Raw genomic sequence first — 56859 nt, forward strand, 5'->3', positions numbered from 1 at the left:
CAAGGTGACGCGTACTCCAAGGTTGCGGTGGCGTCCAAGAACTGGGCAGCGCTAAAAGCAGATGACTATCTATCGCTAGCGCGCGACGTGATCCACTCGGGTGACCCGGAAGCCATCTTCTCCCTCGGTGATCTTCTTGCGCTCGCTCCAGATTCTGGAGATTTCGCAGAGTTCAAGCGCGCCACAACAGGACCATATGCCAATTACGCATGGAGCATAGTGGCATGCCGATTGGGCGCAGATTGCGGCCCCGGATCCTATCGATTGGATTCGCTCTGCATCAATACAGGCATATGTGGAGCAGGAGATTTTGAAGACGCCATTAGGAACAATGTGGTTCCTGCTGGACAGCAAGAATCGCTGGACAGAGCGATAGTAGAAGTACAGAGAGCAGTTGGGAAGAAGCCATCTTAAAAAGGACAACTTCGTGAATCGAATTTCCAGAAAGATGAAGTGGAGCACCGCCGGGCTGGTTTTCTTGGCGTTTGCCGCCATCGCTGCAACAGTATCGATCAATGCCAGCTCGTATCCGTACAACCAAGTTGTGGCAGCGCAAAACATGTCGGCCTACGAAATGGCGGAGCTGCGAATCGCCGGTCTTGCCGGTTTGGCGGGCATGTACCGAGTCACGCATGGCATTGCTTCTTTGCCTGTCGGCAGCAGGATCAAGGTGACTTGGGGTGATGGGTCGGTCGAAGAAGCCGCTGTTACTTGCCTCAGTGGAATTCCTTGCGTCCAGCCTCTGCCGGGAACTCAGAAACCGCCGAGTGGCGGCGGTGGTGGTGGCGGCATGGAGGACGGCGGGCCGGGTGGTGGGTTTGGTGGGCCTGATTGCTCTGTCAGGCCCCGTACCGGGACTGCATGTACTGAGGCTAACGGCATCCGCAGATGCGAGACCTTCGACGACACGATGGTGGACTGCGGATTCGGCTGATCCATAGCTCCCACCGACAGCAGTTTTGCCCCCTTGGTTCAAGGGGGCATTTTCTTGCCTGTCGCTCTTGGCGTCCCAGCTTCTCATAGGCGGCGGTGATCTGGGCGGAATAGCACATGGCGCGATCTGACACGCCCCGCCGTTCATTCGCCGTGACGCCGCAGCCTAGTGGCCGGTCACGTCGATCAGCACGAAATGGCCAGATGCGCTGAACTGCGTCGCATTGTCGGACTGGGGGATCAAAGCGGCAGCGCCGGCATAGTAGAAGCGCCCCAAACCCGCTGCACCCGTCCCATCCCCCTGCGGCCCGGTCAAGCGGGTGTCCACACCACGCTCAATCCACTGGCACGAACGAGACGAGATAACCGCGTAGCGCCGACCGGCCGGCACCTGCATATAGGCGCCCTCTGCCGCCCCGAACGGGGCAGTCGTTACGCCCATGATGCGTAGGGGCTTCGCCCAGGAGGCGAATGCCAGCTCGCCGGTGTGCTCTCGGTAGATCTCGATTCCGGTCTTGCCCGGCGTTCCAGTCACAACCGAGTCGTATACCCACACCGTACCGAAGACAGGCGACGAGCCCGTGTAGGCTGACACCCGCCAGTTGTTGCCGCCGAGATTGGTCAGAATAACGCTGAGTCCGAAGTTGTTGTTCGGACCGGTGACCGCTACCTCGGGGCTTTTGGCCTGGAAGTCACGCGTGACGTATCGCCCGGGCAGCGCTCCGCTACAGGTTCGACAAGGTCAGAGAGGCGGCCGGTATTGCAAAGAGGGAATTCCAGTTCCGAGACCTCCGCGCCAAGGCTGGTACGGACAAGGCCGATTCGGCAAAGGACATTCGCGAAGCGCAGGCGCAGTTGGGGCATTCGTCGGTCATTACAACCGAGATCTACGTGCGGGAAAAGAGAGGATCGAAGGCAACCCCGACTCGATAGCCCTTTAGATTACGGCTGTACCCGGCGCCTGACACATTGCAGAATCGCCGGCGCTTTTACAGAATACGGCCGCCACATCGACTGAACGGAATGAGCAATGACGCTACCGAGGGAGTACCGCCCGAGGACCGACGAACTTCTCTACCACTATTGTTCGCCGGAAACATTCTTGGCGATCTGCAGTGGCAAGAAGATTCGTTTTTGCGACATATTCTCGATGAACGACTATCTCGAGATGCATTGGGGTTACAGCATGTGGCAGGAAGCCGCTACTCAGCTCGCAGACAGCTTAGGACAGGAATTTCTAGATCGAGTGGACGCCGTCATAAGTGGCTCAGGATTTGCCGCCCTTCCACTTGCCTCCTGCTTTTCAACCAATGGCGACACGCTCAGCCAATGGAGAGCATACGCAAGCGATGGCCTCGGCTTCTCTATTGGCTTTGATGCAAGGCGGATTCTTGGGCTACCTGCAAATCCTCTCGCGGTCAGCTACAGCGAAGAGCAACAGGTCTTCGAGATCGCTCAGTACGTCAAAGTCGCTCACTTGGTGATGCAGAAAGAACCAGAGAACGATATAAAGCTGTTCGAGCTTGCGTTCCGGCTGGCAATGGATCTGAGCTCCTACAAAAACCCCGCTTTCGCCGAGGAGAGCGAGGTGCGTCTGGTCCACTTGGCCCGATATGAAGAATCGGCAAACGGCCGAAAATTGATCGATTTCCAAGGAACAGCATTCGGCGAGGAATACGCTCCGCAGCCGATCAAATTCTTCATGAAACAAGGATCGCCAGTGGCATACATCGACTTAGACTTCATTGGACCGGATGGCGAGAACCCCATCCGCAGCGTCATAGTCGGCCCCAAGAATCAAAGCCTGACCACTTCAATTTCTGTCATGCTGGAGACGCTTGGACTGCCTGGAGTAGATGTGGTGAAGTCCAAGGCGTCTTATCGATGACGCCCTCGCCCGCGCGAATTGCGGAGCGGCCAAGATATTGCGGAGCGCTTACATATACCGCAAACCCTTGGGAGACATGGAGCGGGCGATGGGAATCGAACCCACGTCAGTAGCTTGGGAAGCTACAGCTCTACCATTGAGCTACGCCCGCATTACGGGTGAAAGTCTATGCGGAGCGGCCGGTGTTGCGCAATGGTGGCCGCCGCACCCGCCAGGCATCGCCCGGCGCTGCCGTGCAGGCATCCCAGGCACCTTGCGGTGCCCGGGATGTTGCATTCATCAGAAGCTGCCACCCACGGTGGCGAAGATCGTCGCGTCACGGGCGCGCTTCTGGGCGGCCGTGGTGCTCAGGCCAACGTTGCCCTGCAGGCCGAACAGGTCCATGCGCGCACCCAGTACGGCTGTGGCGTAGTTCTTGTCGAAGTCCAGGCCCGGCACGCGGTAGCTGCCCAGTTCCGGCAGGGTCTGCAGCCAGGCGCTGGCCTGCTTGGTGTCCTCGAACTCGTGGTCGTAGGTCACCTGCACGTAGGGCTTGACGGTACCGCCATCGAAGCGGGCCTGCCAGCCGACGCGTCCGACGGTCGAGTCGACGTTCTGGCGGTCGTAACCCAGCGCAGTGGCCATGGTGCCGGCGGTGGCGCTTTCGGTGTAGCCGTCGATCTTCACCTTCTGCCAGATCACCGAAGCGATCGGGCCGTGGCGGAAGCCACCTTCGGTGCCGAACTCGTAACCGGCATTCAGTGCAGCGGTCAGGTTGCTGCCATCCGGCGAACCACCATGCTCACGGGTGGCCGGGCCCAGCTGGACCTTGCGGTTCACGTCATACGACAACCAGGTGTAGCTGACCTGGCCGTTGACCCAGACGCGGTCGCCATACCAGGCAGCGAACAGGCCGGCGGTGGTGTCCTTCTGGGTGAAGTCGCCACGGCTGTTGCCGAAGTCGGCACTCATGCGTCCGAAGCCGGCGAAGCCGCCGACCACCACGCCGTTACGTGCCCAGTCGACACCGAACAGTCCGGCCGGCGCCACGCCGTCGTACAGGTCGGCGTGGTCATAGCGCTGCATGTCACCGCGCACGCCACCCCACCACGACAGGCCATCGGCCGGACGGGCGCCCAGGTGGTTGCTGACCTGATCGGCACGCGAACGGCCGACCGTCTGTGCCGAGTGGCTCAGCACCTGCTGCAGGCGCGGAGCCTCCAGCACCGAGACGGCGTACTGGCCCAGCAGCTGGTGACCGGTCACGGTGGGATGCACGCCATCGGCGAACAGATAGGTCTGGTACGCATCGGGGCTGACGTAGGTCGTCGGGTTGCAGCCGATGATGCTGCCCGTGGTGTTGGCCGGGTTGATCTTGCAGGCGGTGCCGGTGACGTTGGTGAAGCCGTACATGCCCGGGTTGGCGGTCACTTCACGCAGGATGCTGAAGGTATCGAGCGGAATGAACTCGATGCCTGCCTGCTTCAGGCCGCCGTACAGCGCCTTGTTGTAGCCCACCGACATGGCGGTGGCGGCTGCCGCGTTGGGGCCGCGGAACTGCGGGGTGATGCCCACGTCCGGCAGGTTCGGCACCAGCACGTACTGGGCGCCGGCCTGCTTCAGGGCGCCGACCAGCGCGATCTGGTCGGTGGCCGCCGCGCCGATGATGCCCTGCACCTGGGCCGGCGACGCGCCCGCGCCGGCAGCACCGGCCGCGGCGAACAGGTCGTTGGCGCCGCCCCAGACGGTGTACAGGGCATTACGATCAGCCTTGCCGCCGTTTGCGGCCAGGTAACGGGCCGCCTGCGACTTCAGCGACGGGATCGCGCCAAGGGCACCACCGCCTTCGACCGACACGCGGGCACCGCCGACAGCGTAGTTGTCGCCGTTCTGGCCGTTGCCGTTGGGGTCCTTGTTGAGGCCGTAGTAGTTGGCGACCTGCTGCGACCACACCCAGCCCGGGTTGGTGGTGAACTGGCCGGAGAGCCCCTGGGTGGCCTCAGGCAGCAGCGGGCGGAAATAGCCGGCGTCGGTGAGGCTGTCGCCGAAGAACACCGCCTTGGAATACGGACTTTCGCCTGCCATGGCCGGCAGCGCGGCGAGTGCGATCGCAGCCGCCATCAGGGAGCGGATCGGGTGTTTGCTGAGCTGCATCTAGGAACTCCTGTGGGGTAAATAGGTTGGAATCCGGCGCACGTACGCCGGCGCACGGTCAATGGTTTCACCGCGCCGCCGTTTGCTCACGCTGCGCCGCCGCATGGATTGTCGCCTGATCACGCCGGAACCCGCTGTGCTGGAGCTGGCGCCCGGTTCAAATTGCAAACGTTCCGATCCCGACGGGCTATCAGCGACAATGCAGGGATGAACATCCAGCTCAACGGCGAACCCCGCACCCTGCCCGCCTCGGCGACCCTCCACGACCTGCTCGAGGCCGAGCAGCTGCTGCAGCGCCGGGTGGCGGTGGAGGTCAACGGCGAGATCATCAGCCGCAGCCGCCATGGCGAGCACGTCCTGGCCGAAGGCGACATCGTGGAGATCGTGCACGCGCTGGGCGGGGGCTGAGACCTGCGCGGGTTTGCCGGCCAGCGGCCGGCACGCCATTGCGTGATCCCATCTTCAGGCGGATAGGCGATAATCGCGCCATGAACGTTCATGTCTCCCCCGATTCGCTGGTGATCGCCGGCAAGACCTATGGCTCGCGGCTGCTCACCGGCACCGGCAAGTTCAAGGATCTGGAAGAAACCCGCCTGGCCACCGAGGCTGCAGGCGCCCAGATCGTCACCGTGGCCATCCGCCGCACCAACATCGGGCAGAACCCGGGCGAGCCCAACCTGCTCGACGTGCTGCCGCCGGAGCGCTACACCATCCTGCCCAACACCGCCGGCTGCTACACCGCCGAAGACGCGGTGCGTACCTGCCGGCTGGCACGTGAGCTGCTGGACGGCCACAACCTGACCAAGCTGGAAGTGCTGGGCGACCAGAAGTCGCTGTACCCGGACGTGGTGCAGACCCTCAAGGCCGCCGAACAGCTGGTCAAGGACGGCTTCGAGGTGATGGTCTATACCTCCGACGATCCGATCCTGGCCAAGCGCCTGGAAGAGATCGGCTGCGCTGCGGTGATGCCGCTGGCCGCACCGATCGGTTCGGGCCTGGGCATCCAGAACAAGTACAACCTGCTGCAGATCATCGAAGACGCCAAGGTGCCGATCATCGTCGACGCCGGCGTGGGCACCGCCTCGGACGCGGCAATCGCGATGGAGCTGGGCTGCGACGGCGTACTGATGAACACCGCCATTGCCGGTGCACGCAGCCCGGTGCTGATGGCCAGTGCCATGCGCAAGGCGGTCGAGGCCGGCCGCGAGGCGTTCCTGGCCGGGCGCATCCCGCGCAAGCGCTACGCCAGCGCCTCCTCTCCGGTGGATGGGCTGATCGGCTGATGACCAATCCTTTCGACAGCGCCGGTTCCAAGGCTCCGCCCAAGCCCTTCACCGTCAGCGAAGGCCGCCGCGAGGTGCGCAGCTTCGTGTTGCGCCAGGGCCGCTTCACCCCCGCCCAGCAGCGCGCGTTCGACGAACGCTGGCCGCGCTTCGGCATCGATTACAACGGCCAGCCGCGTGACCTGGACGCCACCTTCGGGCGCCCGGCGCACAAGGTGCTGGAAATCGGCTTCGGCAACGGTGCCGCGCTGCGCTTCGCCGCCCAGCACGACCCGTCGCGCGACTACATCGGCATCGAAGTGCACGCGCCCGGCGTGGGTCGCCTGCTGAACGCGCTGGCCGACGACAACGCCGACCACGTGCGCCTGTACCACCACGATGCGGTGGAAGTGCTGCAGAACGAGATCGCCGATGGCGCGCTGGATGAAGTGCGCATCTACTTCCCGGACCCGTGGCACAAGAAGCGCCACAACAAACGCCGCCTGCTGCAGCCGGCGTTCGCCGAGCTGCTGGTGCGCAAGCTGCGCCCGGGTGGCCGCCTGCACTGCGCCACCGACTGGGAAGACTACGCCGAGCAGATGTGGGACGTGCTCGATGCCACCGCCGGCCTGGTCAACCGCGCCGGCCCGCGTGGCAGCGTGCCGCGCCCGGACTGGCGCCCGCAGACGCACTTCGAGACCCGCGGCCAGAAGCTCGGCCACGGCGTCTGGGACCTGCTGTACGACCGCACCTGACGATCGCCTGAGGACGCCGCGCCCCACATGGATACCGCGCTGACGCTGACCAACGACATGAAGCTCGTGCTCGGGCTGGTCGGCTTCACGATGGCGATGTTCCTGTTCGAGCGCATCCGCGCCGACGTGGTCGCGCTGGTGGTGCTGGTGGTGCTGGGTGTCACCGGCCTGATCGCGCCGGAAGAGATCTTCGGCGGCTTCTCCGGTAACGCGGTGATGAGCATCATCGCCACCACCATCCTCGGTGCCGGCCTGGACCGCACCGGGGCGCTGAACCGGCTGGCGGCCTGGCTGCTGCGTCGCGGCCATGGCGTCGAGCAGCGCTTGCTGATGATGACCACGGCCATCGCCGGCCTGAACTCGTCCTTCATGCAGAACCCGTCGGTGATGGCGCTGTACCTGCCGGTCGCCTCGCGACTGGCAGCGCGCACCGGCCTGACCCTGCAGCGCCTGCTGCTGCCGATCTCGGCGGCGATCGTGATGGGCGGCGCGCTGACCATGGTCGGCAACTCGCCGCTGATCCTGCTGAACGATCTGCTGGCCTCGGCCAACAACAACCTGCCCTCGGGCCTGGCCACCATCGAACCGCTGCGCATGTTCGCGCCGCTGCCGATCGGCGTGGCCCTGCTGATCGCCTCGCTGCTGTACTTCCGCTACTACGGCGACCGCAAGCTGATCGAGGAAGAGAACCTGGTCAACGACGGGGTCACGCCCGCGCGCACCGAGAGCTACTTCGCCAAGACCTACGGCATCGAAGGCGATGTGTTCGAGCTGGTGGTCAGTGCCGAAAGCCCGCTGGTGGGCATGACCCTGGGCGAGGCCGAGAACCTGCACGATGCCCCGCTGCTGCTGGCCCTGAAAACCGGCAACGACACCCGCCTGGCGCCGCCAGCGGAAATGCGCATCTGGGTCGGCAGCGTGCTCGGTGCGATGGGCCCGCGCGAGCAGATCAACGATTTCGCGCAGAACCAGTTCCTGCGCATGTCTTCGCGCCTGAAGCACCTGGGCGACCTGTTCAACCCGAGCCGTGCCGGTATTTCCGAGGCGGTGGTGCCGCCGACCTCCAACGTGATCGGCAAGAGCGCCGCCGACCTGCGCCTGCGCAAGGAGCGCGGCATCAGCCTGCTGGCGATCAACCGCGACAAGCAGGTGATCCGCGAGGACGTGCGCGACGTGCAGCTGCGCGCCGGCGACATGCTGGTCTTCCACAGCATCTGGACCGATCTGGCGCAGGCCGCGCGCAGCCGTGACTTCGTGGTGGTGACCGACTACCCGACCGGCGAGCAGCGCCCGCACAAGTTCAAGATCGCGATGGCGATCTTCGCGCTGACCATCCTGATCGCGCTGACCAGCAAGCTGCCGGTGGCGCTGACGCTGATGACCGGCGTGGCCGGCATGCTGCTGACCGGCGTGCTGCGCATGGACGAGGCCTATGCCTCGATCAACTGGAAGACGGTGTTCATGATGGCCGGGCTGATTCCGCTCGGCTGGGCGATGGATTCCAGTGGTGCGGCGGCATGGGTGGCCGGCCATACCATCGACAAGCTGCCGACCGGCATCCCGGTGTGGGTGCTGGAGGTGGCGCTGGCGCTGCTGACCACGGCGTTCTCGCTGGTGATCAGCCATGTGGGCGCAACCATCGTGATGGTGCCCATTGCGGTGAACCTGGCACTGGCGGCCGGCGGCAACCCGACCGCGTTCGCGCTGATCGTGGCGCTGTCGGCATCCAACAACCTGATGACGGCGTCCAACCCGGTGATTTCGATGATCACCGGTCCGGCCAACTACACCCCGCGCGAGATGTGGCGGGTCGGCGGACCGTTGTCGCTGATCTACACCTGTGTGGTGGTGTTGATGATCAACCTGATGTTCTGAGGGTTGGGTTTGTTGGCAGGGCTGCGCCCTGCACCCGCCGAAGCCGAAGCAACAGCAACAGCAACAGCGTGCATTCCGTGGGATGGCGGGGTGGGTCCGGTTGCGGGGGACGCTGCAAGTACGTCCCTGTAAGCTCGGTCGCCGCATCCATGCGGCTCACGCCCCCGCAACCGGACCCACCCCGCCTTCGACAGTTTTCCGCGAGCTGTCGGCGTTCTGCTCTGGTGGGTGTCGACCTTGGTCGACACGGTGGATCCAAGCCATGCGTGGATGAATCTCTGGATCCCCATTGATCCTATGAGTGCGAACCTTGGTTCGCGCACCGGTTACATCAGGCCAGGTAAACCTGCCCGTCGCGCACATCCACCGGCACTGCGCGCAGGCGGTCGCCCTTGCAGGGACCGGCGATGCAGTCGCCGCTGTCCAGCGCGAACGAGGCGCCATGTGCGGCGCAGACCAGGTGGCCTTCGCGGCTCTTCAGGAACTGGCCCGGGGCCCAGTCCAGGCGTCGGCCGGCGTGCGGGCAGATGTTCAGGAAGGCACGCACCTGCGCGCCGTCGCGGTACAGCACCAGCGATTCGGCATCGCCATCCACCACCGCTTCGACCTCGGCAAACGCGCCATCGGCAATGGCATCAAGGGCGATCAGGGAAGCAGCGGCAGTCATGGCGAAGGCTCGGACAGTAAACCCGCATTGTCGCATGCCCACTCAGGTGACTGGCTGCGACATGAACACAAGTCATTGATCCGTAATAAGCACAGGCTATATTTAACGAGTTTTTCACTCAATGACAGTGGCGCGTCCCGATACTCTGTTTTCGCTGATCCCAGCCTATCGAGCCGCCATGTTCAATCGCGCATCCGCCTTCAACCAGTTCCGCACCCTGTTCGCGCCGCGCAAGCCGCGTCACCCGCTGGTGCGCGTTGCCGTGGGCCTGCTTGGCCTGGCGATCCTGGCCGCGATGGTGTTCATCGGCGTGTTTGTTGGTGCGGCGATGATCATGGTCGGCCTGGCGTGGAAGCTGCTGGCCTCGCGCAAGCCGGGTGCCGCGCGTCCGGTCGACCCGACCGTGGTCGAGGGCGAGTACCGCGTGGTGCGCAAGCCGGTGTTGCCGGTCTCGCGCTGACTTACGCCATCCGCGCCCGCTGACGGCGGGCGCCATGCGTTCTAGACTGCGGGCACGCCCTTCCTGGATGCCCGCATGTCCGATGTCTCCGATGTGATCCCTGCCGTAGCCCTGCCGCGTGTGCCGGTAGCCGGTGGCGGCAGTTTCCCCGTGCACCGCATCTACTGCGTCGGCCGCAACTTCGCCGACCACGCCCGCGAAATGGGCGCAGCGGTGCCGGCGGCCGATGACCGCGGCCGCCCGATGTTCTTCAGCAAGCCGGCCGATGCGATCGTGGTCGGCCACGACGATGTCATCCCCTACCCGCCGGCGACTGCCAACCTGCACCACGAAGTGGAACTGGTGGTGGCGATCGGCCGCGATGCGCCTGCCGGTGAGCTGGCCGTGGCCGATGCCGATGCACTGGTCTACGGCTACGCCGTGGGCCTGGACCTGACCCGCCGCGACCTGCAGGCCGCCGCCAAGGACAAGGGCCACCCGTGGGACGCGGCCAAGGGCTTCGATGCCTCCGCGCCGATCAGCGAAATCGTCCACGCCGAGGAAGTGGGCGACCTGGCCGCGCTGAACCTGTCGCTGGAGGTCAACGGCGAGGTGCGCCAGCAGGCGCTGCTGGACCAGATGATCTGGAACGTGCCGGAGATCCTGCACGAGCTGTCCAAGCTGTGGCAGCTGCGTGCCGGCGACCTGGTGTTCATGGGCACCCCGTCCGGTGTGGCCGCACTGAAGCCCGGCGACCGCTTCAGTGCCCGCCTGGAAAACGTGGCCGAGCGCCACGGTGTGATCGCCGGCTGACATCACCTGCGCTACCCTGCGCGCTGTCCACTTCCCCCACCGGAGAAAAACAACAATGGGAATGCTCACCGAGTTCAAGGAATTCGCGATGCGCGGCAACGTCATCGACCTCGCCGTCGGCGTGGTGATCGGCGCGGCCTTCGGCAAGATCGTGACGGCGCTGGTCGAGAAGATCATCATGCCGCCGCTGGGCATGCTGATCGGCAAGGTGGATTTCTCGCAGCTGGCGTGGACGCTGTCGCCGGCCCGCATCGGGCCGGACGGCAAGGAGATTCCGGCGGTGGTGATCGGCTACGGCGACTTCATCAATACGCTGATCCAGTTCGTGATCGTGGCCTTCGCCATCTTCCTGGTGATCAAGGTGATCAACCGCCTGTCGCGCAAGAAGGAAGCCGCTCCCGCTGCGCCGGCCGAGGAAGTGGTGCTGCTGCGCGAGATCCGCGACAGCCTGAAGAAATAAGGTAGTAGCGCCGGGCCATGCCCGGCGGGACGCCATCTTGCCGCTGCGCTCGCCGGGCATGGCCCGGCGCTACCGCAGAAGCAGGCGAAAGCCCCGCCCCGGCGGGGCTTTCGCTTTGCTGCATCTGGCGGAAAACAGCATCCGCGCCAGCCATGACCTCCCGCCCATGCGCCGGGCTGAACGACTGTTAAGCTCCAAGGCTTGGTCCCTTCCCGGAGCTGTCCATGCGTCGCCGCGTCCTTGCCATCGCATCCTCCCTCGCCCTGCTGGCCACCCCGGCCTTCGCGGCGCCGCACACCACCACCCTGCCCCCGGCGTCGCTGGCCACCGCCGCACAGCTGCGCGACCAGGCGCTGGCCGACGACACCGGCTGGAAGGTGGTCGAATCGCTCACCACCGAGATCGGCCCCCGCATCGCAGGCGGCGAAGCCGACGCCCGCGCCGTGGCCTGGGCTGAAGCCAAGTTCAAGGCCCTGGGCTTCGACAAGGTGTGGAAGGAACCAGTGACGTTCCCGAAGTGGGAGCGCCGCAGTGAACACGCCGCCGTGACCGGCAAGAACCCGCAGCCGCTGCAGATCACCGCACTGGGCGGCAGCCCGGGCGGCACGGTGGAAGCCGAAGTGGTGCGCTTCGCCGACCTGGCCGCGCTGCAGGCCGCACCGGCGGGCTCGCTGAAGGGCAAGATCGCCTTTGTCGATTACCAGATGCTGCCCTTCCGCGATGGCCGCGATTACGGCCGCGGCGGTGCGATCCGCAGCAAGGGCCCGTCCGAAGCGATCCGCAAGGGCGCGGTCGGATTCCTGATGCGCTCGGCCGGTACCGACTCGCACCGCGTGCCGCACACCGGCATCACCCGTTTCGATGACGGCCTGACCCCGGTGCCGTCGGCCGCGTTGTCGGTGCCCGATGCCGACCAGCTGGCGCGCCTGCTGGCGCGTGGCAGCACCACGGTGAAGGTCGCGCTGGATTGCGGTTGGGATGGTACCGCCACCTCGTACAACGTGATCGGCGAGATCACCGGCCGCAGCCTGCCGAAGGAAGTGGTGGTGATTGGTGGTCACCTGGATTCATGGGACCTGGGCACCGGCGCGGTGGATGACGGCGCGGGCGTGGGCATCACCATGGCCGCAGGCCACCTGATCGGCCTGCTCAAGCAGGCGCCGAAGCGCACCATCCGTGTGGTCGCCTTCGCCAACGAAGAACAGGGCCTGTATGGCGGCAAGGCCTACGCCGAAGCGCATGCAAAGGACGTGGCCCTGCACCAGCTGGCTGCCGAGAGCGACTTCGGCGCCGGCCGCATCTACGCCTTCAATACCGGTTCGCCCAACCCGGAAGGCTCGCGCGAAGCGACGAAGCAGATTGCCGAGGTGATGAAGCCACTGGGCATCGAGTACCAGGCCGACAAGGGTGGCCCGGGCCCGGACGTCGGCCCGTTGGCCGCCAAGGGCGGTGCATGGGCGTGGCTGGCGCAGGACGGCTCGGACTACTTCCACCTGCACCACACCGCCGACGACACGCTGGACAAGATCGACCCGAAGGCACTGGCGCAGAACGTGGCCGCGTATACCGTGTTCGCGTACCTGGCGGCGGAGGCTGATGGCAACTTCGGCAGCGAAGCCAAGGCGACCACGCCGCCGAACGAATGATGCGGTAGCGCCGGGCCATGCCCGGCGAGCGCAGCAGCAGGAGCGGTGCGAACCAAGGTTCGCACCCACCGGGCGCCACTCAGCTGCGGCGGCTGGCCCACTGCGCCAGCAATACCGCCGTGGCCGAGGCCACGTTGAGGCTCTCCACCGCACCGCTGCCGGGAATGGAGACCTGCAGATCGCACTGCCCTGCCAGGTTGCGGTCCATGCCCTCGCCTTCGGCGCCCATCACGTACACCAGCCGGTCTGGCAGGGACGCGCGGAACACGTCATCACCGCCCTCGACCAGGGTTGCGGCCAAGCCAAAACCGGCGCTGCGCAGCTGTGCCATCGCTTCTGCGGTCTCCGGCAGCTGCACCAGCGGCACCGACTCCGCACCACCCTCGGCCACGCGTGCGGCGGCACCGGACAGCGCCAGTGTGCTGCCAGCCGGCAGCAGCAGCGCCTTGACGCCGAAGTGCGCGGCCGAGCGCAGGATCGCACCGAAGTTGTGCGGATTGCCGACGCCATCCAGCCACAGTGCCAGCGCCGGGCCTTCGCCCAGTTCGGCCAGCCACTGCGCCAGCGGCACCACCGGCGCGCGCAGCACGTCGGCCACCAGGCCTTCGTGATGGGTGGTGGCGGCCAGCTTGTTGAGGTCACCCTCTTCCACCACGCGATAGCCGACGCGGTTGGCCACGCACCACTTCAGCACCGGCTGCATGCGCGGAATCAGCGCGTCCACCAGGTACAGCTTGCGCAGCGCCTGCGGGCGCTTGGCGAACAGGGCCTGCACGGCGTTCCAGCCATACAGGCGCAGTTCGTCGTTGCCACGCCCCGGCGGTGGCGGGGTGCCGCCCTCACGCGGTGGCAGCGGGGTGGCCCGCGGCGGTCGCGACGACGGGCGGCGGGCGTTCTTCCAGGGATCATTCACTACGGGACAACTCCAGCTTGCGTTGACGCCAGAAATCGGCGTTCTTGATGCCCAGGGCATCGGGGTCGAAGATCGGATCGAGGCCGAGCTTCTTCTGTCGTTCGTAATCACGCAGGGCCAGCATGGCCGGCTTCTGGATGATGAGGATGGCAATGATGTTCAGCCAGGCCATCAGGCCCACGCCGATGTCACCCAGCGCCCAGGCCAGGGTGGCGTTATGGAACGCGCCGAACACCACCATGCCGATGATGCCCAGGCGCAGCAGCAGCACGGTCAGCGGGCGCTTCTTGTTGTGGTTCACATAGCTGAGGTTGGTCTCGGCCATGTAGTAGTACGCCATGATGGTGGTGAAGGCGAAGAAGAAGATGGCGATGGACACGAACGCCGAGCCCCAGCCCGGCAGCACGGCTTCAACGCCGGCCTGCGCGTAGCCTGCGCCTTCCGGGATGCCGGCCAGGCCCTGGAAGATCGGCGCGGCGCCGGGTACCGGCGAGTACACATTGTAGGTGCCGCTGGCCAGGATCAGGAACGCGGTGGCGGTGCACACCATCATGGTGTCGAAGTAGATGGCGAAGGCCTGCACGTAGCCCTGCTTGGCCGGGTGCGAGACTTCCGAGGCGGCTGCAGCATGCGGGCCCGAGCCCTGGCCGGCTTCGTTGGCGTAGATGCCGCGCTTGATGCCCCACTCCACTGCCAGGCCCATCATCGCGCCGAACGCGGCGTGGGTGCCGAAGGCGCTCTTGAAGATGATGCCGAACATTTCCGGCACGCGGTCGTAGTTGATGATCATGATGACGATGGCCATCAGGATGAAGCCGGCGGCCATGAACGGCACCACCACTTCGGCGAAGTTGGCGATGCGCTTGACGCCACCGAAGATCACCACGCCCAGCAGCAGCGCGACCACGATGCCGATGCCCAGCTTCAGCGCCTGCACCGACTCCATGCCGAAGGCCTGGCCATCGAGCGGGCCGCACAATGCGGTGCCACGGCAGGCGTTGATGATGCTGTCGGCGATGGCATTGGCCTGCACGCCCGGCATCAGGAAGCCGGCGGCGATGATCGTGGCGATGGCAAAGGCCAGCGCGTACCACTTCAGGCCCATGGCCTTTTCGATGTAGTACGCCGGGCCACCGCGGTAGCGGCCTTCGGCGTCCTTGGTCTTGTAGATCTGCGCCAGGGTGCATTCCACGTACGAGGTGGACGCGCCAAGGAAGCCCATCACCCACATCCAGAAGATGGCACCGGGGCCGCCGAAGGCGATGGCGGTGGCCACGCCGGCGATGTTGCCGATGCCCATGCGGCCGGCCATCGACATGGCCAGGGCCTGGAACGAGGACACGCCGGCGTCGGATTTCTCACCCTTGACGGTGAGGCGGCACATCTCGACGAAACCACGGATCTGCATGAAGCGCGTGCGCAGGCTGAAGAACAGGCCGGCGGCCAGGCACATGAAGATCAGCGCCTTGCTCCAGATGATGCTGTTGATGAAATGTACGGTAGCTTCCACGCGCGCTCTCTCCAGTCGGCGGGTTGTAAGGACGTCCCGTCGGCTGGAGGGGACCGGTCGATTCTCCCTGATCGAAGGCCGCTGCGGTAGCGCTGTTTTGCAGGGCCGAGCCCATGCTCGGCTTGGGCCCCCGAGGGCAGCCGAGCATGGGCTCGGCTCTACAGCGGCCCGCCCGCGCGTTCAGGGCAGCTGCGTGCGCACCCGGGCGAAGCGGCGCAGGTCGTGCAGCACCCCGCGCTTGTAGACCGCACAGCGCTCCACGCCCTCTTCCTGGAAACCGTTCTTCTCCAGCACCCTGGCCGAGCCGAGGTTGAAGTCGACCACGGTGGCCTGCAGCCTGAACAGGCGCAGCTCGTCCATCACCCACGGTGCGAACAGACCGACCGCCCGGGTCATCAGGCCCTGGCCCCAGTAGGCCTGGCCCAGCCAGTAACCCAGTTCGGCGGTATTCCCGCGCTCGGCCACGCCTGGCTGGGCACCGACGCTGCCGCAGGCCTGGCCGTCGATTTCGATGGCCAGGTTCAGGGTGCCGGGAGCCAGCACGCGACCGGCGAGGAAGGCCTCGCCATCCTCGCGCGTGTACGGGTACGGGAAGCGATCACGCAGGCCCCGCGACACCTCGGCGTCGTTGGCATGGCGCAGCAGCGATTCCAGATCATCCGCGCGCCAGGGGCGCAGCTGGAAGCCATCGCCCCGCAGCAACGTGGTCGGATCAGGCATGGCCACCCACCGAGGGCGATTCCGCTTCCTGCTTCTCCAGCTCGCGTTTCACCGCTTCAGGCGAACGGGTGTACGGGGCCAGCCGCGCGTAGAACGCCGGCACCACGAACAGCGACAGGAAGGTGGAGAGGGTCACGCCGAAGATGATCACGATGCCGATCGTGCCACGGCTGGCCGAACCGGGGCCACCGGCCACCACCAGCGGGATCGCGCCGACCACGGTGGCGATCGAGGTCATCAGGATCGGGCGCAGGCGCACCATCGCCGACTCGATGATCGCCTCGCGCACGGTTCTTCCGTCGTCGCGCAGCTGGTTGGCGAATTCGACGATGAGGATGCCGTTCTTCGCTGCCAGGCCGACCAGCATGACGATGCCGATCTGACTGAACAGGTTCACCGTGCCACCACTCACCCACAGGCCGACCAGCGCACCGAGCACGCCCAGCGGCACGGTCAGCATGATGGTGAGCGGGTGGATGAAGCTTTCGAACTGCGCGGCCAGCACCAGGTAGACCACCAGCAGGGCCATCGCGAAGGTCAGCAGCACTGCGCCGCCCGCACTCTGGTACTCGCGCGATTCGCCCTTCCAGTTCACCTGCGCATACTGCGGCAGCTCTTCGCGCGTGACCTGCTGCGCCCAGGCGATGGCCTCACCCAGTGGATAGCCCGGCGCCAGGCCAGCGTTGATGGTGATCGAGCGCAGGCGGTTGAAGCGGTTCAGGGTGCCGGCCTCGGCCACTTCGCTCAGCGTGACCAGGTTGGACAGCGGCACCAGTTCGCCGGAGGTGGCACGCACGCGGATCGCGGCCAGGTCGGCCGGGCTGGCGCGTCCATCGCGACCGGCCTGCACGAGCACGTCGTACTCCTCGCCGTTGTCGACGAAGGTGGTGACGCGGCGCGAACCCATCATGGTTTCCAGCGCCGAACCGATCGCGGTGACCGGCACGCCGAGATCCGCCGCACGCTGGCGATCGATGTTGACCCGCATCTGCGGCCGGGTTTCCTTGTAGTCCGAGTCCGGGCCGACCAGGCCGGGATTGTCGGCCATGCGCAGCAGGATGCGGTCGCGCCACTGCGCGATCTCGGCGTACTCCGGCCCGCCCAGCACGATCTGGAATGGCTGCCCGCCGCTGCGCACCAGGCCACCACCGACCTGGGTACGCACGCGCACGCCACGGATGGTGTCCAGTTCCTTCTGCAGCTCATTGGCCACATCCGGCGTGGCCTCGCTGCGCTTGCGCCACGGCTGCAGGAAGATGCTGACGCGGCCGGTGTGCATTTCCTCGCTGGCGCCCCAGCCGCCCGGCACGCGCGGGTTGGCACGCACGATGGGTTTGTCCGGGCCGACATGCGGTGCCAGCATCGCTTCCACCTGCTGTACCTGCTGCACGGTGTAGTCGTAGCCGGCGCCCTCCGGGCCGTCGATCATGATCTGGAACGAACCGCGGTCTTCGGCTGGCGCCAGCTCCGACGGCAGCAGCTTGAGCAGGCCCCAGCTGGCAGCCAGTGCGGCCACCATCACCAGCAGGTAGATCCAGGTGCGGTCGACATGGTGATCGAGCACGCGGCCATAGCCCGAGGCCAGGCGCTCCAGATTGCGGTTGATGAAGCCATGCAGGCCACGTGGTGCCTGCCCGGTGTGCGGCTTGAGCAGCTTGGACGCCATCATCGGCGTCAGCGTCAGCGCTACGAATGCGGACAGCGCGACCGCTGCCGCCAGCGCCACCGCCAGTTCGCGGAACAGGCGTCCGGTATTGCCTTCCAGGAAACCGACCGGCAGGAACACCGCCACCAGCACCGCAGTGGTGGCAATCACCGCGAAGGCAACCTGCGTGGTACCGCGTTTGGAGGCCACCAGTGGGGGCTCGCCCAGGTCGATGCGGCGCTGCACGTTTTCCACCACCACGATCGCATCGTCCACCACCAGGCCGATGCACAGCACCAGTGCCAACAGGGTCAGCAGGTTGATCGAGAAGTCGAACGCATACAGTGCGATGAACGCGGCCACCAGGCAGACCGGCACGGTCACCGCCGGAATCAGTGCGGCACGGAAGCTGCCGAGGAACAGCCAGATCACCGCCAGCACCAGGATCATCGCCTCCACCAGCGTGGCGTAGACGCGGTCCACGGCGGCTTCGATGAAGGTGGTGTTGTCGAACGCAACAAAGATCTGCGTGCCCTTGGGCAGCGACAGCGCCACCCGCTCGGCTTCAGCGCGCGCGGTGCGCGCCACGTCCAGCGAGTTGGCGGTGGAGGTCTTGACGATACCCAGGCCGATGCCCGGCTCGCCGTTGCTGCGGTAGTAGGCGCGGCGCTCGGCCGAGGCCAGTTCGATCTTCGCCACGTCGCCCATGCGCACCACGTAGCCATCGCGGCCCTTGCCCAGCGGGATGGTCGCGAAGTCTTCCGGCTTGATGTAGTTGCGCTCCACGCGCAGGGTGAAATCGCGGTCGGTCGACTCGATGCGGCCGGCCGGCAGTTCCACGTTCTCGTTGCGCAGCGCGGTTTCCACATCGCCGGTGGTCAGCCCGCGCGCGGCCAGCTGGTCACGGTCCAGCCAGATGCGCATCGCGTAGCGCTGGCGGCCACCGATGCGGACCTGGGCCACGCCGTCGAGGCTGGAGAAGCGATCGACCACGTAGCGGTCGGCGTAATCGCTCAGCTCCAGCGTGTCCATGGTCGAGGAGACCATGTTGAACCAGATGATCGGGTCGGCATCGCTTTCGACCTTGGCGATTTCCGGTGGCCGCGCTTCTTCCGGCATGCGGTCGGCGACACGGCTGACCGCATCGCGCACGTCATTGGCCGCCGCTTCGATATCGCGGTTGGAAGTGAACTCGATGCTGACCTGCGAGCGGCCGTTGGTGCTGCGCGCATTGATCGTATCGATGCCTTCGATGCCAGCCAGTGCATCTTCCAGAACCTGGGTGATGCGGCTTTCGATGACCGCCGCCGAGGCGCCGGTGTAGTCCACCGACACCGACACGATCGGCGGATCGATGGCGGGCAGTTCGCGCAGGGTCAGGCGGGTGAAGGACATCACGCCCAGCACCAGCAACAGCAGGCTCATCACCACGGCGAACACCGGCCGCTGGATGGAGATGTCGGACAGCTTCATCCGCCGTGGCCCTCGGCCGCGACCGGCGCCGGCGCGTCAGCCGGCTTCGCACCGCTGGCCGGTGCCGCATCCTTGGCCGCGACCTTCAGGCCCGGGCGCAGCTTGCCGGTGCCATCGACCACGATGCGCTGGCCCGCTTCCAGGCCCTGCTTGATCTCGACCACGCCGGCACGGCGTGCGCCGGTGATCACGTCCACGCGCTCGACGCTGTCGTCGGCGGTGATGCGGTACACGAAGGTATCGCGACCGACCTGCACCACGGCGATTTCCGGAATCACCAGCGCCGGGCGCTCGGGGTGGAACAGGCGCACGTCCAGCAGCATGCCCGGGCGCAGGGCATGGTCACCGTTGGCGAAGTCGGCGCGCACAGTCACCGCACGGGTGGCCGGATCGATGCGCGCATCGATGGTGCTGACCACGCCCTCGAAGGTACGGCCCGGCCACGCCACGCTGGTGGCACTGACCTTGTCACCGACGCCCAGCGCGGCCAGTTCCACTTCCGGCACCTGGAAATCGATGTGCATGTGTTCGATGTCATCGAGCGTGGCGATCACCGTGGTCGGCGTCAGCAGTGTGCCCGGGCTGACCTGGCGGATGCCGAGCACACCGGCGAACGGCGCACGCACGCGACGGTCACCGATGTCCGACTGCATCTGCGCCACACGCGCCTCGGCGGCATCGCGGATCGACTTCTGCGTATCCAGCGTGGCGCTGGACACCAGCCGCTGCGCGGCCAGCTCGCGCTGGCGCTTGTACAGCTGGTCGGCCTCATGGAAGGTGGCCTGCGCCTGCACCAGCGCGGCCTCCTGGGCCTGCCCGCGCAGGGTTACGATCGGCGCACCGGCAGCAACATGCTGGCCGCTTTCGAAGTGCACCTTCTCGACGATCTCGCTGACCTTGGCGGTGACGCTGATGGATTCGCGCGCCTTGGCCGTACCCAGTGCCTGCAGCGTGTCGTTCCACTGCGTGGACTGCACGACCTGCGCGGTGACCGGCACCGCTTCTCCCTGCCGACGGGCGGCGGCCTCCTGTTTGCCCGCGCACCCGGCCAGCACGGCCAGGCAGAGGCCAAGGGCCAGGGTCGAAGCGATGCGAGCCAACATGAACGGTCCTGAGTGATCCACGGCCGCCGAGTGTAGGCAAGCGCCCACAGAAGCGATATGTGCCAAGCGTTTACCAGCGTGGAACCGGCGTCGCGATAGCGCCCTGAACCCGTTCCGTGCAAGGCTGGCAGCAGCGGTGTCGGCATGTGTCGAGGTGTATCCAGCCGTGCACCGCGGGCGTTGCCATCGTAGAGTCGAAGCTGCCCGACAGAGGGCGTCGGGCGGGGACGGATCCTGGCGGGGATCCGGCCCCGGTTTTTTTCACCCGGCGGATCAGTACCGGTAGTTCACCTTCATCCACAGGCTGCGGCCCGGCTCGTTGATGCGCACCGGATCGGCCGGGAAACCGAAGTCGGCGCTGCCGGCCAGGTTCAGGTGCTCGCTGTAGGCGCGGTCGAACAGGTTGTCGACGCCCGCACTGAGCTGCAGCTGCGAACTGAAGCGGTAGGCTGCGTTGAGCCCGAAGGTGGCGAAGCCGGCACTCGGCCCCAGGTCCTGCGCGACCACATTGCCCTGGCCATCGGCGACGCGATGCTGGTGGGTCACCGCGCGCAGCAGCGCACCGGCACTCCAGCGCTCGCCTTCCCAGTTCGCGCTCAGGCGTGCTTCCAGCGGTGGCATCTGCGGCAACGGACGCTGCTGGTCGCGGTTCTCGCCCCAGGCATAGGCCAGCGTGCCACCCAGCTTCCACTGCTCGGCCAGGCTCACTTCCAGCCCGGCTTCGGCACCGGCAATGCGCGCATCGACGTTGCGGGCCTGGCTCATGCCCATCATGCCGCTGCCGTGGTAGGTGAACAGGATGTAGTCCTGGATCTGCCCGGCGTACGCCGAAACCCACGCCTGCACGCGCGGCCCCTTGTACTGCAGGCCGACGTCGAGCTGGGTGGTGCGCTCGGGCTGCACGCCGGTGAACGCGTTCACTGCACCGGCCGGGCCATGGTTGGGCGAGAACAGCTCCCAGTAGTCGGGCATGCGCTCACTGTGACCGAGGCCGGCGTACCAGGTCAGGCCATCGGCCAGGTCCTGCTCGTAACGCAGAAAACCGCTGCCGAGCCATTCCTTGCGCGTCTGCCCTGCGCTTGGATTGGGCCGGTTGCCCATCATGCCGCGGATCGATTGCCGCTCATCGCGGGCGCTGGCACGGTCGATGCGCAGGCCACTGATCCAGCGCTGGTCGGTGCCGGCGCCCAGGGTCAACTCGGTGAACACGCCGTAGCGGCGGAAGTTGGCATCGGTCTCCCAGGCGGCCTGGCGGTAGGTGTCGCGGCCCATGCCCATGCGGCCACGATGGCGGCTGTCTTCGCCATCCACACCGGCCACCAGCTGCACGTCCTGCCAGCGCCACTCGGAACTGACCCGGCCGCCCTGGGTACGGCGGTCCACGTTCGAGGCCATCGGCATCGGCATCATGCTGTGCGGGTTCGGCGTGCGCAGCGTGTAGTTGTCCATCACGTGGTCGGCTTCGTTGTAGTACACGTTGGCCTGCAACGTATCCCACGCACCGGGCAGGTTGCGCTTCTCGAAGCGCGCGGCATAACTGGTGCGTTCGAACGCAGCACCGTCCATGCCGCGCCCGGCGTAGCGCGCAATGGCATCGCCGGCACCGGCGGAGATTTCCAGCAGCGTGTCGGCATCCGGCGTCCAGCCGATGGCCACGTCACCGTTCCACTTGCGCCACTTCGACGGCACCACATCACCGTGGCCGTCCTTGTAGTCATCGGCCTCGGAACGGTTGCCGCTGGCGCGCACGTAGCCGGTCGGATTGCCCAGGGTCAGGTCCAGCACCTGGTCATTGCGGTTGCGCGAACCAACCAGCGCACTGGCATCGGCACGCAGCCCCGGTTCGTCGAAGCGCGGCGTATCGCGCTCGAAACGCACGGTGCCAGCCGACGCACCTGCGCCCCAGCGCACGCTCTGCGGCCCCTTGATGATGGTCAGCCGGTCGAAGCTCTCCGGCGCGATGTAGGACAGCGGATTGTCCATGCGCGACGGGCAGGCACCGATCAGGTTGCCATCGTTGCTGAGGATGTTCAGCCGCGAACCGGACATGCCGCGCAGCACCGGGTCGCCGTTGGTGCCGCCATTGCGGATGGCGGAGAAGCCGGGGACGGTCTTCAGGTAATCGGCACCGTCGCTGGCCGGCACAGGCTGCCGCGGCAGGCGCGGATCGGTCACCCAGTGCAGCGGCGAGGACGGTGCGGCGGCGGTGACCACCATCGTGTCGAGGGTGCGCGCCTGCTCGGCAGGCGCAGCATGGGCCAGTGACGCGGCCACGGCCAGGCCAAGGGCAACCGGCAGGCGCGCGCAGGCGCCCGCAGGGCGGGAAGTCATTTTCATCGGAACAGCTCCAAAGTACGCACGCGCGCACGGCGCCCGGTCAGGCGTCGTGCGGCAGATTCGACAGGGACATCAGCGGACGATGGAGACGCGCGGTGGCCCACGTGCGGCGTGCGCCGGCCAACGCAGTGCCGGCAGCACCTGTTGCGACCACGGGAACACCAGGCGCGGCCGCCACAGCAGCGGCAACAGCAGCACCAGCACTGCCAGCCACGGCAGCAGGCGCATGGCCAGCACGCAGTATTCGCAGGCTTCGCCGTGCATGGCGTGGGGGTCGGCGGGGCGGTTGGGCGCTGCCGGCGCAGCACCGTGCCGATCGTGCCCGGCCATGGCCATGTCATGCATGTCATGGCCCATGGCGGCGTGGTCCATGCCTGCCATCGCGGCGTGCTCCATCGGCTGCGCCTGCAGCGCGCGGCTGACCAGGGGCGCAAGCACCATCAGCAGCGTCGCCAGGACGGCGAACTGGAGCAGAAGGCGCTGCGGGCGGGACAGGCGGGTCACCCCGCTAGTGTAGATGCGGGTCCAGGGTTGCTCGTGCGACGAACGGTCGCAGGAGAGGGTTTATCGGCAGGGCTTGCAGCCCTGCACCCGCTGAATCAACGTCAACGTCAACGTCAAAAGCGGGCAATCCGTGGGATGGCGGGGTGGGTCCGGTTGCGGGAGACGCCGTAAACCCGTCCCTGGGGGCTTGGCCGCGGCATCCATGCCGCGGACACTCCCGCAACCGGACCCACCCCGCCTTCGACAGATCTCCGCGATCTGCAGTAGATCCACGCCATGCGTGGATGAATCTCCATCGGAATCGAATATTTCGAATTGGAATCGAAAAGAATCCACGCATGGCGTGGATCTACCGTGTCGACCAAGGTCGACACCTACCAACAGCCGCCGGAATCTGTCAGAGGTGGGGCGGTGTCGGAGTGCGGGGTGTCAGCCGCATGGATGCGGCTGCCAAGCCTACAGGGACGTACTTGCAGCGTCCCCGCACTCCGACACCGCCCCGCCAACCCACGGAATGCCGCTTCTGCTGTTGCTGTTGCTGTTGCTGTTGCTTGAATGCCGCAGCAGGTGCAGGGCTGCAAGCCCTGCTCGACCAACCCCTCACACCGTGATGGTCTGGGTCAATGACTCCCACGTCGGTGGCACCGGCCACGCCGCCGCCTGGTTGCCATCCAGCACCCGCCGCAGATCGCGCGGATCAATCTGCGGTGCCAGCACATGCACCAGCTCCAGCGCGTAATCACGCAGCACACGGTCGCGCGGCAGCACCGCCCAGGCAATGCACTCAGTGATCGGCTCCGGGGCCGGCCACGAGCGCAGGTCTTCATCGTTGGAACTGACCGCCATCTCGGCCAGCAGGCCTACGCCCAGACCCGTACGCACGTAGGTCTTGATCAGGTCCGCATCGAGCGCGGTCAGTGCCAGGTCGGGCACCAGCCCATTGGCGGCGAAGGCGCGTTGCAGCGACGAGTTCGGACGGGTCGAGGATTCGTAGCTGATCAATGGCTGGCGGGCCAGCGCGGCCAGGTCCGGGGCGCGGCCGGCGCGGTCCAGCGGGTGGCCCTTCGGCACCACCACCAGGCGCCGCCAGCGGAACAGCGGCACCGCGATGCCATCGGTGGGCTCACCGCCGGCGGTGCTGATGATGGCGATATCCGCGTCACCCTGGTTCAAGCGGTCCAGCGCGTCGGCTTCGCCGGCCTGCTGCAGGTGCACGCTGACCTGCGGGTAGGCCTGCTTGATCGCTGCCACCGCCGGCGGCAGCACGAAGCGCGCCTGGGTGTGGGTGGTGGTCAGGATCAGCTGGCCCTGGCTCTCGCGGCGCTGGTTGGCCGCGTAGGTGCGGATGTTGTTGGCCTCGGCCAGCACCGCGCGGGCGCGGGCGATCACTTCGGTGCCGGCCGGAGTGACCGACTCCAGGCTGCGGCCCTTGCGCACGAACAACAGGAAGCCGAGCTCGTCTTCCAGCTGCTTGAGCTGCTTGGACAGGCCAGGCTGGGTGGCATGCACGCGCGAGGCGGCGAGCGTGATGTTCAGCTCGGCGTCGGCGATGGCAACCAGGTAGCGCAGCTGGGTCAGCGTCATGGGAGGCAGGCGGCGTGGGGCGGAAGTCCACTCTAGGGTCATTTGCCGTCACCAGCTTATAACCAAAGGTTGTTTAAGAAAGGTATCTGGTCATTTCCGGGCGTCATATGCCGGCGCTACGGTCAGCCGGCAGCCGCTGGCCTGAACAGCCAGCCCTCCCCCTTCGCCCGCCGAAGCCCGGCGCGGCCCCGTTTCCGGAGCGCTTCCATGGCCCTGTACGACTCCATCCTCGATACCGTCGGCAACACCCCCATCGTCAGGCTGCAGCGCCTGGCGCCCCCGCAGGTCAGCGTCTACGCCAAGGTCGAGTCGTTCAACCCGGGCGGCTCGGTGAAGGACCGCCTGGCGCTGGCGATCATCCTCGACGCCGAAGCGCGTGGCGTGCTCAAGCCGGGCGACACCATCGTCGAAGCCACGTCAGGCAACACCGGCGTGGCACTGGCGATGGTCGCCGCCGCGCGCGGCTACAAGTTCGTGGCGACCATGGTCGAAACCTTCTCGGTGGAGCGCCGCAAGCTGATGCGCGCCTATGGCGCCAAGGTGATCCTGACCCCGGCCGCCGAACGCGGCAGCGGCATGGTGCGCAAGGCCGCCGAACTGGCCGAACAGCACGGTTGGTTCCTGGCCAGCCAGTTCGCCAACCCGGCCAACCCGGCGTACCACCGCAACACCACCGCCGCCGAAATCCTGCGCGACTTCGCCGGCAAGCGGCTGGACTACTTCGTCAGCGGCTGGGGCACCGGCGGCACGCTCACCGGTGTTGGCGAAGTGCTGAAGGTCGCGCGCCCGCAGACCCGCATCATCGCCACCGAACCGGCCGGCGCCGCACTGTTGAAGGGCGATGACTGGAAGCCACACAAGATCCAGGGCTGGACGCCGGATTTCGTGCCGGACGTGCTCAACCGCGATGTGGTGGATGAACTGGTAACGGTGGAGGATGACCGCGCGATCGCCACCGCACGCCGACTGGCTGCAGAAGAAGGCATCTTCGTCGGCATCTCCGCCGGCGCTACCGTGGCCAGCGCGCTGGACGTGGCGGCCCGTGCTGAACCGGGCGCGGTGATCCTGGCGATGCTGCCGGACACCGGTGAACGCTATTTCTCCACGCCGCTGTTCGCCGATGTGAATGAGGGTTCCGACGACGACTGGCTGGCCGGCCTGCCGTAATGCGATCCGCCGGGCATGGCCCGGCGCTACCGACGTCCGACTGCAGGTAGCGCCGGGCCGTGCCCGGCGTGCGCCCTGCTTCAGCCTGCGTGAAGGCGTCGCCCGCCATCGTGCGTGAAGGCCGTCGGATCGCAGCGCGTGAGACGGTCATGACGCAGTATCGATGCCCTGTCCCCTACCGTGGGAACAGCCGGCGCAGATGCTGCGCGGAACACATCACAGGCAGGAGACGGACGCATGAAGATCGAAGTTTGGCAGGGCGACATCACGACCCTGGCGGTGGATGCGATCGTCAACGCGGCCAATGAAACACTGCTCGGTGGCGGCGGTGTCGACGGTGCGATCCATCGTGCCGCGGGCCCTGCGCTGCTGGCCGAGTGCGAGCAACTGCCGGAGCTGCGCCCGGGCGTGCGTTGCCCGACCGGCGAAGTGCGCGCCACCGACGCTTATGCATTGCCGGCGCAGCATGTACTGCACACGGTGGGCCCGGTCTGGCACGACGGCCAGCGCGACGAACCGGCATTGCTGGCCAACTGCTACTGGAAATCGCTGCAGCTGGCCGAGTCGCTGGGCGTGCAGTCGATCGCGTTCCCGGCGATCAGCTGCGGTGTGTATGGCTATCCGCTGTACCAGGCCGCGCAGATCGCAGTGACGGAAACACTGGCGTGGCAGCGCAGCCATGCACAGCCGATGCGCATCGTGCTGGTGGCGTTCAACACTGCCACGGCAAAGGCCTACCAGCAGGCATTGAGCGCTGCGGGACAAAGCACGGACAACGAACCGCGCGGGTCGGTGCTGCCGCCGCTGGGCGATGCAGGCTTCGCCGCTGCGCACTGAACCGCAGCGCTGCTGGTAAAAGAAAAGGCCGGGCATTGCCCGGCCTTTTCCGTTGCATCGTTGTCGTCATCCACGCGCGGCGTGGATCACGCTCAACGGCTGGCAGCTTCCACCGCAGCAGCGGCGTCATCGGCCACAGCAGCGGCAGCATCGGCCGCGGCACGTGCCGCCGAGGCCGCAGCACCGTCGGCGCTGGCACCCTCGACCTGCACGCGCACTTCCACCATGCCCGCACCGTTGTTCAGGCTGGACACGTCCACGGTGTAGTGACCGGCCGGCAGGGTCTCTTCCAGGCGCGAATTGGTACCGCTGCCACCGTCATCATCGGTCAGCTCGACGTCGCCGCCGACCACGCGCAGCACGGTATCGACCTGGCTGGAAACCGCATCCAGGCGCACGTCGGCCGGGCGATCCAGGGTCAGCAGGAAGCGGCGGCGGCCGTCGTTGTCGAGCATCGTGTACACGCTGCCCGACTTCGGCAGCGCTGTGCCATCGCGTTCCACCAGATTGCCGGGCAGTTCGATGCGGTTGGCCGACAGGGTGAACATGCCGCTGACGCCGTCGCCCAGACCGCGTGCAGTCAGGGTGTACTTGCCCGGCTTCAGTGACAGGGTCAGGCGCGAGTTGGTGCTGTCCCCGCCATCGTCATTTTCGGCGTCCACGCCCTGGCCCGACAGCTTCAGCACCGGATCGAAGACATCCGACACCAGGCGGATCTCGTACAGGCCGGCCTTGTCCACCTGCAGGGTGTAGTCCTGGGAACCACCGGCCAGCATGTCGACGATCTCGCCGCTGCCCGCCAGCGGCTTGCCGTCGTACGGCACCAGCTTCTCGGCGCGCAGGCGGTACGGACCGTAATCGGTCGAGCCGTTGGCGTTGACCGCTACCTGGTAGGTGCCGCCACCGTTGGCACGGAAGGCCAGCGAGACGTCGCCCTCGCGCTCGTAGCCGGTGTTGCTGCTGGCCACCAGGCTGCCGTTGTTGAACACGGCGATCGAGCCGCTCAGCGAGCCGGTCAGCTTCAGCCCAACCAGCTGCTTGTCTTCCAGCTTGATCTGGTAGAGCTGGTGATGGCTGCCGTCGTTGTAGTTGATGCCGCTGCGCGAGGTGATCTCGCCGGACACCGGCTTGTCGAAATCGAGCGACGCGGCCTTGCCTGCGTCACCACCGCCGCCGAGACGGTTGCAACCGCCGGCGACCAGGACCGTGGCGACGGCCAGTGTGATTGCTGCCAAACGCATGTTGTTTCTCCTTGGCCTTCCATGTGGTTCCCACGCACCGGCCGGGCGCGTGGGGGCGGAAACGATACCCGCAAAAGCAAACGCCGGCGTGATGCCGGCGTTGCCCTGTTCATCCAGCGATGGGACGGATCAACCGTTCCACTTGCCCAGCGCGGCCAGGCCGTTGTCCTTGGCGCGCTCGTACACGGTCTTCTGGGCAGCAGCGTAGTTGCCCTTCATGTCCTTGGCCCACAGCTTCAGCGCGGCCTGCTGCATGGCGCGGCCGTAGGAGAAGCTCAGCGGCCACGGCAGGTTGCCCAGCTGGTTCATCGCGTTCAGGTGCTCGGTGGACTGCTCGTCGCTCTGGCCACCGGACAGGAACACCACGCCCGGCAGGATGGCCGGCACGGTGCTCTTCAGGCACATCACGGTCGACTCGGCCACTTCCTCGACGTCGGCCTGCTCATCGCAGCCCTTGCCGGAGATGACCATCGAGGCCTTCAGGATGGTGCCTTCCAGCAGCACGTTCTGCTGGTACAGGGCGTCGAACAGCGAACGCAGGGTGGCTTCGGTGACTTCGTAGCAGGTCTCGATGTCGTGGTCGCCGTCCATGATCACTTCCGGCTCGACCATCGGCACCAGGCCACATTCCTGGCACAGCGCGGCATAGCGGGCCAGCGCGTGGGCGTTGGACTCGATGCAGGTGCCCGACGGAATGCTTTCGCCGATGTTGATCACCGCCCGCCACTTGGCGAAGCGCGCACCCAGCTTGTAGTACTCCTGCAGGCGCTCGCGCAGGCCGTCCAGGCCTTCGGTCACCAGCTCGCCCGGGCAGCCGGCCAGCGGGTGCGCACCCTTGTCCACCTTGATGCCCGGAATCATGCCGTGGTCGGCCATGTACTTGGCGAACGGCACGCCGTCCTTGGTCGACTGACGGATGGTTTCGTCAAACAGGATGGCGCCGGAAATGTGCTCGTTGAGCTTCGGCGTGGTCAGCAGCAGTTCGCGGTAGGCACGACGGTTCTCCTCGGTGTTCTCGATACCGACGCCAGCGAAACGCTTGGCGATGGTAGCGGTGGATTCGTCGATCGCGATGATGCCCTTGCCCGGGGCAACCATGGCCTGGGCGGTTTCAGCCAGCTGTTCGATGCTCATGTACTTCCTGTGGCGGGTGCGGGAAAAACGTAAGTATAGCCCCGCCGCCCGTTGCGCCGACGTGCAGGCCAGTCTGGAAACGATTCCAATGTCCGCACCGGACAGGCGATGTCCTGTTGCGCCGGGTCAGAGCCCCTTTGCGGATCTGACCCTGGGTCGGATCCGCACGGCGGCTCCGACCCGGGGCCGACGGGGTTTACAGATCGCCCAGGCCGCTGGCGCGGCCGTCTTCACCCACTTCCAGCAGGCGCAGGGTGTTGGTCGCGCCCAGGGTTTCCATGTGCTCACCGCTGGTGAACACGACGCGGTCACCGGCCTGCAGCAGTTCGGCTTCCACCAGCAGGCGGATGCTGCCGCGCGCGGCTTCGCGCGGGGTCAGGCCACGGCTGTCGAAGTTGATCGGGAACACATCGCGCATCAGGGCCATCTGGCGGCGCGCGCCGTCGTGGCGGGTGACTGCGAACACCGGCGCCTTGGCGCGGAAGCGCGACAGGTAGCGGGCGGTGCCACCGGATTCGGTCATCGCCACGATCGCACGCACGCCCACGTGCTGCGACAGGAACATGGTGGCCATGGCAATCGCCTGGTCGGCACGTTCCAGATTACGCGGCGAGGCGTTGAAGTCGGTCTCGGTCTGGAACTGGCGCTCGGCACCCAGGCAGATACGCGCCATCGCTTCCACCGCCTTGACCGGGTACGCACCGGCAGCGGTTTCAGCCGACAGCATCACCGCGTCGGTACCGTCGATGACCGAGTTGGCCACGTCCAGCACTTCGGCACGGGTCGGGATCGGGCTTTCGACCATCGACTGCAGCATCTGCGTGGCGGTGATCACCACCTTGTTCTGCGCCAGCGAGGCCTTGATGATCTTCTTCTGCAGGCCCGGCAGCTCGGCATCGCCGATTTCCACGCCGAGGTCGCCGCGGGCCACCATCACCACGTCGCTGGCCTCGACGATCTCTTCCAGGTTCTCGATCGCTTCGGTGCGCTCGATCTTCGACACCAGCGCAGCATCGCAGCCATGCGAGCGGGCGATGTCACGGGCGTCGTTCATGTCCTGCGCGTTGCGGCAGAACGACACGGCGATGAAGTCGACACCGATCCTGGCGACGATGCCGATCAGCTCCTTGTCGCGCTCGGTCAGTGCGCCCAGCGAGAGGCCACCGCCCTGCTTGTTCAGGCCCTTGCGATCAGACAGCGCGCCGTCATTGAGCACGGTGTTGATGATGCGCTCGCCCTGCACTTCGACCACCTGCAGCTGCATCAGGCCATCATCGAGCAGCAGGACATCGCCCGGGCCGACGTCCTGCGGCAGGCCGAGGTAGCTGACGCCCACCTGGGTCGCATCGCCGGGGCCGGCGTTGGCGCTGGCGATCAGGTCGAAGCGGTCACCCGCCTTGAGCTGCACCTTGCCTTCGGCGAAGCGTTCGATGCGGATCTTCGGGCCCGGCAGGTCAGCCAGGATGCCCACTTCCACGCCCACGCGGGCCGCAGCAGCACGCACTTCGGCGGCACGCTTGGCCTGGCCGGAGGGATCGCCGTGGCTGAAGTTGAGGCGCACCACGTTGACGCCGGCGCGGAACAGATCCTCCAGCACGCCCGGCGGATCAGTGGCCGGACCGAGGGTGGCAAGGATCTTGGTGCGACGCTGACGCTCGAACATGGTGAATGGGCCTCTCCCGATAAAGAACGGAAATTAGCACATCCTTCACGCCGCATGTATACGGTTACAGCCTTGTGCTGCCTGACTTCGCGGGTCATGGAACGGACATCGGCCGGACATACGCTGGCGCAGGCAGTTCTGTAGAGCCGAGCCCATGCTCGGCTGGGCATAGGCCGAAGCAGCCGAGCATGGGCTCGGCTCTACAGGAGCCTAGGCCAACAGCGTCGTCAGCTGTGCTGGCTCGCGTGCCAGCTGGCCGGCACCGGCTTCGGTGAGTTCGGCCTCACCGCCGAAACCCCACAGCACGCCGACACTGCGCAGGCCGTGGTGGTGTGCGCCTTCGATGTCCATGCGGCGGTCGCCGATCATCCAGCACCGCGCGGGCTGCACCTGCAGGCGGCGCAATGCCTCACCCACCAGTTCCGGCTTGTGGCTGCGCGAACCGTCCAGGGTCGAACCGACGATCTCCTCGAACAGCCCGCCGAACGGCAGGTGGGCGAGGATGCGGCGTGCATGTGGCTCGTTCTTGGCCGTGACCACCGCCAGGCGGTGGCCACGACCGTGCAGCGTGCGCAGGGTGTCTTCCACCTGCGGGTACACCGTATGCTCGCGCCAGCCCTCGGCATCGAAGCGCTCACGGTAGTAGCCCACCGCCTGTTCCACCCGCGCCGGTTCAACGAACAGCGGCGCGAAGGTGGTCCGCAGCGACGGACCGATCCAGCCCAGCAGCGTCTCCTGCGGCGGCACCGGATGGTCCATCTTCTGCAGCGCGTAAGCGATACAGGCGGTGATGCCCACCTGCGAATCGATCAGCGTGCCGTCCAGGTCGAAGAACAGCACATCCTTGCCGCGCTCGGTACTCATGCGCCGCGCGCGTCGAGTGCGGCCACCGCCGGCAGGGTCTTGCCTTCCAGGAACTCCAGGAACGCACCGCCGCCGGTGGAGATGTAGCTGACCTGCTGGGCGATATCGAACTTGTCGACCGCGGCCAGGGTGTCGCCGCCACCGGCGATGGAGAATGCCGGCGAGCTGGCGATGGCGCGGGCCAGCGCTTCGGTGCCCTTGCTGAAGGCTTCGAACTCGAACACGCCGACCGGGCCGTTCCAGACCACGGTGCCGGCCTTTTCGATCAGCTGCGCGTACTGCGCAGCGGTCTGCGGGCCGATGTCCAGGATCAGATCGTCTTCGGCAACCGCGTCGACCGCCTTCACTTCGGCAACCGCGTCCGGCATGAACTGCTTGGCGGTGACCACGTCCACCGGCAGCGGAATGTCGGCGCCACGCGCCTTGGCATCGGCCACGATCTTCTTGGCGGTATCCAGCAGGTCCGGCTCGTACAGCGACTTGCCGACGTTGTAGCCGGCGGCAGCAATGAAGGTATTGGCGATGCCACCACCGACGATCAGCTGATCGACCTTGCCGACCAGGTTGGCCAGCAGTTCCAGCTTGGTGCTGACCTTGCTGCCGGCGACGATGGCCAGCAGCGGCTTGGCCGGTGCATCCAGCGCCTGCGCCAGCGCGTCCAGTTCGGCCATCAGCAGCGGGCCACCGGCAGCCACCGGGGCGAAGCGGATGACACCGTGGGTGGAGGCCTGCGCACGGTGCGCGGTGCCGAAGGCATCCATCACGAACACATCGCACAGCGCCGCGTACTTCTTCGACAGGGCTTCATCGTCCTTGCCCTCGCCGACGTTCATGCGGCAGTTTTCCAGCAGCACCAGCTGGCCCGGCTGCACGTCGACGCCGTCGACCCAGTCGCGCACCAGCGGAACCTCGCGGCCGAGCAGCTCGGACAGGCGCTGGGCGACCGGCGCCAGCGACTCGGCTTCGCTCCACACGCCTTCCTTCGGGCGCCCCAGGTGCGAGGTGACCATCACCGCCGCGCCCTGCTCCAGCGCGCGCTTGAGCGTCGGCAGCGAAGCGGTGATGCGCTGTTCGGAAGTGATGCGGCCATTCTCGATCGGCACGTTCAGATCCTGGCGGATCAGCACGCGCTTGCCGGAGAGGTCGAGGTCGGTCATGCGGACGATGGACATGGGCAACTCTTTGGCTCAGGGACGGGATGCCGGGTACGGCAGACGGCCATTGTATCGGGTGCGGGTGGTGGGAGGGTCGATGCCTGCGGCAGGCAGAGGCGCACAGCAACAGCCAAAGCGCTGGCGCTTCGTGGTGCTGTGAGTGGGCCGGGGTGGTGTGGGCTGGCAGGGGACGCCGTAAACCCGTCCTTGGGGGCTTGGCCGCGGCATCCATGCCGCGGACACCCCTGCCAGCCCACACCGCCCCGGCCTCGACAGGTTCACGAGGTGGAGCGGATGGCAAAAGGCAAGAGCGGTTTCTGATGTCGGACGGAGAAGGAACGTAGAGCCGAGCCCATGCTCGGCTGGAGATTTCGCGGAGAGCAGCCGAGCGTGGGCTCGGCTCTACAAGAAGCTTCCAGCGAAGCTGCTTTGCTCTTGCTCTTCTTCTTTCTCTTCCGTGGGTGGAAGCAACCGGAAATTGTCAGAGGTCGGGCGGGGTGGGTTCGCGGGGGTGTCAGCCGCATGGATGCGGCTGCCAAGCCTACAAGGACGTACTTGCGGCGTCCCCCGCGAACCCACCCCGCCCGGCCAAGCGCGGCTTTTGCTTTTGCTTTGCACGCCCCCCCACCCACGAGGGGCTGCGCCGTTCGCCGGAACCTACGCCGAAGGCGCCGGCTTCTGCCGAAGCAGACTGACCGCCAGGCCGCCCACTACCAGCACACCCAGACCCAGCAACGCCCACAGCAACCACGACTTCCAATCGTGCTGCGGTTTCAGCGCCGCGTCGCCGGCCAGCGGCTCCGGGCTGCCTTCCAGTCGTGCCAGCGTCGGCTGCCACGACGGGTCGTTGCGCAAGCGCAGTTCCTCGATCAGCACGCCAATCGGCGCCTCCGTGCGGCGCGCGGTCGAGCTGCCCACCGCCAATGCGTAGGGCGCCGCGCCCTGGCTCAGGAATACCAGTACTTCGGGCTGGTAACCCAGGCGCAGAGTCGGTGCGGTGGCCGTTTCGGCGGGGTTCGCCACCAGCTTCCAATAACGATCCCGATGCACGCCGCCCAGCGGCTGCGCGGCCGATTGCTGCCGTTGGCCCTGCGCGCCCTGCTGCAGCTGATAGGCAATCCACGGCGCACTGCGGCGCTGCCATTCCGCGCTCTGGTCATCGCGGCTGAACAATGTCCACTGCACCAGGCTGTTGTCGGTGCTGGCCACGTCGGCACGTGCCGCCGGGAAGCGGCCATCCATCTCGAAGGTGTATTCGCCCTTGCCCTTCGAGGTCGGTTCCAGCGACAACCATTCCCACGGCAGCGTCGCCGGTGCCGGCGGCAGCTCGGCCAGCACGCTGCGCAGCGTCGGCAGACGCGCATCGCCTTGCGCCAGCACGCGCAGATAGCGCGCTTCACCATCCACCTGCAGGCGGCGCTGCAGCAGGCGCTTGCCGGCGCGCTGCAGATCCACCAGCGGAATGTCGCGGCCAATCGCACGCCAGTGCTGCAGGTCGTCGCTGACGTCCAGCTGCACCTGAGCCTGCAACGGCTGGCCACTGTCAGCCCAATCCAGCACCAGCGCCGCCAGCGGCTGCTGGCCCAGCACACTGGCGTCGATCAGCCAGCCACCCTGCCCGCTCGCCGCCGCACCACCACTCACGCGGGCTTCCACGCGACGCACACGGCCATCGGTATCGCGCTCGGTCAGCAACTGCAGGTCGTTGCGCTGGGCTTCGGCCAGTGGCGGCAACGCGAACCACGGCAGCTCACGCTGCACCGGCGGCTGTGCCAGCGGCTGATCCGGCGCCAGCAAGGCCGACGGCAACGATTGGCCGGCGGCATTGAACACCTGCACATCGCCCAGGTCCGCACTGCCGGCGCGACGGTAGATCGCCGGTTCCAGCACAACACGGTAGGCACCCGATTGTGCGCTGGACAACGTAAGCGGCCACTGTTCGGCGTACTGGGTACGGTAATCGGCGGCCTGTGCGGTGACGGCGGCCAGCATGCCGAACATCGCCGGCAGCAGCGCCCTGCTCCACGTCTTCATTGTTTTTCCTCCACGGTCGGCGCCGCGCTCGGCGGTGCAGGTGCCAGATAACCCACGACCGTGCACAGCAGGCCGTAGGCGATGAACGATGCAATGCCCAGCAGGTTGCCCAGGTGCTGGCGATCAACAATGACCAGTTTGGCCAGTACCACACCCATCAGCACGGCACCGACCATCCACAACACGCGCTGGCCGCGGCGCGAACCCCATACCCAGGCGATCACGCCGAGCACGCTCCACAGCACGGTCAGGCTGGTCTGCGCCAGGCTGGAACGCATCATCGACGAACTCCACGACAGGCCGCCCCACTGATGCACGCCGTGCAGCACCAGGCTGGTCAGCGCAACGAAGGTGGCCAATGCCAACAGCGGCAGCCGGATCTTCACCAGTGCCTGCGGCGCCTGCCCGCTGTACAGCCAGCGCGCCAGCAGCGCCAGGCTCAACCACTGCCCCAGCTCGGCCGGGTTCAACACCGGCAGCCACAGCAGCGGCGCTGCGTCCCCCGGCAGCAACTGGCCGAACAGCCAGCCTGCGGACAGCAGGCCGAACAGCACGCACTGCAACGGCAGGCGCACGCTGTCGAAGGCAGCCCCCAACGGCCAGCGCAGTGCATTCCAGCGCCACAACGACAGCGCCGCCATCAGCAGCCACGGCAGCGTGAACAACAGCAGCGTCCAGCCCTGTGCCAGCCCGGCCTCGCCGCCGCCCCACAGGGCCAGCAACGAAAGCAGCGACGGCCACAGCAGCCACCACAGGAACTGCGCGATGCGTGCCACGGTGTTGCCGCCCTGACGCAGGCACAGCAACGTACGTACGCCCAGCGCCGCGAACACCGCCCAGGCCAGTGCGCCATAGCCGGCGAACGGCTGCTGGTGCGCATCGCTCTGCATCAGCGCCAGCGGGAAGCCCAGGGCCAGCATCGCCAGGGCGGTTACGCCCAGCGCGCGTGCCGGCTGGCGGCGCTGCATTTCAGCCGCCAGCCAGGCCGTGGCCGCGACCAGCACCAGCAACGCATCGGCCTGCGTGCGCTGCGGGAAGAAGCGGAAGATCTCGTGCACCAGACCGCCCAGCCACCACAGCAGGCCCCACAGGTAGTAGACCAGTGCGATCTCATGGCGCTCCCTGCGCTGGTAACTCCACGCCGACGCGAAGCCGGCAATGGCCAGCAGCAACGCGCCGATGGCGGTCGGGTTGAGCAGGAAGCGTGCGTCTTCGAGCCAGTGGTCGGCGCCGGCCACAAAGGCGAACGCAGCACCGATCTGCAGCAACGCGCCGGACACCTGCGGCAGCCAGCGTTTCTGGCGCAGGCCCAGCCAGGCCAGGCCCGCACCTTCCAGCGCGAACACCGCGCCGGTGGCACGCGCAGACAATGCCAGCGGCACCGCCAGCGTGGCGAAGCCCACCGCCAGCACCGCATGCGACTGCGCCAGCACGGTGTAAGACGCGCGCGCGATCAGTGCCCGCGCCAGTACGGCGTAGATCGCCGCCAGGCCCAGCGCGCACAGCGCCAGCGTCATCGGCTGCTCGTGCAGCATGCCCGCCTGCATCGAGAAGGCGACCAAGGGCGTGCCGAACACCAGGCTGCCGTCGACCAGGTCACGTCGCCCGGCGGGCTGCCGGCGCGCGTACAGCAGCGGGATCAACAGGTAGAAGGCGAAGAACAGCAGCAGGAACGGCTCGGTGCTGCTGAACTTGTCCGGCGCGTACTGCAACACGCCCCAGAACGTACCGATGCCGAAGGTAAAAGCGAAGCCAAGCAGGTTCAGCGCACGCCACGGACGGAACCAGGCGATGGCGAAGATGCCAGCGTTGAGCACCGCGTAGTAGCTGAACAGCCCCACGTGGTTGCCACTGCCGGTGGACAGCCACAGCGGTGCCATGAAGCCGGCGAGGATGCCCAGCACCGCCAACGTGCGCGAGTTCTGCACCACCGCCAGCACGCACAGGCCGGCCACCAGCGCGATCGAACTGGCGAAGGCAAACCCGGGGTTGAGCATCTCGAACCGTTTGAATGCGGCGAAGATGGTCAGCAGCAACACGCCAATGGCACCGCCCTGCAGCGCCAGTGCGAACAGGCGCCGGCGCTCGCGCTGGTGCCAGCCGAACGCCAACAGGCCCAGCGCCCCCACGGTGACACCGGCCAGGCGCAGCTCGATCGGCAGCACCAGCCAGCCCTGGTCGCTGACGTACTTCAACAGCGCGGCAACACCGGCCAGCAGCACCAGCATGCCAATCTTGACCGGCACGTTGCCCTCGGTGAACCAGCGCTTGACCGCTCCGATGCCGCGCTCGATGAAGTTGGGCAGCGCCGGTTCGGAAGGCAACGGCGGCTGCAACGGCGCGTGTGGCACCGGCGGTGGTGCGACCGGGCGCGGCACCTCCGTTGCTGCAGGCACCACTTCGCGCACCGGCGGCGGCGTTGGCTGGGACGGAGGCGGTGCGGCAGCCGCCACCGGCCGCAGGAACGGCGGATCGGCGCCGGCCGCAGGCATGGGCGCAGCCCGTTCTGGCGCAGGCTCGGCTGCAACCGGCCGGACGGCCGGCGCGGCGGCCAAGGCACCTTCCAGCGCGGCCACACGGCGGCGCAGGCCGGCAATCATCACCAGCGCCACCACCAGCAGCAGCGGGATGGCCAGCAGGACCAGTACCACCAGGGCGATCAATGCTTCCATTGCATGCTTCCATTGCAATCCCGCGCCCCAGCGGCAGCGGTCGACCGGCCCATGCTACGACAGGGCTGGCCCCATAAACGACGAACCCCGGCCAGGCCGGGGTCCGCGTGCGATCTTCGCCGGCCTTACTTGGCGGCGACGACCTTGGCCATTTCCAGGCACTTGTTCGAGTAGCCCCACTCGTTGTCGTACCAGGTGACCAGCTTGACGAAGGTGCCGTCCAGGGCGATGCCGGCCTCGGCGTCGAACACCGAGGTGCAGGTCTCGCCGCGGAAATCGGTGGCCACCACCTTGTCTTCGGTGTAGCCGAGGATGCCCTTCAGCGGGCCTTCGCTCTGTGCCTTCACTTCGGCGCAGATCTCGGCGTAGGTGGCTTCCTTTTCCAGCTCGACGGTCAGGTCGACCACCGACACGTCCGAGGTCGGGACACGGAAGCTCATGCCGGTCAGCTTCTTGTTCAGTTCCGGAATGACCACGCCGACAGCCTTGGCCGCACCGGTGGACGACGGAATGATGTTTTCCAGGATGCCACGGCCACCGCGCCAGTCCTTGTTGGACGGGCCATCGACGGTCTTCTGGGTGGCAGTAGCCGCATGCACGGTGGTCATCAGGCCACGCTTGATGCCCCACTTGTCATTGATGACCTTGGCCAGCGGGGCCAGGCAGTTGGTGGTGCACGAAGCATTGGAGACGATCGCCTGGCCGGCGTAGGTCTTGTCGTTCACGCCGTAGACGAACATCGGCGTATCGTCCTTCGACGGGGCCGACATGATGACCTTCCTGGCGCCGGCATCGATGTGCTTCTGCGCGGTTTCCTTGGTCAGGAACAGGCCGGTGGACTCGATCACCACGTCCACGTCCACTTCGTTCCACTTCAGGTTGGCCGGGTCGCGTTCCTGGGTCAGGCGGATCTTCTTGCCGTTGACCAGCAGGTCGTTGCCCTGCACCGCCACGTCGGCCTTGAAACGACCGTGCACGGAGTCGTACTTGAGCATGTACGCCAGATAGTCCGGCTCCAGCAGATCGTTGATGGCCACGATTTCGATGTCGTCGCCGAAGTTCAGCACCGCCGAGCGCAGGACGTTACGCCCGATGCGACCGAAACCGTTGATACCAACCTTGATTGCCATGTTCTCAAGCTCCTGCGGCCGCGACGGGTGCGGCGGGATGGATAGGGCCCACAAGTCTAGCAAACCGGGGCTGGCCACCGCGGGCCAGCCCCGGCGGGCAGCGGGCCGGCAGACAGGATTTGATCCGGATCAAAGCGTTAGCGCGATGTGAGGCCGAAACTGGTCACATCCACCCAGCAACGAGATCACCCCCATGCGCAAGACCTCCCCCCTGATCGTGGCCAGCCTGGCCGCCGCCCTGTCGCTCGCCGCCGCCCCGGCCATGGCCCAGTCCAAGGGCGACTGGACCCTTTCCGCCGGCGTGCACCAGGTGGCGCCGAAGTCGAACAATGGCTGGCTGGCCAACCACACCCTGAAGGTCGACGTCGACAACGACGTCAAGCCGACCATCACCGGTGAGTACTTCATCGCCGACAACCTGGGCATCGAAGTGCTGGCCGCGCTGCCGTTCAAGCACGACATCAACATCAATGGCCTGGGCCGCGTGGGCAGCACCAAGCAGCTGCCGCCGGTGGTGACCGTGCAGTACCACTTCAACAGCAAGGGCAAGGTGTCGCCGTTCATCGGTGCGGGCGTGAACTACACGACCTTCTTCAGCGAAGACACCACCGGTGCGCTGAAGGACAGCCGCCTGAAGCTGCAGGATTCGTGGGGCCTGGCCGCGCATGCGGGCGTGGACTTCGCGATCGGCGAGAAGGGCGCGCTGCGCGTGGACATGCGCTGGATCGACATCGACAGCAAGGTGAAGTTGAACGGCGAGAAGATCGGCACGGTCAACATCGATCCGCTGGTCTATGGCGCTTCGTACGTCTTCAAGTTCTAAAGCGGTGTGTTGAGCGCGGGGGCTTCGCCCCCGCTCCCCCGCCGCACGCAAAACCCTCGCAGCATGTTGCCCCGGTGATTGCCGGGGCTTTTTTGTGCCTGGGACTGAAGCGGTTCCGGAGCTGGGGCAAGGCGGGGAGCGGAGCCGGGACACGCCGTAAACCCATTCCTCTGCGCTCCCACTTCGGAACAGGAACGCGCCGCTCTTCAATCCACCTACCCCGCTAGAATGTGCGCATGAAAGCCCTGCACTCCCTGTTCCTCGCCGCCGCCCTGGCGCCGGCCCTGCTGTCCGTCTCCGCCCCCGCACAGGCCTGGGGCGCGCAAGGCCACCGCCTTGTCGCCGAAGTCGCCGACGCCCGCCTCAACCCCACCGCCCGCGCCGAAGTGGACCGCCTGCTGGCCACCGAACCGGACGCCACGCTGGCCAGCATCGCGCCGTGGGCCGACCAGCTGCGCGCCAAGGACCCGGGCCTGGGCCGCCGCTCGGCCGGCTGGCACTACGTCAACATCGCCGAAGACAACTGCCACTACGAAGCACCGAAGCACTGCAAAAACGGCAACTGCATCGTCGAGGCCCTGAAGGCACAGAGCGCCATCCTCGGCGATCGCAGCCTGACCGACGGCGAGCGCCTGCAGGCGCTGAAGTTCGTGGTGCATCTGGTCGGCGACATCCACCAGCCGATGCACGCCGGTTACGCCCACGACAAGGGCGGCAACGATTTCCAGCTGCAGTTCGGCAACCGCGGTACCAACCTGCACTCGCTGTGGGACAGTGGCATGCTCAACACCCGCAAGCTGGACGACGCCGGCTACCTGCCGGTGCTGCAGAGCCAGCGCGCACCGAAGCTCGCGCGCCAGTCCAACCCGCAGCGCGACCCGCAGACGTGGGCCGAAGCCAGCTGCCGCATCTCCATGCAAGCTGGCGTTTATCCGGCCACGCGTAAAATCGGTGACGAATACACCGAGCGCTACCGGCCGCTGGCCGAAGCGCAGCTGCGACTGGCCGGTGAGAACCTGGCGCAGTTGCTGAACCGCGTGCTCGGCACGCGCTGAGGAGAGTTCCGATGTCGGTCCAGGTGCAGTCGTTCTTCCACCGTGACAGCAACACCTTCAGCTACCTGGTCAGCGACGTGGCCAGCGGCGAGGCGGCGCTGATCGACCCGGTCCTGGACTACGACCCGGATACCGACGCCAGCAGTGAAGCGCCGTTGCATGCCGCGTTGCAGGCCATCGAACAACAGGGCCTGCAGCTGCGCTGGCTGCTGGAAACCCATGCCCACGCCGACCATGTGTCGGCCGGGCGCCGGCTCAAGCAACGGTTCCCGCAGGCCACGCTGGCCATCGGTGAAGGCATCCGCGCGGTGCAGGCCACGTTCGCACCGCGCTATGGCCTGCAGCTTCCCGCGGCCGATGAGATCTTCGACCACCTGTTCAGCGATGGCGAGACCTTTGCTTTGGGTGAACTGCGCTGCCAGGTGATCGCCGTGCCCGGCCACACCAGCGACAGCATCGCCTATCTGATCGACAATGCGCTGTTCACCGGCGACTCGCTGTTCATGCCCGACGGCGGCACTGCCCGCTGCGACTTCCCGGGCGGCGATGCCGCGCAGTTGTACCGCTCGATCCAGCGCCTGCTGGCCCTGCCCGATGCGACGCGCGTGTTTGTCTGCCACGACTACGGCCCCGGTGGCCGCGGGTTCGCCAACGAAACCACCATCGGCCAACAGCGCGCGCACAACATCCACGTGCACGACGGCGTGGCCGAGGCAGAGTTCGTCAGCGTGCGCCAGGCCCGCGATGCGACGCTGGAAGAACCGAAGCTGATGCAGCCCGCAGTGAAGGCCAACATCCAGGGCGGGGCCTGATCCACGCCGCTGCGCCCGCCGGGCATGGCCCGGCGCTACCCCGGTCATCGCGAGCGATCATTTTCCCTGCGTGCGCACCACGTGCTGGCCCTTCACGATCTCGAAGGTAAAGGCATATTGCAGGGTGACGGCCACCGGCTCGACACGCTCGGCGCCCCGGCAGTCACCGCGATTGGCAGGCACCTTGCCGGCCGCGAAGTGGCAGACCGCTGCGGACGAGTACTTCCACATCGCCACGGCTTCCTGCGCTGCCTGCAGCAGGGGCGCATTCTCGCCCGCAGCACCTGCCACGCACTCCGGGCGATCGGTCAATGGCAGGCTGCGCTCGACGTCGCCGTTGGCATCAACCACCACCTGCAGGCAGATGGTGGTCGGCGCCAGTTCCGCGCGCGGGTCGCGATCACCGACCTCCGGGTCCGGTGCCGCGTACAGTTGCGGCATCCGGTAGCCCTCGGTCGCACCCAGCGAATACACCTGCAGCTGCCCACTGCCGCCGCCCGTCTGCGGCTGCAGGCGCTGGTGACCGACATTCTCGCTGCGGGTATCGACGGTGGTCAGGCGATCCTGGGTTGCACACCCCACCAGCAGCGCCGCCATCATCAACAGCGGCGCGGACTTCACTTCGCGTCCTCGGTGTCATCCATGGCGTAGGTGATCGGAATGCGTACGGCACCGGCCACCGGCTTGCCGTTCTTCACCGCGGGACGATAGGTCCAGCTGCGCGCGGCGGCGACGGAGACGGCGTCGAACACACCCGGGTTGGTCGCACTGAGCACCTGCACATCGGTCAGATGGCCCTGGGCATCCACCTCGATGCGCAGATTGACCACGCCTACCTGGCGTTGCTCGAAGGCGGACTTCGGATAGGACGGCGGCGGCATCTTGTCCACCTGGATCGGCCGGTCCAACCCCGCATTGGCCGCATCGTCCTGCGCATGTTCGAACGGCTCGACACCGATCCGGGTGCCACCGGCCGCACCGCCCTGGCTGGCCCATGCCACCGCCCCCATGCCCACACACAACCCGACCACCAGCACCTGCCCGGACACCCACGGCAATGCCTTCCGCTTGGACTGCTTCAACATGGCGATACGCTCCTTCAACACGGGTTGGCTGCGCCAATGGCAGACCGCGGGCGCAACCGGGTGGACCAGCTGCGCCTTCAGCAGCGTGCTGGCATAGAGGCCGCGCAGCGCAGGCTGCGGACCGATGGTGCGGGCATCGCAGGCCAATTCCTGATCGCGCAGGAAGCGGCGTGCCGCCCATGGCAGCAGCGGGTGGAACCAGAACACCGCGCGCGCCAGCAGCAGCGCGCCGTTGGCCCAGTGATCGCCATGGCGGCGATGGCTGCGCTCGTGCTGCAGGATCAGCCCCTGTTCCTGTGCGCTGAACTGCTGGTCGAATGCCGGACCGACCACGATGCGCGGCCGCCACAGGCCCACCAGGGCCGGCAGGCCGGGGTCGCCGCTGGCCTGCCAGCTGCCATCGGCGCGCGGCTTCAGTGGGCCCATCCGCCGTTCAAAACGACGCTGTGCGCGCAGGTCGCGCAGCAGGCACAGGCCCGTGCCCAATGCCCACAGCACCAGCAACAGCCCGGCCCATGGCAACGACGGCCCGTTCAGGGCATCGATGGCACCGGGCATCACTTTCAGCGGCAGCGTGGGCACCTGCTGCAACAACGCAACCTGCGGCAACGGCAGCATCAGTGCCACCAGCAGCATCGGCAGCAGCCACCAACTGCGGTAGGCCAGCCCCGCGCCGCCCATCCGCACCAGCAGCGGTCGCATTACTGCCAGCAGGACCGCGCCCACCGCCAGCCACAGGCTGGCCTGCCACAATCCGTCGAGCAGCTCAGTCATGGTCCAGCTCCTGGATCAGCTTCTTCAGTTCGGCGATGTCCTGCGCGCTCAACTGGCCGCGCTCGCTGAAGTGCGCGACCAGCGGCGCCACGCGCCCCTCGAAGACACGCCCGATGAAGTCCTGGCTCTGCGCCTCCACCCATGCCTGGCGCTGCAGCAGCGGCCGGTACAGGTAGCGCCGGCCATCGCGCTCGGCAGCGATCGCGCCCTTGGTCAGCAGGCGGTTGAGCAGGGTCTTGATGGTCGGCTCGGCCCAGTCGCGGTGGGCCAGCGCGGCCACCACTTCGTCGGCGCTACGCGGTGCCTGCTGCCACAGCACCTCCATCACAACGGCTTCGGCTTCGCTGATCGGGGTCATGGTTTACATCCGTAATCGACAGCCCGATTACGCGCGTAATCGAATCATCTGTCAAGCCCCTCGACTCCGGGTTCATCCCGGCTGCGCCAGCATCGATTCCTCCCGCCCCAGGCCCCGGATGAAAGCGCTGTCCAAGAAGGATTTCCCGGTCGAGCAGGCGCGCCGCTTCCTCGAACCCGGCCCAATCGTGCTGGTCAGTACCGCGTGGCAGGGCCAGCGCAACCTGATGACGATGGGCTGGCACATGGTGATGGGCTTTTCGCCGTCGTTGGTCGCCACCTACCTGTGGAATGAAAACCACAGCCATGCACTGGCCGTCAGTAGTGGCGAGTGCGTGATCAACGTACCCGGCGTGGAGCTGCTCGATACCGTGGTCGACATCGGCAACTGCAGCGGCCGCGAGGTCGACAAGTTCGCGCGTTTCGGGCTGGATGCAGTACCTGCGCGCGAGGTTGGCGCGCCGCTGGTCGGACAATGCCATTCGTGCTTCGAATGCCGTCTTTACGACGACAGCCAGGCGCAATCGAGCAACCTGTTCATCTGGGAAATCGTGCGCGCCCACGTCGCGCCCCGGCCGAAGCTGCCGCGCACGGTGCATTACCGCGGCGATGGGCAGTTCATGGTGTCCGGCGCGGAAGTCTCGCGTCGACGGCGGTTCAAGCCCGACATGCTGTAATGCCAGCACTCCCCCACACGCAGGACCGCCCCGCATGACCGAACACGTCACCGACCTGGACGCCGCCGTCGACTGGTTGTTTGCGCGCGTGGACGGGCCGTTGCGGATCGGAGCACCGCTGGCGCTGGGCAAGCCGCACCGGCTGCTCAATGCCCTCTACGCACGCGTCGAGCACGACCCTTCGCGGCCGCTGCAGCTGTATACCGCGCTGTCGCTGAACCCGCCGAAGGCCCGCGGAAACGGCCTGGAAGCGCGCTTCATGGCACCGTTCGCGCAGCGCCATTTCGGCGACGATTTCCCGCGCCTGGCCTATGCCGATGCGATCGCGCGCGACGCGTTGCCGGCACATGTGCAGGTGGAAGAGTTCTACATGCAGTCCGGCGCCCTGCTCGGTTCGCGGCAGGCGCAGTCCAGCTACACCAGCCTGAACTACACCCACGCCGCCGATGCGGTCGCCCAGCGCGCGCCGCAGGTGATCGTGCAGAAGGTGGCGATGCGGCCGGATGACCGCCGGCTGTCGTTGTCGTGCAACAACGACATCACCCAGGACACCCTGGATGCGATGACCGCGCGCGGCCTGCCGCGCCCATTGATGATCGCCGAGATCGATCCGCAGCTGCCCTATCTGGGCGGCTCGGCGACGGTCGATGTGTCGTTCTTCGATCTGGTGATCACCCCGCCGCCGCCGTACCCGGCGCTGTTCGGGCTGCCGCGGCAGCCGGTCGGCGATGCCGACTACGCCATCGGCCTGTATGCCAGCACGCTGGTGCGCGACGGCGGCACCCTGCAGATCGGCATCGGCACGCTGGCCGACGCGCTCAGCCATGCACTGGTGCTGCGCCACACCGACAACGCGCGCTACCGCCGCGTGCTGCATGCGCTGGATCCGCAGCTGGCCAGCCACCCGCTGGTGCAGGAGATCGGCGGGCTGGATCCGTTCGAAGTGGGCCTGTACGGCTGCAGCGAGATGCTCAACGAGGGCTTCCGCCGGCTGGTGCAGACCGGGGTGATCAAGCGCAAGGTGCACGACGACCTGGCGCTGATGCAGCGCATCGAAAATGGCAGCACGCTGTCCATCGACCACGCCACCCTGGCCGCCGAGGGCGAGTACCTGCACGGCGCGTTCTACCTGGGCTCGCCGGAGTTCTACGAGTGGTTGCGCACGCTGCCGGAAGATGAGTGTCGTGCGATCGGCATGCGCCGCATCAGCGAGATCAACCAGCTGTACGGTAGCAACGAAACGCTGGAACGCCTGCAGCGCCGGCACGCGCGCTTCTTCAATTCCTGCATGATGGCCACCGCGCTGGGTGCAGCGGTGTCGGACGCGCTGGACGATGGACGCGTGGTGTCCGGCGTGGGCGGCCAGTACAACTTCGTGGCGATGGCACATGCCCTGCCGGAAGCGCGCAGCGTGCTGATGTTCCGCGCCGCGCGCGATGACAAGGGCCGGCGTGAATCCAACGTGCGCTGGAACTACGGCCACACCACCATCCCGCGCCACCTGCGCGACATCTACCTGAACGAGTACGGCATCGCCGACCTGCGTGGTCTGACCGACGAGGACTGCGTGCATGCGATGACCGCGATCACCGAAGCCCCGTTCCAGGGCGATCTGCTGCAGCAGGCACATGCCGCGTGCAAGCTGCTGGCGACCGCGCAACCGGACCCGGCGCGTCTGCAGCGCAATACGCCGCAGGCATTGGCGGCAGCGCTGGCACCGTTCCGCGCCGATGGCAGCCTGCCGGACTATCCGCTGGGCAGCGACTTCAACGAGATCGAGCAGGTGCTGGTGAAAGCGCTGGGTTGGCTGAAGGCCAACACGCAGACCCGCGGCGACAAGCTGCGTACCGTCTGGGCAGCGTTGCGGCAACCGGCCGGCGACGGCGATGCGGTGTACCTGCAGCGCATGGGTCTACAGGCCCCGACGGATTTCGCAGAGCGCCTGGACGCGCGACTGCTGCGCCTGGCGCTGGCACGCACTGCCTGAGAAAGGGGGACGGAGGGGATCAAGTCGTTCATGCACAGACGACTTGATCCCCTCCGTCCCCTTCTTTATTCATGCATGGCGCGGATCTACTGTCCGATCCTCACTGCATCCTCAAGATACAGGCGGGCAATGGGCGGATGCTCTCGATGCTCGACCTGCCACAGGTCATAGGCCGCCTGCATCGCCAGCCACATACGAGCACTGCCGAGGCCCGCAAGTTCAAGACGGTACGCGAGTTCAGCAGAGATGCCGGCGTGCCCGTTGATGATGGTCGACAGCTGTCCACGGGAATAACCAAGGTGCTGCGCCAGCGCACTGATGGACATGCTGATCGCCGGCAGGATGTCTTCGCGCAGCGATTCTCCTGGATGCGGCGGATCATGCAACGGCATCGAGCAGACTCCTAGTGGTAATCAAGGTAATCGACCAGTTCGACGTCGAGCCCACGAAAGCGGAACACCAATCGCCAACTCGCCGAGACATTCACAGCCCAGTAGCCGCTATAGCTTCCGTGCAGGGGATGCAGGCGATTTCCGGGCAGCCCCATGTCTCCAGGCAGCCGGGCTTGATCCAACTGCAGAAGCAAACGCCGCAACCGAGCCACATGATCGGCACGGACTCCGGAAATGTCGCCCCGCTCATAGAGCGCCTTCAGGCCCTTATGCCTGAAGCTGACGATCATGCAGCACCAGTGTAAGGCCACACCTTACACTCCGCAAATCCAGTATAGGTTTCTGCGCCGCGCTTGTTGACCATTTTTACTATTGAGGTTGTCTCGGCAGACTCTCCTTTTCGCAAGGAACGCAGGCCAGATGAAGAGGCCAACGCGACAGCGGCGCCGTCGGGCGGAACACGCCGTCCCCTTTTCTCGTCCACGCATGGCGTGGATCTACCCAGGAAAACGAGAAAGGCCGGCGTGCGCCGGCCTTTCCTTCATCACGCTGCGATGCTGCTTACAGCGCCTTGGCAGCTTCCACCACGTGGGCGGTGGTGATGCCGAAGTGCTTGTACAGCTGGTCGGCCGGGGCCGAGGCACCGAAGGTGTCGATACCGATCACGGCACCGTCCAGGCCGACGAACTGGCGCCAGAAACCGGTGACGCCAGCTTCCACGGCCACGCGCTTGCGCACGGCGTTCGGCAGCACCGATTCACGGTAGGCCGCATCCTGGCGCAGGAACACGTCCGTGGACGGCATCGAGACCACGCGGGTCTTGAGGCCGGCCGCGTCCAGCTGGGCCTTGGCTTCGGTGGCCAGCGAGACTTCCGAACCGGTGGCGATCAGGATCACGTCCGGGGTACCGGCGGCATCGGCCAGCACGTAGCCACCGCGCTCGATCTGGGCGATCTGCTCGGCGTTGCGCGGCTGGTGCGGCAGGTTCTGGCGGCTGAACACCAGGCAGCTCGGGCCGTCCTGGCGGGTGATCGCGGCCTTCCAGCTCACTGCCGACTCGACCGCATCGCACGGGCGCCACACGTCGTTGTTCGGGATGTAGCGCAGCGAGGCCAGGTGCTCCACCGGCTGGTGGGTCGGGCCGTCTTCGCCCAGGCCGATCGAATCGTGGGTGTAGACGTGGATGGCGTGGGCCGGGATCAGCGCGCTCATGCGCACGCCGTTGCGGGCGTAGTCGCTGAACACCAGGAAGGTGGCGTCGAACGGAATGAAGCCACCGTGCAGGGCCAGGCCATTGGCAATGGCGGTCATGCCGAACTCGCGCACGCCGTAGTACACGTAGTTGGCGTTGGCGTCGTCGCTGGCGACCGACTTGCTGCCCTTCCACAGGGTCAGGTTGGAGTGCGCCAGGTCGGCCGAGCCGCCGACGATTTCCGGCAACAGCGGGGCATAGGCTTCAATGGCCAGCTGCGAGGCCTTGCGCGAGGCAATCGTCGGGCCTTCAGCCGCCACCTGGGCAATGTAGGCATCGGCCTTGGCAACGAAGTCGGCCGGCAGTTCGCCGTGCGAACGACGGGTCAGTTCGGCGGCCTCGCCCGGGTACTGGCTGGCGTACTTGTCGAACAGCTGTTCCCACTCGGCCTGGCGCAGGGTGCCGGCGCCATTGGCGCGCCAGCCGTCGTAGATCGCCTGCGGGATCTCGAACGGACCGTATTCCCAGCCCAGCTGCTTGCGGGTGGCTTCCAGTTCGTCCTTGCCCAGCGGTGCGCCGTGGCTGGATTCCTTGCCCGCCTTGTTCGGCGAACCAAAACCAATGGTGGTGCGGCAGCAGATCAGGGTCGGCTTGTCGCTCTGCGACAGCGCGGCCTCGATGCCGGCCTTGATGCTTTCCGGGTCGTGGCCATCGACGTCACGGACCACGTTCCAGCCATAGGCTTCGAAACGCTCCGGGGTGTTGTCGGTGAACCAGCCCTCGACGTTGCCGTCGATGGAGATGTGGTTGTTGTCCCAGAAGCAGACCAGCTTGTGCAGGCCCCAGGTACCGGCCAGCGACGCCGCTTCATGCGACACGCCTTCCATCAGGCAGCCATCGCCCATGAACACCCAGGTGCGGTGGTCGACCACTTCCAGCTCCGGGCGGTTGAAGCGCTGTGCCAGCAGCTTCTCGGCCAGGGCGAAGCCCACGGCGTTGGCGAAACCCTGGCCCAGCGGGCCGGTGGTGGTTTCCACGCCCGGGGTCTCATGGCGTTCCGGGTGGCCGGCGGTGTGGCTCCCCAGCTGGCGGAACAGCTTCAGCTGCTCGATCGGCAGGTCGTAACCGCTCAGGTGCAGCAGCGCGTACTGCAGCATCGAACCGTGGCCGTTGGACAGCACGAAACGGTCGCGGTTGAACCAGTGCGGATTGCTCGGATTATGGCGGAGGTAGTCGTTCCAGAGGACTTCGGCGATGTCGGCCATGCCCATGGGCATGCCGGGGTGGCCGGACTTTGCGGTTTCAACCGCATCGGCGGCAAGGAAGCGGATGGCGTTGGCCAACTGGCGACGGGTAGGCTGCGTCATGGTTCTGTCGGAATCGGGAGGCGGCCGCGGACGTGCGGGCGGCCTATTGTCCCATAGTCGCCGGGCGGGGGGTCGGTTCACCTTGTCCGGTCGTGCCGGCCGCTGGCCGGCAGCGTCGTGATCTCTGCCGGATTCCGCATGTGAAAAGGGGCCGGATCCCTTTCCTTGCGGAAAGGGATCCGCCCCCGATCAGGTCACCGGCAGTGGCTCCGGACTCAGTCCTGCTGCGGGCCCAGCACCGGGCCATCGTGGGACTCGCCCTTGGCCACCAGGGTGGTCAGGGCCAGGTCGCCGGTCACGTTCAGGGCGGTACGGCACATGTCCAGGAAGTGATTCACGCCCAGGATCAGGCCGATGCCCAGCGGGTTCACGCCCACCATCGCACAGATCATCGCCACCACCGGCAGCGAGCCCGACGGCACGCCGGCCGTGCCGATGCCACCGAGGATGCAGACCGCCATCACCATGATCTGCTGGCCGATGCTCAGGTCCACGCCAAAGAACTGGGCCAGGAAGATCACCGTCACGCCCTCAAACAGCGCAGTGCCGTTCTGGTTGGCGGTGGCGCCCACGGTCAGCACGAAGCGCGACACGCGCTGCGGCAGGCCCATCTGGTCGGCCACGCGCAGCGCGGTCGGCAGGGTGGCGTTGCTGGAGGCGGTGGAGAACGCCATCACCGTCGCTTCCTGGGTATCGCGGAAGAACGACAGCGGCGAACGGCCAGACAGCCACACGGCGGTACCGTAGGTCACGATCATGTGCAGGCCCAGCGCCAGCACCACCACGCCCACGTAGGCGCCCAGGCGGATGATCAGTTCGAAGCCGAACAGCGCGGCCAAGTTGAACATGAAGCAGGCCACCGCATACGGGGCCAGGCGGATGACCAGGTTGATCAGGGTCATCGAGATTTCGAACACGCCTTCGATGGCGCGACGCAGCGGGGCGACCTTCTCGTTGTCGGTCAGCACCATGCCGATGCCGAACATCAGCGCGAAGAACATCAGCGACAGGATCGCGCCGTTGTCAGACGCCGCCTGCAGCACGTTGCTCGGCACGATCGACAGCAGCATGTCCATGCCCTTCGGCGTGCCATGGATGCCAGCAACGATTTCCTTGCTGCGCTCGGCGTTCTCCGACAGCATCATCGCGGCGACCTGCGGATCGACGCCCGCGCCCGGCTTGAGCAGGTTGACCAGCACCAGGCCGATGCCCACGGCAATGCCGGACAGCAGCACGGTATACGCCAGGGTCTTCCAGCCGATGCGGCCGAGGGCGCGGATGTCGCCCATCTCCGACACGCCCATGATCAGCGCCGAGAAGATCAGCGGCACGATCAGCATGAAGATCAGGTTGAGGAACAGGCCCGACGCCGGGGTGGTGATGTAGTCCATTACCCACTTGGCACCGGCCTGCAGACCATCGACGCTGCCACCCAGGGCGTGCACGATCAGTCCCAGGATCAGGCCGATCGCAAAGCCGATGCCCATCTTCCAATGCAGGGGCAACTTCTTCTTGTCGGCAGCAGCTGCTGTCATGCGCGGGTTTCCTCGAAAAATGAATGCACTCTAACAAAGCGCGCAAGCGGCGCCGGTTCAGGTTCGCCGCGGCGGATACAGCGGCGCCAGGCCAGTGTCAGCGGTGATCGCCGCCGCCGACCAGTGCGGTCCGTCACGGAAGACCCCGCGCAGGCGCGTGCGCAGCGGCGCCAGATCACCCTGCCCGCCCCAGCGGGCCTGTTGCAGGTCCTGCAGCACCTGGCGCTGGGCCGGGTCATCCAACCGCGCGATGACCTGCTCGATGCGTTCAACGCCGGCCATCGCGCACAGCTGAGCTGCTACCTGATCGAAGCCTTCACCATCCAGCGCGCGGCGCAGTTCGGCCAGGCCGGCACGTCCAGTCGCCACAGCCGGCACAGCCCCCCTGCCCGCCTCAGGCGACGCCACGCGCGGGCGACGGCCACGCTGCCAGCCCCACAACAGGGTCAGCAGCCACAGCAGCGCCAGGCCGATGGCGGCGCCCATCCATGGCCACGGACGCTCGGCCAGGCCGCTGGCGCGCGGATCGGTGGCCGCGATACGACTGTCCTGGCCATCGCCCCCCGGCAGCGCAGCATCGGTGTCGATCGGCGGCAGCGGCGCAGGTGAAGCACTGCCACCGCCATTACCGGCTGCGACGGCGAGTGTCAGGTCCGGCAGCTTCGCTTCCTGTGGCTTGCCCGCACGAACATCCCACCACGGCAGGCGCGGCCCCGGCACCACCAGCGAACCCGGCTGGCGCGGCACGATCGAATAACGGCGGGTGATCTTCAGGCGCGGCGTGCTGCCGTTGAAGGTCTCTTCGTACTGCGCCGGTTCGGCGAACACCTGTGCGGCGCTGCCGACGTCGGGCACCGGCAGGTCGGTGAACTGCGCGCGGGTGGCACCGTCGGCAATCGCCTCGACCACCACGTTGGCCGCCTCACCGGTACGTGCGCTGGTCGGTGCACTGGTGTAGCGCAGCTGCAGGCCCTGCAGCGGCAGCCACGGCTGCGGCGCCTGTGCCGGCTGTGCCTGTACCTGCAACGTGCGGTCGGCGCCGGTGGCATTCATCCGCCCGTCGCCGCCGCCAAAGAAGTCGTCGAAGAAGCCACCGGCACTGCGCCCACTGAAACGCGCACCGGCCAGCCGAAGTGCACCGCTGCGCTCAGGAATCAGCAGGAAGCGCCGCTCGACCACGTTGTAGCGGCGGCCATTGACCTGCCGCACATCGGTGCGGTCATCGCCCACCCGCTGCAACGACGCACCGGCCGGGGTATCCAGCACCAGTTCGCCGGAGGCCAGCTGCGAAGCGAAATACAACCGCACCACCACGCCTACGCTCTGCTGCACATACGGCGTCTCGTCATCGACGACGGTTTCGATGAAGGCCACCGCGTTGCTGTCGGGGCCGGCCACGGCAGCGGCATCCACCTGCAGGGTCAACGGCGCAGTACGTACGCTGCCCACCTGCAGGCCCGGCACCACCAGTGCACCGCTACGCCGCGGCGTGAGTGCCACGCCATACAGATTGCGCTGCTGCATGCTGCCATTGCTCCACTCCACCTGACGGCTGCTGGTCTGGCCGCTGAGATCGAAGTCGGTACGCAACGGCGTGAAGTCTGGCGCGCCCTGATCGCTCTCGACATTGAGGGTGACCGTGTCGCCCATCGCGATGCGGTCGCGGTCCAGCCACGCGCGCGGCTGCGCCCACGCCAGCAGCGGCAGCCACAGCAGTAGTGCCGCCAACACCTGCAGCGGCCAGCGCCCGTGCATGTTCGTCGCCCGCGTCATCGCCCTTCCCTCTTCCTGCGTTCGTTTTCCAGCTGGAACTTGGCCCGCAGCAATGCGCCCGGATCATCCGGTACGCGCCGCATCCACGCCTCCACCGCCTGTTGCTCCTCGCGTTGGCGCGGGGTGGTGCCGTCGCTGCCTGGCACGGGCTTGCCATCCTGTTCGCCCTTGCCCTCACGTGCCTGCTGCATTGCCTGCTGCATGCGCTGGCGCTGCTGCTCATCCGCCTGGGCCTGTGCCTTGGCATCCTCCACCTGTGGTGGCGCCTGCTGTCCATCGCGCCCGCGCTCGCCGGGCTGCGGGCTCGACGGGTTCTTGTCGTCACCGGGCTTGGGCTGCCCCTGCTGGCCCGGTTGCGGCTGGCCCTGGCCGGGATTCTGCTGGCCCTGCTGCGGCTGCTGGCCCTGCGGATTCTGCTGCCCCTGGCCGTTCTGCGGTGGCTTCTGCTGCCCGTTCTGCGGTGGCTTCTGCTGATCCTGGCCTTTGCCACCCGACTGCTTGCGCTTGCGCGCGGCATCGACCACGGCGCGGTTGGCGACCGCGTCGGCCATGCCGGGATGCAGTGCCAGCGCGCGGTCGTAGGCGGCAATGGCTTCGTCGTAGTTGCCTTGGCGGGCCAGTGCATTGGCCAGGTTGTACCAGCCCGCATCGCTGTCGATGCCCTCGAACTGCTTGCGGGCACTGGCGAAATCGCCATTGCGGTACGCCTGCGCACCTTCGGCCAGACGCTGGTGCTGCACCTGGTCGGCGCGCTTCCACAGTGTGCCCTGCACCGGCGGTGAAGCCGGCACGGCGGGTGCCTGCGCCTGCACATCACTCATCCACGGCAGCAGGCCCACCGCCAGCACCGCCGCCAGCAGCGCGCGGCGGCGGAAGGCCAGCAGCGCCAGCAGCATCACCGGTGGCAGCAGCCAGAACCCTTCATCACGCCATTGCTTGCCCTCGCCGGGCCGCTGCGCCGCAGTACCTTCGCGTGCATCCAGTACACCCAGTGCGCGCAGATCACTGTCATCGGCGGCGATGCGTGCATAACGGCCACCACCGGCGGTAGCCACCGCACGCAGGCTGCCTTCATCCAGCGCAGCCTGGCGGATCTGCCCACTGCCATCCCGGTACGCCGCACCGGCAGCTGTGCCCAGGCCCAGTACCGACACCTGCAGGCCGAGGCTGCGCGCCTGCGCGGCGGCCAGTGCCGCTTCATCATCCGCCTGATCGCTCACCAGCAGGATCTGCCCCCGCAATGCCCCGATCTGGCGCATCAACCGCGTCGCCCAGTCGATACCGCGGTCGGCACGGTGGCCGTCGCGTGGCATCACATCCGGCGACAACGCGTCCAGATACAGCGCAACGTTGCTGCCGTCGTCGGTCAGCGGCGCCACGGTGTAGGCATCCTCGGCGTAGACCACCAGGCCCACCTGTCCGCCCTGGCGGGCACGCAGCAGCTCACCCACTTTCGCCCGGGCCTGCAGCAGGCGCGACGGCGGCAGGTCGGTGGCATTGATCCGGCTGGACAGATCCAGCACGACCAGCAGCGGTGCGCTGGCCTGGAACATCGGCTGTGCCTGCTGGCGCCAGCTCGGCCCGGCCATGGCCAGCGAGGCCAGCGTCCAGCCCAGCAGCACGGCCCAGGGCAGGCGTGCACGGCGGCGCGTGCCCGCAGCCAGCAGATGCGGCAACAGGTGGGCATCGACTGCTGTTCGCCACACATCGCTGCGCCGCTGCCGGTACAACGCCAGCGCGAGGATCAGCGGCAATGCCAGCAAGGCCCACAGCCATTCCGGGCGCAGGAAGTGCAGCGCATTCCAGTCGGGAAGATGGGATGCCAACGCGATCATCGGCGGCGCTCCGGCCACACCCATGCCAACGCACCCAGCAACAACGCCAGGCCCAACGGCCAGGCATAGCGCTCCTCGCGCGGTCGCAGGCTTGGCCCCTTCGCCGCGATCGGCTCCAGCCGGTCCAGTTCGGCGTAGATGCCGGCCAGCTGCGCGGTATCGCGGGCGCGGAAGAACTGGCCACCGGTCATGCTGGCAATCTTTTTCAACGTGGCCTCGTCGACCGGATCCTGGTCGGCGGAAATGGGAATGCCGAACAGGCGCATGCTGCCATCGCCACCAAACGCGACGGTGTGGATGCGTACACCTTCGGCGCGGGCCACTTCCGCCGCACGCAGCGGCTCCAGCACCCCGGCGTTGCTGACGCCGTCGGTCAGCAGGATCAGCACGCGCTGCCCCTCCGGTTGGCTGCGCAGGCGTTTCACTGCCAGGCCGATGGCATCACCGATGGCCGTCTCGCGCCCGGCCAGGCCGACCACGCTGTCGCGCAGCTGGTCGCGCACGCTGGCCAGATCGGCAGTAAGCGGCGTAAGCGTGTAGGCGCGGTCGCCGAAGATCAGCAGGCCGATGCGATCACCGGCACGACGATCAAGGAAATCGGCGAGCACGGCCTTGGCCGCGGTCAGGCGATCCACCGCCTGCCCGCCCAGCACCATGTCGCCCTCGCCCATGCTGCCGGACACGTCCATCGCCAGCATCATCTGCCGGCCCTGCTGCGGCGGGGTGATGGCCTCGCCCAACTGCTGCGGGCGCGTGAGTGCGATGCACAGCGCGCACCAGCCCAGCCACAACAGCAGCGTGCGCAGCCACGACACATCGACGCGGCCGCCACCGGCCAGCGCTTCCAGTTCCGTCGCTGCATAGGGCACGCGCAGCGCAGCGCCGGGGTCGGCACGACGCTTCCACCAGCGCATCAGCAACGGCAACGGCAACGCCAGCAGGGCCAGCGGCCACGCCAGCTGCAGGTCCGGCCATGGCCAGTAACTTGCCAGCAGGTTCATCGGCGGCGCTCCAGCAGCATGGCCAGGTAGCGCTCGCGCGCCCAGCTGCGCAGCGCCGCCACATCGTTGGCGTCCACCCGCGGGCGATAGGCACCTTCGGCCAGCAGACTGCGACGTGCCGCGGGCAGCGTGCCTTCCGGATCCACGCGCCGCCACCAGGCGTCATCGCGCAGGGATTCACTGCCGGGCTGTGCCTGGCGTGCAGCGCGACGCAGCAGCCCTGCGATCGCCGCCAGTTCGGCAGCCGCATCGGCGGTGGTTGCCAGCTCCTGATCAAACAGCTGCAACCAGCGCTGGCAGCGTCGGCGGCGCTGCCACCACAGGAAGGCCATCGCCACCAGCAACAGCAGCACCACGCCGCCGATCATCAGATAGCCCGGTGCCGGTGGCCACCACGATGGGGCCGGCGGCAGCTGCACATCGCGCAGCGGCAGGTTCGCGCTCATGCCGGCACCTCGGTGGGGGATGGTGCCAGCCAGGCATCGCTGGGCGCATCGGTGGACAGCACCTGCACATCGACGCGACGCGCTCCCAGCTGGCGCCGCAGTTCCTGCAGCGGTTCGACGAAGTGGGCCTGCCAATGAGCCTGCACCTCGCTGCGCCGCAGGTCGAGGCCGATGCGCTGGTGCAGGGTCTGGAACTGCAGCGCGGCCGACGGAGGCTGCAGTTCCAATGGATCGACCAGCAGCACCAGGCTGAGGTCATGGTGCTGGGCCAGCGCACTCCAGCGCGCAGGCGGAATACGGATGGCCTGCTGCGGATCGGCCAGCACCAGCACACGTGCACCCGGGCGCAGGACGCGACCGGCATGGTCCAGCGCGCGTTCCAGGCCAAGGTCATCGGCCGGGGGCTGCGCATACCAGCGGGTGAGCGCATCCAGCACGCGCAGCACGCCGCGCGGGCCTCCTGCCGGTGCGATCGGTGGTTCACGGTCGCTGCCACGCAGGGCACCGATGCGATCGCCACGACGTTGCGCCGACCACGCGGCGACGGCGCCTGCACGTGCGGCCTGCACCGATTTGAAGCGCACGCGGGTGCCGAAGTACAGGGCCGGCGAGGTATCGGCCACGATCAGGCTGACCCGCTCGCGTTCGGCCTGGAACAGTTTGGTATGGGCACGACCGGTCCGTGCGGTCACCCGCCAGTCGATATGCCGCGCATCATCACCGGCCACGTACTCGCGTGACTCGGCATATTCCATGCCACGCCCACGCAGCGGTGACGGCGCCTGCCCGGCGTTGCCGGCACGGCCACGGCGTGGCGGCGGCGGACGCTGTGCAAGGCGGCGCAAGGCCACCAGTTCGGACAGCTGCGGGCGCAGCCCGTCACCGTCGCTGACGGAAGAGGCGTGGTGCAGGGATGGATCGGTCATGCGCAGGCTCAGGGTGCCGGCACCCGGGCCAGCAGCTCCTGCACCAGGCGTTCGCCATCCCAGCCTTCGGCAGTAGCTTCGTAGCTGGGCAGCACGCGATGGCGCAGCACGTCGGCGGCAACCGCACGCACATCATCAGGGGTGACAAAATCGCGGCCGGCCAGCCAGGCGCGCGCACGCGCGCAGCGTTCCAGTGCGATGGAACCGCGCGGGCTGGCGCCCCAGGCAATGCGGCGGCCAAGGCCAGCGTCATAGCGCGCCGGATC

The 56859-nt window shown here is 67.0% G+C and carries 50 protein-coding genes, 1 tRNA gene and 1 pseudogene (2 of these 52 running past the window's edge); 19 read left to right on the forward strand and 33 right to left on the reverse strand.

The window, feature by feature from the left end; translation table 11 throughout:
* A protein-coding gene (locus AC5P6E_RS00495) for a hypothetical protein (protein WP_495230603.1) crosses the window boundary here: on the forward strand, positions 1-414 show its 3' portion. The gene continues 399 nt to the left of window position 1, outside the view; the window shows 414 of its 813 coding nt (coding positions 400-813); its start codon lies off the left edge, out of view; its stop codon occupies positions 412-414.
* A gap of 13 nt (positions 415-427) precedes the next feature.
* Positions 428-934 (forward strand): hypothetical protein, encoded by a 507-nt coding sequence (locus AC5P6E_RS00500; RefSeq protein ID WP_241885022.1) that lies wholly within the window; start codon positions 428-430, stop codon positions 932-934.
* A 165-nt stretch (positions 935-1099) separates the two neighbouring features.
* Here AC5P6E_RS00500 and AC5P6E_RS00505 read toward each other — a convergent pair whose 3' ends face one another.
* Positions 1100-1468, reverse strand: a complete 369-nt coding sequence (locus AC5P6E_RS00505) for a hypothetical protein (protein ID WP_483698145.1) — start codon at positions 1466-1468, stop codon at positions 1100-1102.
* A gap of 182 nt (positions 1469-1650) precedes the next feature.
* On the opposite strand from AC5P6E_RS00505, the pseudogene AC5P6E_RS00510 reads away from it, so the two are divergent.
* Together AC5P6E_RS00510 and AC5P6E_RS00515 are read left to right on the forward strand one after the other, a co-directional pair.
* Positions 1651-1866, forward strand: a pseudogene (locus AC5P6E_RS00510) (tyrosine-type recombinase/integrase); the annotation flags it as partial.
* A gap of 169 nt (positions 1867-2035) precedes the next feature.
* Positions 2036-2821, forward strand: coding sequence for a DUF2971 domain-containing protein (locus AC5P6E_RS00515; RefSeq protein WP_241885019.1), 786 nt, complete (start codon positions 2036-2038; stop codon positions 2819-2821).
* Between the two features lie 77 nt (positions 2822-2898).
* On the opposite strand, the gene AC5P6E_RS00520 is transcribed toward AC5P6E_RS00515, so the two are convergent.
* Positions 2899-2972 (reverse strand) — tRNA-Gly (locus AC5P6E_RS00520).
* Positions 2973-3100: 128 nt separating this feature from the next.
* Positions 3101-4954 carry an autotransporter outer membrane beta-barrel domain-containing protein gene (locus tag AC5P6E_RS00525; protein ID WP_241885018.1) on the reverse strand — a complete coding sequence of 618 codons (1854 nt, stop codon included), beginning with the start codon at positions 4952-4954 and terminating at the stop codon, positions 3101-3103.
* Between the two features lie 207 nt (positions 4955-5161).
* On the opposite strand from AC5P6E_RS00525, the gene thiS reads away from it, so the two are divergent.
* The 4 genes from thiS to AC5P6E_RS00545 all read left to right on the forward strand — a co-directional run bounded on the left by thiS (position 5162) and on the right by AC5P6E_RS00545 (position 8846).
* Positions 5162-5362, forward strand: a complete 201-nt coding sequence (gene thiS / locus AC5P6E_RS00530; RefSeq protein ID WP_049454766.1) for a sulfur carrier protein ThiS — start codon at positions 5162-5164, stop codon at positions 5360-5362.
* An 80-nt stretch (positions 5363-5442) separates the two neighbouring features.
* A complete protein-coding gene (locus AC5P6E_RS00535; protein ID WP_010481470.1) occupies positions 5443-6237 on the forward strand; it encodes a thiazole synthase in 795 nt (264 codons plus the stop codon).
* Positions 6237-6971: a tRNA (guanosine(46)-N7)-methyltransferase TrmB gene (trmB, locus tag AC5P6E_RS00540; RefSeq protein ID WP_010481468.1), complete on the forward strand. Its 735-nt coding sequence runs from the start codon at positions 6237-6239 to the stop codon at positions 6969-6971. The genes AC5P6E_RS00535 and trmB overlap by 1 nt, the downstream gene beginning before the upstream one ends.
* 27 nt (positions 6972-6998) lie before the next feature.
* A complete protein-coding gene (locus tag AC5P6E_RS00545; RefSeq protein ID WP_010481466.1) occupies positions 6999-8846 on the forward strand; it encodes an SLC13 family permease in 1848 nt (615 codons plus the stop codon).
* A gap of 331 nt (positions 8847-9177) precedes the next feature.
* On the opposite strand, the gene AC5P6E_RS00550 is transcribed toward AC5P6E_RS00545, so the two are convergent.
* Positions 9178-9513 (reverse strand): Rieske (2Fe-2S) protein, encoded by a 336-nt coding sequence (locus AC5P6E_RS00550; RefSeq protein WP_010481464.1) that lies wholly within the window; start codon positions 9511-9513, stop codon positions 9178-9180.
* 178 nt (positions 9514-9691) lie between these two features.
* Between AC5P6E_RS00550 and AC5P6E_RS00555 the strand changes: the two genes are divergently transcribed.
* The 4 genes from AC5P6E_RS00555 to AC5P6E_RS00570 all read left to right on the forward strand — a co-directional run bounded on the left by AC5P6E_RS00555 (position 9692) and on the right by AC5P6E_RS00570 (position 12871).
* Entirely contained in the window at positions 9692-9973 is a 282-nt protein-coding gene (locus tag AC5P6E_RS00555) for a hypothetical protein (protein WP_010481462.1), read from the forward strand.
* A gap of 75 nt (positions 9974-10048) precedes the next feature.
* The gene (locus AC5P6E_RS00560; RefSeq protein ID WP_010481460.1) at positions 10049-10765 is read left to right on the forward strand and encodes a fumarylacetoacetate hydrolase family protein; all 717 of its coding nucleotides are present in this window, start codon (positions 10049-10051) and stop codon (positions 10763-10765) included.
* A gap of 55 nt (positions 10766-10820) precedes the next feature.
* Entirely contained in the window at positions 10821-11225 is a 405-nt protein-coding gene (gene mscL, locus AC5P6E_RS00565; protein WP_010481458.1) for a large-conductance mechanosensitive channel protein MscL, read from the forward strand.
* 224 nt (positions 11226-11449) lie between these two features.
* Complete coding sequence (locus tag AC5P6E_RS00570) at positions 11450-12871, forward strand: M28 family peptidase (protein WP_312719187.1); 1422 nt, start codon at positions 11450-11452, stop codon at positions 12869-12871.
* A 79-nt stretch (positions 12872-12950) separates the two neighbouring features.
* Here the strand turns inward: AC5P6E_RS00570 and AC5P6E_RS00575 are convergent, their stop codons facing one another.
* The 8 genes from AC5P6E_RS00575 to AC5P6E_RS00610 all read right to left on the reverse strand — a co-directional run bounded on the left by AC5P6E_RS00575 (position 12951) and on the right by AC5P6E_RS00610 (position 24660).
* The gene (locus AC5P6E_RS00575; RefSeq protein ID WP_483698150.1) at positions 12951-13784 is read right to left on the reverse strand and encodes a TrmH family RNA methyltransferase; all 834 of its coding nucleotides are present in this window, start codon (positions 13782-13784) and stop codon (positions 12951-12953) included.
* Positions 13777-15294: an alanine/glycine:cation symporter family protein gene (locus AC5P6E_RS00580; RefSeq protein ID WP_010481454.1), complete on the reverse strand. Its 1518-nt coding sequence runs from the start codon at positions 15292-15294 to the stop codon at positions 13777-13779. Before AC5P6E_RS00580 ends, AC5P6E_RS00575 begins: the two co-directional genes overlap by 8 nt.
* Before the next feature lie 180 nt (positions 15295-15474).
* Positions 15475-16014 (reverse strand): GNAT family N-acetyltransferase, encoded by a 540-nt coding sequence (locus tag AC5P6E_RS00585; protein WP_019338726.1) that lies wholly within the window; start codon positions 16012-16014, stop codon positions 15475-15477.
* Positions 16007-19132: an efflux RND transporter permease subunit gene (locus AC5P6E_RS00590; protein WP_019338727.1), complete on the reverse strand. Its 3126-nt coding sequence runs from the start codon at positions 19130-19132 to the stop codon at positions 16007-16009. Before AC5P6E_RS00590 ends, AC5P6E_RS00585 begins: the two co-directional genes overlap by 8 nt.
* Positions 19129-20235 carry an efflux RND transporter periplasmic adaptor subunit gene (locus tag AC5P6E_RS00595; protein ID WP_010481451.1) on the reverse strand — a complete coding sequence of 369 codons (1107 nt, stop codon included), beginning with the start codon at positions 20233-20235 and terminating at the stop codon, positions 19129-19131. Before AC5P6E_RS00595 ends, AC5P6E_RS00590 begins: the two co-directional genes overlap by 4 nt.
* Before the next feature lie 273 nt (positions 20236-20508).
* On the reverse strand, positions 20509-22572 hold the full coding sequence (locus AC5P6E_RS00600; protein WP_483698152.1) for a TonB-dependent copper receptor: 2064 nt from the start codon (positions 22570-22572) through the stop codon (positions 20509-20511).
* A gap of 72 nt (positions 22573-22644) precedes the next feature.
* Positions 22645-23076: a DUF2946 family protein gene (locus tag AC5P6E_RS00605; RefSeq protein WP_483698154.1), complete on the reverse strand. Its 432-nt coding sequence runs from the start codon at positions 23074-23076 to the stop codon at positions 22645-22647.
* A gap of 600 nt (positions 23077-23676) precedes the next feature.
* Positions 23677-24660 (reverse strand): LysR family transcriptional regulator, encoded by a 984-nt coding sequence (locus AC5P6E_RS00610; protein WP_043403003.1) that lies wholly within the window; start codon positions 24658-24660, stop codon positions 23677-23679.
* Positions 24661-24867: 207 nt separating this feature from the next.
* Here AC5P6E_RS00610 and cysK point away from each other — a divergent pair, with 207 nt between their 5' ends.
* Positions 24868-25827, forward strand: a complete 960-nt coding sequence (gene cysK / locus AC5P6E_RS00615) for a cysteine synthase A (RefSeq protein ID WP_053443442.1) — start codon at positions 24868-24870, stop codon at positions 25825-25827.
* Between the two features lie 237 nt (positions 25828-26064).
* Entirely contained in the window at positions 26065-26664 is a 600-nt protein-coding gene (locus AC5P6E_RS00620) for an O-acetyl-ADP-ribose deacetylase (RefSeq protein WP_010481443.1), read from the forward strand.
* A 92-nt stretch (positions 26665-26756) separates the two neighbouring features.
* Here AC5P6E_RS00620 and AC5P6E_RS00625 read toward each other — a convergent pair whose 3' ends face one another.
* The 8 genes from AC5P6E_RS00625 to gap all read right to left on the reverse strand — a co-directional run bounded on the left by AC5P6E_RS00625 (position 26757) and on the right by gap (position 38556).
* Positions 26757-27905, reverse strand: a complete 1149-nt coding sequence (locus AC5P6E_RS00625; RefSeq protein WP_019338731.1) for a hypothetical protein — start codon at positions 27903-27905, stop codon at positions 26757-26759.
* Positions 27906-28034: 129 nt separating this feature from the next.
* Positions 28035-29039: a class I fructose-bisphosphate aldolase gene (locus tag AC5P6E_RS00630; protein ID WP_010481439.1), complete on the reverse strand. Its 1005-nt coding sequence runs from the start codon at positions 29037-29039 to the stop codon at positions 28035-28037.
* A 196-nt stretch (positions 29040-29235) separates the two neighbouring features.
* Positions 29236-30702 carry a pyruvate kinase gene (gene pyk / locus AC5P6E_RS00635; RefSeq protein WP_010481436.1) on the reverse strand — a complete coding sequence of 489 codons (1467 nt, stop codon included), beginning with the start codon at positions 30700-30702 and terminating at the stop codon, positions 29236-29238.
* Positions 30703-30912: 210 nt separating this feature from the next.
* Complete coding sequence (locus AC5P6E_RS00640) at positions 30913-31566, reverse strand: HAD hydrolase-like protein (protein WP_019338732.1); 654 nt, start codon at positions 31564-31566, stop codon at positions 30913-30915.
* The gene (locus tag AC5P6E_RS00645) at positions 31563-32738 is read right to left on the reverse strand and encodes a phosphoglycerate kinase (protein ID WP_010481432.1); all 1176 of its coding nucleotides are present in this window, start codon (positions 32736-32738) and stop codon (positions 31563-31565) included. Before AC5P6E_RS00645 ends, AC5P6E_RS00640 begins: the two co-directional genes overlap by 4 nt.
* A 639-nt stretch (positions 32739-33377) precedes the next feature.
* Positions 33378-34754, reverse strand: coding sequence for a DUF3999 domain-containing protein (locus AC5P6E_RS00650; RefSeq protein ID WP_010484085.1), 1377 nt, complete (start codon positions 34752-34754; stop codon positions 33378-33380).
* Positions 34751-37426, reverse strand: a complete 2676-nt coding sequence (locus AC5P6E_RS00655) for a DUF2339 domain-containing protein (protein ID WP_329835447.1) — start codon at positions 37424-37426, stop codon at positions 34751-34753. The genes AC5P6E_RS00650 and AC5P6E_RS00655 overlap by 4 nt, the downstream gene beginning before the upstream one ends.
* A gap of 125 nt (positions 37427-37551) precedes the next feature.
* On the reverse strand, positions 37552-38556 hold the full coding sequence (gene gap / locus AC5P6E_RS00660) for a type I glyceraldehyde-3-phosphate dehydrogenase (protein ID WP_010484083.1): 1005 nt from the start codon (positions 38554-38556) through the stop codon (positions 37552-37554).
* Positions 38557-38749: 193 nt separating this feature from the next.
* On the opposite strand from gap, the gene AC5P6E_RS00665 reads away from it, so the two are divergent.
* From AC5P6E_RS00665 to AC5P6E_RS00675, 3 genes are all read left to right on the forward strand, one after another.
* Complete coding sequence (locus AC5P6E_RS00665) at positions 38750-39379, forward strand: OmpW/AlkL family protein (RefSeq protein WP_019338734.1); 630 nt, start codon at positions 38750-38752, stop codon at positions 39377-39379.
* Positions 39380-39615: 236 nt separating this feature from the next.
* Entirely contained in the window at positions 39616-40434 is an 819-nt protein-coding gene (locus AC5P6E_RS00670; protein ID WP_329835449.1) for a S1/P1 nuclease, read from the forward strand.
* Positions 40435-40445: 11 nt separating this feature from the next.
* Positions 40446-41246, forward strand: coding sequence for an MBL fold metallo-hydrolase (locus AC5P6E_RS00675; RefSeq protein ID WP_019338736.1), 801 nt, complete (start codon positions 40446-40448; stop codon positions 41244-41246).
* Positions 41247-41303: 57 nt separating this feature from the next.
* Here the strand turns inward: AC5P6E_RS00675 and AC5P6E_RS00680 are convergent, their stop codons facing one another.
* The 3 genes from AC5P6E_RS00680 to AC5P6E_RS00690 are packed head-to-tail and all read right to left on the reverse strand — an operon-like array spanning position 41304 to position 43463.
* Positions 41304-41867 carry a hypothetical protein gene (locus AC5P6E_RS00680; protein ID WP_019338737.1) on the reverse strand — a complete coding sequence of 188 codons (564 nt, stop codon included), beginning with the start codon at positions 41865-41867 and terminating at the stop codon, positions 41304-41306.
* Positions 41864-43105, reverse strand: coding sequence for a M56 family metallopeptidase (locus AC5P6E_RS00685; RefSeq protein ID WP_329835450.1), 1242 nt, complete (start codon positions 43103-43105; stop codon positions 41864-41866). Before AC5P6E_RS00685 ends, AC5P6E_RS00680 begins: the two co-directional genes overlap by 4 nt.
* Entirely contained in the window at positions 43098-43463 is a 366-nt protein-coding gene (locus AC5P6E_RS00690; RefSeq protein ID WP_012481135.1) for a BlaI/MecI/CopY family transcriptional regulator, read from the reverse strand. Before AC5P6E_RS00690 ends, AC5P6E_RS00685 begins: the two co-directional genes overlap by 8 nt.
* 118 nt (positions 43464-43581) lie before the next feature.
* Here AC5P6E_RS00690 and AC5P6E_RS00695 point away from each other — a divergent pair, with 118 nt between their 5' ends.
* Entirely contained in the window at positions 43582-44139 is a 558-nt protein-coding gene (locus AC5P6E_RS00695; protein ID WP_019338739.1) for a flavin reductase, read from the forward strand.
* Positions 44140-44173: 34 nt separating this feature from the next.
* Entirely contained in the window at positions 44174-46126 is a 1953-nt protein-coding gene (locus AC5P6E_RS00700; protein ID WP_495230606.1) for an acetyl-CoA hydrolase/transferase C-terminal domain-containing protein, read from the forward strand.
* Between the two features lie 86 nt (positions 46127-46212).
* Here AC5P6E_RS00700 and AC5P6E_RS00705 read toward each other — a convergent pair whose 3' ends face one another.
* The 10 genes from AC5P6E_RS00705 to AC5P6E_RS00750 form a co-directional block, all read right to left on the reverse strand.
* Entirely contained in the window at positions 46213-46518 is a 306-nt protein-coding gene (locus tag AC5P6E_RS00705; RefSeq protein WP_010484074.1) for a HigA family addiction module antitoxin, read from the reverse strand.
* Positions 46519-46529: 11 nt separating this feature from the next.
* Positions 46530-46808 (reverse strand): type II toxin-antitoxin system RelE/ParE family toxin, encoded by a 279-nt coding sequence (locus AC5P6E_RS00710; RefSeq protein WP_010484073.1) that lies wholly within the window; start codon positions 46806-46808, stop codon positions 46530-46532.
* A 271-nt stretch (positions 46809-47079) separates the two neighbouring features.
* Positions 47080-49077, reverse strand: coding sequence for a transketolase (gene tkt / locus AC5P6E_RS00715; protein WP_010484072.1), 1998 nt, complete (start codon positions 49075-49077; stop codon positions 47080-47082).
* A 215-nt stretch (positions 49078-49292) separates the two neighbouring features.
* Entirely contained in the window at positions 49293-50612 is a 1320-nt protein-coding gene (locus AC5P6E_RS00720) for a dicarboxylate/amino acid:cation symporter (RefSeq protein ID WP_019338741.1), read from the reverse strand.
* A gap of 57 nt (positions 50613-50669) precedes the next feature.
* Complete coding sequence (locus tag AC5P6E_RS00725; protein WP_329835454.1) at positions 50670-52385, reverse strand: BatD family protein; 1716 nt, start codon at positions 52383-52385, stop codon at positions 50670-50672.
* Positions 52382-54220, reverse strand: coding sequence for a tetratricopeptide repeat protein (locus tag AC5P6E_RS00730; protein WP_019338743.1), 1839 nt, complete (start codon positions 54218-54220; stop codon positions 52382-52384). Before AC5P6E_RS00730 ends, AC5P6E_RS00725 begins: the two co-directional genes overlap by 4 nt.
* Positions 54217-55221: a vWA domain-containing protein gene (locus AC5P6E_RS00735; RefSeq protein ID WP_019338744.1), complete on the reverse strand. Its 1005-nt coding sequence runs from the start codon at positions 55219-55221 to the stop codon at positions 54217-54219. Before AC5P6E_RS00735 ends, AC5P6E_RS00730 begins: the two co-directional genes overlap by 4 nt.
* Positions 55218-55667 (reverse strand): DUF4381 family protein, encoded by a 450-nt coding sequence (locus AC5P6E_RS00740; RefSeq protein ID WP_019338745.1) that lies wholly within the window; start codon positions 55665-55667, stop codon positions 55218-55220. Before AC5P6E_RS00740 ends, AC5P6E_RS00735 begins: the two co-directional genes overlap by 4 nt.
* Complete coding sequence (locus AC5P6E_RS00745; RefSeq protein WP_010484067.1) at positions 55664-56593, reverse strand: DUF58 domain-containing protein; 930 nt, start codon at positions 56591-56593, stop codon at positions 55664-55666. The genes AC5P6E_RS00740 and AC5P6E_RS00745 overlap by 4 nt, the downstream gene beginning before the upstream one ends.
* Positions 56594-56601: 8 nt before the next feature.
* Positions 56602-56859, reverse strand: the final stretch of a protein-coding gene (locus AC5P6E_RS00750; protein ID WP_019659996.1) for an AAA family ATPase. It continues 768 nt past the right edge of the window; 258 of the gene's 1026 nt are visible here — the last part of the coding sequence; its start codon lies off the right edge, out of view; the stop codon is at positions 56602-56604.

The sequence above is a fragment of the Stenotrophomonas sp. YJH_SMC_16 genome (assembly GCF_059367875.1).

What these genes read in the sequence shown, in the direction of transcription:
- AC5P6E_RS00525 (WP_241885018.1), bottom strand. Translation starts at nt 4,954, where the DNA reads ATGCAGCTCAGCAAACACCCGATCCGCTCCCTGATGGCGGCTGCGATC.
- thiS (WP_049454766.1), top strand. Translation starts at nt 5,162, where the DNA reads ATGAACATCCAGCTCAACGGCGAACCCCGCACCCTGCCCGCCTCGGCG.
- AC5P6E_RS00535 (WP_010481470.1), top strand. Translation starts at nt 5,443, where the DNA reads ATGAACGTTCATGTCTCCCCCGATTCGCTGGTGATCGCCGGCAAGACC.
- trmB (WP_010481468.1), top strand. Translation starts at nt 6,237, where the DNA reads ATGACCAATCCTTTCGACAGCGCCGGTTCCAAGGCTCCGCCCAAGCCC.
- AC5P6E_RS00545 (WP_010481466.1), top strand. Translation starts at nt 6,999, where the DNA reads ATGGATACCGCGCTGACGCTGACCAACGACATGAAGCTCGTGCTCGGG.
- AC5P6E_RS00550 (WP_010481464.1), bottom strand. Translation starts at nt 9,513, where the DNA reads ATGACTGCCGCTGCTTCCCTGATCGCCCTTGATGCCATTGCCGATGGC.
- AC5P6E_RS00555 (WP_010481462.1), top strand. Translation starts at nt 9,692, where the DNA reads ATGTTCAATCGCGCATCCGCCTTCAACCAGTTCCGCACCCTGTTCGCG.
- AC5P6E_RS00560 (WP_010481460.1), top strand. Translation starts at nt 10,049, where the DNA reads ATGTCCGATGTCTCCGATGTGATCCCTGCCGTAGCCCTGCCGCGTGTG.
- mscL (WP_010481458.1), top strand. Translation starts at nt 10,821, where the DNA reads ATGGGAATGCTCACCGAGTTCAAGGAATTCGCGATGCGCGGCAACGTC.
- AC5P6E_RS00570 (WP_312719187.1), top strand. Translation starts at nt 11,450, where the DNA reads ATGCGTCGCCGCGTCCTTGCCATCGCATCCTCCCTCGCCCTGCTGGCC.
- AC5P6E_RS00585 (WP_019338726.1), bottom strand. Translation starts at nt 16,014, where the DNA reads ATGCCTGATCCGACCACGTTGCTGCGGGGCGATGGCTTCCAGCTGCGC.
- AC5P6E_RS00590 (WP_019338727.1), bottom strand. Translation starts at nt 19,132, where the DNA reads ATGAAGCTGTCCGACATCTCCATCCAGCGGCCGGTGTTCGCCGTGGTG.
- AC5P6E_RS00595 (WP_010481451.1), bottom strand. Translation starts at nt 20,235, where the DNA reads ATGTTGGCTCGCATCGCTTCGACCCTGGCCCTTGGCCTCTGCCTGGCC.
- AC5P6E_RS00600 (WP_483698152.1), bottom strand. Translation starts at nt 22,572, where the DNA reads ATGAAAATGACTTCCCGCCCTGCGGGCGCCTGCGCGCGCCTGCCGGTT.
- AC5P6E_RS00610 (WP_043403003.1), bottom strand. Translation starts at nt 24,660, where the DNA reads ATGACGCTGACCCAGCTGCGCTACCTGGTTGCCATCGCCGACGCCGAG.
- cysK (WP_053443442.1), top strand. Translation starts at nt 24,868, where the DNA reads ATGGCCCTGTACGACTCCATCCTCGATACCGTCGGCAACACCCCCATC.
- AC5P6E_RS00620 (WP_010481443.1), top strand. Translation starts at nt 26,065, where the DNA reads ATGAAGATCGAAGTTTGGCAGGGCGACATCACGACCCTGGCGGTGGAT.
- AC5P6E_RS00625 (WP_019338731.1), bottom strand. Translation starts at nt 27,905, where the DNA reads ATGCGTTTGGCAGCAATCACACTGGCCGTCGCCACGGTCCTGGTCGCC.
- AC5P6E_RS00630 (WP_010481439.1), bottom strand. Translation starts at nt 29,039, where the DNA reads ATGAGCATCGAACAGCTGGCTGAAACCGCCCAGGCCATGGTTGCCCCG.
- pyk (WP_010481436.1), bottom strand. Translation starts at nt 30,702, where the DNA reads ATGTTCGAGCGTCAGCGTCGCACCAAGATCCTTGCCACCCTCGGTCCG.
- AC5P6E_RS00640 (WP_019338732.1), bottom strand. Translation starts at nt 31,566, where the DNA reads ATGAGTACCGAGCGCGGCAAGGATGTGCTGTTCTTCGACCTGGACGGC.
- AC5P6E_RS00645 (WP_010481432.1), bottom strand. Translation starts at nt 32,738, where the DNA reads ATGTCCATCGTCCGCATGACCGACCTCGACCTCTCCGGCAAGCGCGTG.
- AC5P6E_RS00650 (WP_010484085.1), bottom strand. Translation starts at nt 34,754, where the DNA reads ATGAAGACGTGGAGCAGGGCGCTGCTGCCGGCGATGTTCGGCATGCTG.
- AC5P6E_RS00655 (WP_329835447.1), bottom strand. Translation starts at nt 37,426, where the DNA reads ATGGAAGCATTGATCGCCCTGGTGGTACTGGTCCTGCTGGCCATCCCG.
- gap (WP_010484083.1), bottom strand. Translation starts at nt 38,556, where the DNA reads ATGGCAATCAAGGTTGGTATCAACGGTTTCGGTCGCATCGGGCGTAAC.
- AC5P6E_RS00665 (WP_019338734.1), top strand. Translation starts at nt 38,750, where the DNA reads ATGCGCAAGACCTCCCCCCTGATCGTGGCCAGCCTGGCCGCCGCCCTG.
- AC5P6E_RS00670 (WP_329835449.1), top strand. Translation starts at nt 39,616, where the DNA reads ATGAAAGCCCTGCACTCCCTGTTCCTCGCCGCCGCCCTGGCGCCGGCC.
- AC5P6E_RS00675 (WP_019338736.1), top strand. Translation starts at nt 40,446, where the DNA reads ATGTCGGTCCAGGTGCAGTCGTTCTTCCACCGTGACAGCAACACCTTC.
- AC5P6E_RS00685 (WP_329835450.1), bottom strand. Translation starts at nt 43,105, where the DNA reads ATGACTGAGCTGCTCGACGGATTGTGGCAGGCCAGCCTGTGGCTGGCG.
- AC5P6E_RS00690 (WP_012481135.1), bottom strand. Translation starts at nt 43,463, where the DNA reads ATGACCCCGATCAGCGAAGCCGAAGCCGTTGTGATGGAGGTGCTGTGG.
- AC5P6E_RS00695 (WP_019338739.1), top strand. Translation starts at nt 43,582, where the DNA reads ATGAAAGCGCTGTCCAAGAAGGATTTCCCGGTCGAGCAGGCGCGCCGC.
- AC5P6E_RS00700 (WP_495230606.1), top strand. Translation starts at nt 44,174, where the DNA reads ATGACCGAACACGTCACCGACCTGGACGCCGCCGTCGACTGGTTGTTT.
- AC5P6E_RS00705 (WP_010484074.1), bottom strand. Translation starts at nt 46,518, where the DNA reads ATGCCGTTGCATGATCCGCCGCATCCAGGAGAATCGCTGCGCGAAGAC.
- AC5P6E_RS00710 (WP_010484073.1), bottom strand. Translation starts at nt 46,808, where the DNA reads ATGATCGTCAGCTTCAGGCATAAGGGCCTGAAGGCGCTCTATGAGCGG.
- tkt (WP_010484072.1), bottom strand. Translation starts at nt 49,077, where the DNA reads ATGACGCAGCCTACCCGTCGCCAGTTGGCCAACGCCATCCGCTTCCTT.
- AC5P6E_RS00720 (WP_019338741.1), bottom strand. Translation starts at nt 50,612, where the DNA reads ATGACAGCAGCTGCTGCCGACAAGAAGAAGTTGCCCCTGCATTGGAAG.
- AC5P6E_RS00725 (WP_329835454.1), bottom strand. Translation starts at nt 52,385, where the DNA reads ATGACGCGGGCGACGAACATGCACGGGCGCTGGCCGCTGCAGGTGTTG.
- AC5P6E_RS00730 (WP_019338743.1), bottom strand. Translation starts at nt 54,220, where the DNA reads ATGATCGCGTTGGCATCCCATCTTCCCGACTGGAATGCGCTGCACTTC.
- AC5P6E_RS00735 (WP_019338744.1), bottom strand. Translation starts at nt 55,221, where the DNA reads ATGAACCTGCTGGCAAGTTACTGGCCATGGCCGGACCTGCAGCTGGCG.
- AC5P6E_RS00740 (WP_019338745.1), bottom strand. Translation starts at nt 55,667, where the DNA reads ATGAGCGCGAACCTGCCGCTGCGCGATGTGCAGCTGCCGCCGGCCCCA.
- AC5P6E_RS00745 (WP_010484067.1), bottom strand. Translation starts at nt 56,593, where the DNA reads ATGACCGATCCATCCCTGCACCACGCCTCTTCCGTCAGCGACGGTGAC.